The organism is Tumidithrix elongata BACA0141, from assembly GCF_036349135.1.
GTDB lineage: Bacteria > Cyanobacteriota > Cyanobacteriia > Pseudanabaenales > Pseudanabaenaceae > Tumidithrix > Tumidithrix elongata.
The window spans coordinates 1-57,671 of sequence record NZ_JAZBJZ010000011.1; the positions used below are offsets into that span (position 1 = coordinate 1).

The following is a 57,671-nucleotide window of genomic DNA, read 5'->3' on the forward strand; positions in this document are numbered from 1 at the left end:
CTTAAACGATGAATGGCTTTTTTTCTCTATTTTCTAAAACTGTCCGAAGTATTGGAATTTGAAGAAATCAAAATACTTGACTGCGCGATCGCTTGTTAGCGTGATGTTCCATGAAACTAACAAATTCTTTCCACCCTGAGACACTGCTGTCAAATCAAAGTCGTTCAACTTCTGGATTGGTATTGATTTTGCCAACTACAAATTTTACTTGCATTCCAGAATTATAGGTGGCTCCAGCTATTGTGGTTTGATCGATAGAGATAACGTAAGCCATCGGTTTGTCTGGTTTAAGCAGAGCACTAAAAGCGTCACCAAAGTCGAGGGTATAGGAATTATTCGCAATGGAAACTCCTTTGGGCGTCTCTACTCTGGGTGCGATCGCATAGGTCAGTTCTTTAAGCTTATTTCCAATTTGCTTGCCATTGCGATCGTAGAGACTCACCGTCACCTTGACCTGCTTCAACTCATTGAGAAGGTTGCCGCGATCTTCCAAATAGATCTTGCTGGGATCTTTGAAAAGATAGAATCCCTTAAATTGAAATTGCCGCAGTCGATTTGGGTGAATTCCATTCGCGATCTTTACAACGGTTGTATCTTTTTGGATATCTACATCTGATTCCAACGTCCCAGGGATTGTGAGGTTTAGCATTCCTGAAGCTGCAATTGTAGATTCGATCGCAGGATCGCCAAGATCGGTGAAACTCTTTTCGGTTGCCCAGACGACTTTGAGCGATCGCCGTTTGGTATCGAGCAATGCGTAGGAATCGCTCACATTTGAGCCCGACGCTAGGAGTTGCCCCAGCCCATTTTTATCTAACCAGTTATTTTTAACGAACGGGATAGTTTTTCCTGATAACGTAGACACCTTTTCACTGTGGGTGAGCTTCTCTGTGGGAATCGTGGTTCCCTGAACTAACCAAACACGACCATAGGCACCCAGAGTCCCATCACTTCCGTTTCTGCCATTCTGACCTTGGCTACCATTCGTGCAGGTGTAGCGATCGCGGCGATCGACACCAATATAGTGCCAACGATAGCGATAATTATTATCCGAGCTTACATGGCTGGGTCTACTAGGCTCGTTGTCGCCTAAAAAAGGAATCCCAGAACAAAGAGTCGTTCTTTGGCGAATGGCTTGCCAAGGTTGCTTTTCATCTTTAATGGGTTGCGATCGCAATTCCCATGTGCAGTAAGTAACTTCCCATGAGGACTGTTGACAAGTGCAGCCATTGCCCCCCTGTGCGCCCAACCCACCGCGTCTGAGACGACCGCCATTATTTTTAAGCAGAACATTCTTTAGCTGAGAAATCTCGTCGAAATAAATCGTAGCATTGCCGCCGTTCCCACCATTGCCCCCACTTCCACCGTTGCCGCCATTCCCACCCTGTGCGCCCATAATGCTGAATTCAGGTTGTGGCTGCTGGCATTGGGTGGCATTTTCTCCCAGTGATGCATTTTCGCCATCATCGCCTTCCCCCCCAGATAGGTCATAGGCGATCGAGCGATCGCCTGCCCGAATAACTTGCTCCTGTCCGTTCAATCCGTTACGACCACTTCGACCATCCATGCCATTGCGACCAGGAACGCCAAAGATTTGGGACTGCGCATAAATTGTAGTAACTGCAAAAACACTAAGGAGCAACGTAAACAAAGCAAATTTGAGTAATATTTTCCCCGCGATCGACCCTGTTGTCCCCAGCCCAAAAAAAAGCATGAATTTACGCAGCTTCATGTGGTTTTCCTATCCTTCGTTTTTCTACAAATCACACGCGATCGCCAACTGGTATGGCACTATCCAGCATCCATATCTTGAGATCGGATAGGCTTACTGCACCATAGTTTGACTGATGACTACAGATCGATAGCAGACTAGATTTTGTTCCCACCGATCTGGAAATCACGTCAGATCATACCCCTAAAGGCTGGCGGCTACTAGATTGTTCTAGCAAAGAGGCTACCTTTTGCAAAAGCTCAGGGGTGGCGAAGCCCTTTGTGAGATAGTCAGTTGCTCCGAGTCGCTGCGTTTCTCTAGACCATTCTTCGGCTAAACGCGAGGAAATCACCAAAATCGGCATATCCATGCCAGCTTGACGGCATTGGTCGATCAAGGTGAAGCCATCCATTCTAGGCATTTCAATATCTGTAATCAAGACAGAGGGCTGGGTGTGAATCTGCAACCATTCCCATGCTTCTTGACCATCACTACAGGTGCGAACGTTATAGCCTTGCGAACTCAGACTACTCTCAATGCGTCGGCGCATCAATGCAGCATCATCAACCACAACAATCTGTCTACCAACGAGTCCCCCAGAAGCGATGGCATCGGTTTGGATAGGTTTGTCCATACTCGCGATCGCGGCTGCACCCGCATGGGACTCAACCAATAGGGCATCAATGAGAGATAGAACATCAAGCACAGGAATAATTTTGCCCTCAGAGGTCAGACTCACGCCAACCATCCCTGCGGGGGCAATCAGGGGGGAAGGTAGAGGATTGACGAGCAGATCGCTTTGCCCCATTAGAGCATCAGCGACAAACCAAACCCCGCGATCGCTGTCTAAACGTTTGGCACGCACTGCGATCGCATTCGGTAACACAGGCCGCACCTCAGCATCCCCAAACCAATACTGAGATAGGTCGAGTGCAGGCGTTTCGCCAGCATTTTCTGAAATGGTCAAGGTATAGGGCTTATTTTGGCTGGCATCGACCCGTTTCCAGAGTAAATCGCCTAACAGCATCGTGGTAAAAACCTCGGCAGTGGGAATCGCAAAGACGCGATCGCCTGTCTGTAAAAGCATACAGCGCACAAATAGTTGTGGTACGGGAATTTGGATTGTGAAGGTCGTGCCCACACCGATCTCAGAATGCAACCGCAACTGACCGCCCAAGGCTGTCACTTGATTGGCAACCACATCCATTCCCACGCCCCGTCCAGAAATATTGGTAACGACTTGAGCGGAGGTAAAACCTGGTTGAGAAATTACATCCAGCAACCGAGATGGAGTTGTTGTATCTGTGAGTGGCAAGCCTTTTGCTTGAGCAATGCTACGAATCTGTTCTGGATCGATGCCTTTACCATCATCTTTGACTTCCAAGAGAAACACGTTCCCACGACGAACCAAAGCAATTTCGAGTTTACCCTGTTCGGGCTTGCCTTTACGGGCACGCTCTTCACGGCTCTCTAACCCATGATCGTAGGCATTTCGCAATAAATGCAGCAAAATCGGTTCCAGCTTGCGCAGCGTACCGGCATCCAATTCCAATTTTTCGCCCCGCACGAACATCTCAGCGGGCTTTCCGATCCGAGTGGTTAAGTCGCGTAAAATTCCCCTTGCCCGAAAACTGAGCGCCTCAAAGGGTAGTAGGCGACTCTCTTCGAGGGTTTGTTGTAAACTGCGCAGGCTGACATCGAGTTTTTGGAGACTTTCTGTGGTGCGCCTAGAAGCTTCCCCTGTTTCTGCTCCCAACTCAATCAATCGCAAACTGATTTCTAACAAACGATTGATCGCCAGATATCCTTGGCGATAGCGTTCCACTTTGAGACCATCCTGCGAATTAGAAACCTCTGAAAGAGCATAGTCATCCTGGACATCTCGCAATTGACCGATATATTGCACGCTATCTTGAGCGAGCGCTACAAGTGGCATCAGGTTAGCTTGCACGGACTGATAAAATCCTTGGGTCGAACGTGCTGCCATCAAGGTTTCCACAAGATACTGCGAAGAGCGGTCTAAACGTTCTAGGGGAACTGGAATCTGAATATTCGCCGTGGAAGTTGTGGTTGGCGATGTTGGCGATGTTGGTGCTTTCTTTTTGGCCGATTTCTTGCTGGGAACGGGATCTTTGGGGGAATCTTGTGCTTTAGGAACAACAGGTTGAGCTACTGGGGCTGGAGATTTCGGCGATCGCCCACCCAATTTAGCGGCTTCTTTAAGCGATCGCAGGTAAGGCATCCACTGCTCTGCCCAAGCCGTCACGTTAGCATTAGCAATGAGCGTTTGTCCCTTTAGCAGTAGCTGATTTTGCCATTCCGCCGCAAATCCCAAATCCGTACCAATTTCTGCCAACTGCGCCAAGGTCTGCTGGGCAGTTTCTACCGTGCCTAAGGGCACATTCCCTGAAGCTGGCAACTGCTCGATCGCCATCTCTAGCTCCAGAACTACCAGATCGAAGCCTTGCTCGGCAAACTCACGATATAGCTGCTTTTGTTCGTTCCACCCACTCAGATAGTCTCGCTTAACACCTTCATGGAGAAGCTGAATCCGTTGAATTGCATTGGAGGAGCTTTGGGCATGGGTAGATTGGAGACTACCGATCAGTAATTCTCCAGTTTCAGTCAGAATCTTTTGAAGCTTCCCATCTGCGAGTGGGGGTGAAATTTCTAGAAACCGTAAGTCTGAAAGTAGATCTTCAAGAACGGTAGCAATCTCTAAAATCCTCTCTGCGCCCACTGTGACTGAGCCACCTTTAATCGTATGTACGGAACGATAAAGCTGCTGAATGTCTTTAGTCCATGACTCTGCCTTAAGCTGCGCTACTGTATCTACATATAATTGCAGATCTTTTTGTGTATCTAAGTAAAAGAGATCCAGTAGTTCTTGCTCTAGGGAATCCGTGGTGGCGAGTTCTTCGGAAGTATTGGAGGAGTTGGGAAGAGGCTTGGCTACATGTTCGGGAATTTTGTAAGGACTCGGCGATCGCTTAGTGAAGATCCCGCCATGCTTGGCACATTCTTTGAGTGATTTGAGATAGTTACCCCAATGGGCTACCCAGAAATTGGCTTGGGGCTGCTCAAAGAGCAATTGGCTTTGAGCGATCGTTTGATCCCAGCCTTTACCTAACCTTAAATCGACACCAATTTCTTGAAGTTGCTGGATCGTCTGCTTTGCGATCGCAAGGGTGGCATGGGGAATTTGACCGTTCAAAGGGAGAGTCTCTAGAGCCATCTCTAAGTCAAGCACCATTAAATCAAAGCCTTGCTCGGCAAACTCTTGATGGAGTTGGCTATATTCATTCCACTCAGGTAAAAATCTTGTTTGCACCTCTTTGCGTAAGTCTTGAATCCTTGCGATCGCGGCAGAAGGAACTGCTGACATGCGAATGCTCCCAACCAAAAACTCACCCGATTCCGTGAGAATTTGCTTGAGCTTGCCATCTTTTAAGGGCGGTGCTAAATCGATGTAGCGCAGATCGGAGAGTAGATCTTCTAAAACGGTTGCCACCTCCAAAAGTGGCTCGGCTCCTACGGTGACAGCTCCCCCTTTAATCGTATGCACGCAACGATAGATTTGCTGAATGTCATCTTTCCATGATTCTGCATTCAGCTGCTGTACTTTTTCTTCGTAGAGCTGTAAGTACTTTTCAGTATCTAACTCGAATAGATCGAGCAGTTCCTGTTGTAGCTGTTGGATGTCAAAATTATTGGACATTTTGTCAGTTTCTATCTGGGTAGAGAATTGTTTCTAGTATCCTCCTCAGTTACTATTCCTACCAGTCAAGAGCGATACATCTTCAAGGGTTGTGTATTCATTCTCAACTTTTTGGTCTAGGTAATTTATCGGGATAAATTGGGTGTCAACCGATTCTAACCTGCGATCGCTAGGCTGGGTCTGTAGTTGCTGGGGCAAACGGAAAAACTGTACTTTTTCAAGCAACTGTCGGGCTAATTCTCCCATCTTGCCCGATTGCTCGCGCGTAAAACGGGCTTGACTGGCCGATCGCTCTGCTACCGCTTCGATCGTTTGTATCGAACTCAGACTGAGCTTAACAGCTTTAGCAATGGAATTAGACGACTCCATAACCGAGCGACCAATTTCTGCTACTTGCTCTGTTGCCGATTTAATATTATTAAAGGATTGACTGGATAACTCAATACTATTGGTAAATTCCTCGACAAGACCGCTAACATCTCGCACATCTTGGTCGATCCCCGATACGACGACTTCAACAAAGCCCGTACGCTGTTGTAGCACAATCAGACCCTGATTGGTCTGGGTTGCTAGGTTATTGACTTGATTGGCGATCGCTTCAAATTCTTTGGCTACACTGGCAAACTGATCGGGCTCTCTTTGTTCGAGGGCTCGTGCTGCTACCATCGAAGCATTCATCGCTAGAACTTGGGTGAGAGATGCCAGCCGCTTTTGATCGAGTACAAATTGTTTTGCCAAATCCACAAACTCGCCCAAGTTCTTGATCCGCTTAACCATTTGCACCGTCCCTGCTTGGAGGGAGTTAATCGAAGCAAGCAAACTGGCAATTTCTTGCTGACCCTTGGTGACAGCAATTTGGGCTGTCTGTACAGTTTTATTGGTCGAAACCGCTTGAAGGGAGGCTTTTTGCGCCTGTTGGTTCATATTATCAATCCCTTCTCGGACTTCTACCACCGATTTTGCCTGTTGTTGTGCGTTTTGGGCAACCGCGATCGCTTGCGTTTCTAGAAGCTCTGCCCCTTGATTGACTTGATGCGCCGTTTGCAATACTGCTGACATGACTTCGCCCAATTGCTCAATTAGGCGATTGAGCGTATCCGCAATCAGCCCAGTTTCGCGATCGCTGACCTTTGCCTGCACCGTTAAATCCCCCATTTCCAGATCGGAAACCACATCCAATAACTGTGCGACCTCTTCTTGCATCAGTAAATTTTGCAAAGATGTCTCTGATTGCAGCTCAATTTGCTCGGTTTCTCTTTGGCTAATGCTGTCAGCCATTTGATTAAATACAGTTGCCAAGACACCAACTTCATCCATTGACTTGACTTCAGCTTTTGCAGATAAATTTCCCTGAGCATACTCGCGGGCTACATCTTCTAGTTTTTTAATGGGTTTGCTGATACTGCGCCCGATCGCTACACTTACAAGAGAACCTACCACGGCTAGAAAAGCACCAAATCCTACAATTAATAAAGCGGCTTGAGAGAGCAAACTATTCAATTGCTTATGGCTCGTGCCGCGCAACATCACACCCACAGGCTTACCAGTAGCATTTAAAATTGGAGAAGCCGTTAAAGTAAAGGTTTGACCATCAATGACCGCATCTTGAGAGACTAAAGCGTTAGGAACCAAGTGAGAAAAAGTTGCACCCCCTGAGGCTTGCCAAGATGCAATGGTGGTCTTATTGACTGGGTTGAGAGCTTTATTAATTAGATCCGCAGAAAAGCTGGATAAGAGTCGAACCTGACCTTCTTGGCGAACTTGTCCAAGGATAGGTGCGGCCTTTACTGTAATTAGGGTTAATCCATTTTCCAAGGTTTGGTTCGTGCGATCGGCGATCGCAATTTTAGGCTGCGCAATCACATCTCCAAAAACTAGAGCACCCAGCAATTGTCGATCGCTAGAACGTACGGGTGTAACCACGTAGCGCACTAAAAAATTAGGCGTATCGGCAGCACTTTTGCCTAACCTCTCCGCCAATTGAGAATTCTCTGCGGCAAGATCTTCATAAGTGATAACTTCGCTGGAGATCGTTTGTTTACCTGTAGAGAGAGCCTGTGTGACTAAACCACTGGGATCGAATTCACTACCAATGCGACTGGAATTCGCTGAATCAATAATTTGCTTATTAGGATTCACTAACGTGACAAATTCAATATCACGAACGGTCGCTTCATTTGCCAAGATCGCCTTTACGGTTGGGTTAGATTTATTGGCAGCGGCAGCCGCAATAATTGCTGTATTTTCAGACTGCCCCCTCGAACCAAATGCCATCTGATTGACTTTGATGTTGTAGTTAGTCGCAACCACCGAAAGTTCAGATTTAGATTGTGCGATCAACTGGGTTCTTAAATTTTGATCGACGATCGCGATCGCCACCGCTAGCCCCAGTAAAGAGAGCACTCCCGTAATTCCTAGCGCAAAACCCAACTTAGTCTGAATCGAAGTTTGCCTAGATTTTGTCTTTTGTCCTTGCCCTTGATGTAACTTTTGATGTTGTTGGCTTTTAGGTTTAGGAACATCAAAAGTTGTTTTGCTATTTGCTAGTTGTTGTCTTCTCAGAGCCAGATTTCTCAGAGCAACTGGAGAAAGTTTTGGTGATGGCTTGATTTGTCCCATATTTCTGCTAGTCACTGCTGTTTGCAATTAAGTTTTTGACTGAATTTCTGCTTTGGGGCTCACCTGTAAATGCTATGGACTAGGCGATTGTTTGGGCGCTTGTTTGGGAGCTGGTTTTGGATCGGTCTCCTTAGCGATCGCATTTGAGTCACCAAGATTGACATCAAATACATCATCAAAATTACCATCTAGCGGCTCATTAAAGGTATCTTCAAATACGTCATGGGAAAATACATTAGTACCTAAGGTGTTAACACGAAAATCAGACTCTTTGTATGAGGCAGTGGGAATTTGGGCACTGGGAGCACCAAATGCTGGTTCATCGATTTGATCTAGATCGAATAAAGGCAAGGCATCCATATCGACCTCTTCATCATCAAAGTTTGAAAGTGACGCAAATGACGTCATGGAATCAACTTTGGGTTTAATCGATGGCATAGGAATAGCAAAGAAACCTGAAGTGTCTTGATCCGAATTTTCATAGAGATTCTCTCCTAATGGTTGGATTGGCTCTAGTCCTTGAAAATTATTAATGGACTCTTCTGCAAATTGTTCAGTGTTTGCTTCAAGCTCTGGGACGAGCGTAGGTTCTTGACCAACTTCAAAGGTCATTTCTATCCCAAGCTCAGCAGTTAATTCATCGGTTAACTCACGATCTGATTGGAGCGTTGTAGAAGTATCATCCGATGAATCCAATAGGTGCTCAAGGGCAGCATCTTCCCCATTCTCTACCTCAGAATCCCGATTATCTGACACAGAAGCGATCGCTGGTTCATCTTTCTGCTCAATTAGGTTTGAGCCATCAAGAGTAATTTCAGTAACCTCATCAAAGTTAAGATCCAGTAAATCCTTAAATTCATCGTCGTTAGGTACTTCTTCGTCTTGATCGAAACTAAAATTAGGATCGAGATAGGCAACAGGAATTGGAGCAGTCGGCGCACCTAACGTAAGATCGGGAATATCGTCAAGCTCAACAACAGGAAAGTCATTGAAATCAACATCTTCATCAAAACTAGAGAAGGATCTCAGCCCATCGAAGGTGGAAATAGGAGGCGTTGGTTCCTTAGACGTTGGCATGGTAGCCGAAAAGAATCCAGAAGTATCTTGATCTGAGTCTCCGTAGGGCGTACCTGTGAATGGTTGACTCATATCCAATTCTTGATCATCTGGTTCCTGAATATCGGATTCTACTGAATCAAAAACTGAATCAAAACTAAATTCAACACTGACTTCAGGAACTGTTTGGAACTCTGACAGATCGGCAGATTCATCACCAGTCTCACTCGTGACTGCATCGCCAAGATCTAAACCAAAACTATCATCTAGTTGAACGTTAAAAACGGAGAAGTCATCCATTGATACATCTAGAGATGTATCTGATAATTCGTCAGACGCAGTCGTAACCAGATCTGCACGATCGCCTTCTTCAGAACCCCCAGACTCAATCTCTGGTTCTTCTTTCTGCTCAATTAGATTGGAACCATCAAGAGTAATTTCAGTAACCTCATCAAAGTTAAGATCTAGTAAGTCATTAAACTCATCATCGTTAGATGTTTCCTCTTCTTTCTCGAAGCTAAAACTAGGATCGAGATAGGCTACAGGAATTGGAGCAGTGGGCATGCCGAGGGTAGGTTCATCATCGAGATCGCCAAACCCCATCATGGGTATATCATTGAAATCTATATCTTCACCAAAATCAGAGAAAGATTTCAACCCATCAAAGGATGAACTGGTAGGATCTGAAGTTTGTTGAATGGAGACATCAGCAGCATAAAAGATCTCTGAAGTCTCTTGTGCTAAATCCTCAAGGGATGGGGCTATAAATGTTCGATCTACATCCGACGCTTGCCCATGTGCTTCTGTTAAATCGACAATCAATTCAGTGCTGACTTCAGGATCTGCTTGAACCTCTAATAAAGGATCGGCAGATTCATCACTAAACCCACTGACTACTTCACCTTCAAGACCTGAGTCAAATTCATCATCCAATTGAACGTTAAAAGCTGAGAAGTCATCTATAGATCCATCACTTGACACATCACCCGAAATATCTAGGATTTCTTCCGCTGCAGTCGCAAAGAAAACTGCGCTATCACCGTCATCAGGCTCTGCGCCAGCAAACTGAGCAGGCTCAGATTCAGACTCAAGCTCTGGTTCATCTTTCTGCTCAATTAGATTAGAACCATCAAGGGTGATTTCGCCAACTTCATCAAAGTTAAGATCCAGTAAGTCATTAAACTCATCATCGTTAGATGTTTCCTCTTCTTTCTCGAAGCTAAAACTAGGGTCTAGATAGACAACAGGAATTGGGTCGGTAGGCATGCCGAGAGTAGGTTCATCTAGATCGTCAAACCCCGTCATGGGCAGGTCATTGAAATCTATATCTTCGCTAAAATCAGAGAAGGATTTCAGCCCATCAAAAGAGGCGGCATCAGAGGTTGGAGGCTGTGGCATTGATATGCCAGCAGAAAAACTTTCTGGAGTTTCTCGATCTAAGTTATCAGAAGCGATGTCATCAGAGGAAGTCAAGTCATCAGAGAGTATGTTGGTGAATGTTTGATCCAATTCTGACTCTTGAATTTCTGGTTCTTGAATTTCTGGCTCTTGAATGTCATCTATTGCCAGTACTTGTTCGGGAACGGCAAAGTCATACCCTAGCAAATCTGACGGCAAATCTGTAATATCCCCATTGCCTGAAGCCTCAGACAGGAAGCGATCGCTGGACTCATCAAAATTAGGAGCTGATGAATCATGGTTAGATACAGGAGCATTGAAATCTGATTCAATCTCGCGAAGGAGAGCCATGGAATCGTCTAATTCTTTCTGAAACGCCAGCCTGTCATGCACAGGATCGGGAAGTGTTTCATCGTCCAAAGAGAGTGTAGAGGCAAGAGGATCGGTATGAGATGAGAATCTTTGAAAGATATTATCGCTTTCATCTGCACCTACTTCATCTGCACCTACAATCTCCAACCCATTAACCACGGTTCCCATCGAAGTTTCGCCATCGAAGTTTGGCGTATCAAGCGTATAAAGATCGAGATCGGGAGAGAGTGGAAAGATTTCGTCCTCAAGGTTGAGCCCAATGACATCATCGGCAAAGTCAGAAGCTGATTCAAATTTGTTTTCTGCTTGAGCTTCTTCTAAATCATTGGCTAAGGTTTCTACTAAAGCTTCAACTTCAAGATCGGGAGTGTCAAAGCTAAGATTTGCCATTTGTTCAGAATCCGCATCAAGAGAGATGTTGGGTACAAGGGCATTAGCAAGATTTAAACGTGGGTCATCAGGTTTAATGCTACTTAGAATGTCAGTTGGCGTATCATCCGTGAAGTCTATACTTTGAGGGCTTTGAGGAATATCTAGAGGAGTCTCAGTTGCTTCAAGATCGAGATCGATCATCATGGCATCAAATCGTTCGTCGATCGCAAGATCGGCCATGGCATCAAGATAGGAAGCATCTATTTCAATTTCTTGCTCGCCATCTAATTCTTGCTCTGATACATCTGCTGCTGTATCTATTAGGTTGAAGCTTTCTGTTGTAGTACGATCCTTTAAAACATCGGATAGAGTTTCAGGCTCTGAAACTTCCAATCCTGAAATACTAGTCTCTTGAGCATTCAACTCTAGCGTATCGATCGCAGGTACACTATCTCCAGAAACCTTAGAGGTCAAAGGACTTGGCTCCACAGACTCGCTCTTTGGAGCACTTTTGGAGGTGTTTTTTGGAGCTTTAGATTCTAAAGGACGAGACAAGACAATTGGTTTAAGTAGATTAAATCCTCGAAAATCATCTTCTAGGGCATTTCGTTTTGGTGCAGAATCTTCTGGAGTAGCATGGTCGGCATGCTGTTGCTGTAAACGATCCGTTGAAATATCTGCCAAAAATGCATCAGACTCCGTTACATCCTTAGCATCACTCGTTGCTGCTATCTCAAGATGATTTGATTCCAATGGAGTTTCTAGGTTTATTTCTGGAATCGTATCGAGGCTTATTGCTGAATCTACATCCAGCTCTACGCCCAACTCTACGCTTAGCTCTACATCCGAATCTAAACCTGAACTTACTTGACCTTGCAGAAGCTCGCTAGAGATCAATTCATCTGTTTCATCTGTAACGGAGACAAGTTCCTGACCTATTGCATATTCATTAAGATTAGGTTCAGCGATTTGTGGTGTTGTGGTGTCATCAACGGTCAAAAGACCTGTAGCAGCGATCGCCACGGGTACCAAAGGAACGGTTTGCGATCGATCTTCAAGCAGGGCATTAGGAGAGAAGTCAGCGTCAGCATCTTGCTGCGCGATCGCAACTTCGTCGGGTTGAAGTTCAGTCTCAAGCTTAAGCTCGACACTAGGCTCAGACTCTAGTTCAGGTTTTGCTTGAAATGCAACTAAGGTGTCAGGGAAGGTGTCAGGGGATGTACTACTTGCATCAAGATTTAGCGCCAGTGGCTCGCGATCGCTACTTGGCTGCATCATATCAGGCAACTGGAAGAAGCGGATGCCTTCAAGCAAACTTTGGGCTAAATCCCCCATCTGTTCCGCTTGTTCTCTCGCATTGGCTGTCAAATCGGCGGTGCGCTGAGCTAACGTAGCAATCTCACTCATATACTTGGCGGTAGAGTCAGAGGCAACTGCAATTTCTAAGCTTGACTCCGTAACTCTTTGACCAACTTCTACCACCTCTGTCGTGGTGTTTTGAACGCTGTTAAACGCAAGTTGAGACTGCTCAACCCCTGAGGTAAACCCTGCAACGAGTCCACCCAGATTTTGAACTTCCGCATCAACAGCAGAAACAACTGACTGAATCTGACTTGTCCGTTGCCGCAAAACCGTCAATCCATCATTGGTTTGTGTTGCTAAATCGTTTACCTGTCCTGCGATCGCTTCAAATTCTCGCGCAACACTCGTAAACTGTTTGGGATCTTTTTGTTCGGCAGCACGCGCTGCTACAAGCGTTGCGTTAATTGCCAGGACCTGAGTTAAAGAAGCGATCTGACTCTGATCCTGAACAAACTGTTCTGCAAGACCGACAAATTCCCCTAGGGTTTTCATCCTTTGGACGATCTGAGCCGAACCTTTTTGCAGTACGGTAATTCCAGCCGTCAGTTGCTCGATCGCGCCTTGACCTGTTGCCACAGTAGCTTGAACATCCTGTAGTGCTTGGTTGGCAATTTGGACTTCACTTGCTGAGTTTTGGGCGGATAATGCCACCTGTTCTGTGAGCGCACGACCCTCGGCTACGGATTGGGCTTGGTTAACAGTGTTCTCCGCGACTGTTTTTGCTAGCTTTTCTAGATCTTCAGCGCCATCGGCAACTCTTTGGGCAGTTCCCAATACGCTCGAAATAATATGGGAAAGCCTTTCCCGCAAACGATTTAACGTGTCAGCAACTAGACCTGTGGCGCGATCGCTAACTTCCGCTTCGACGGTCAAATCGCCTTCCTCAAGGGAGGACACCACATCCAATAAAGCGCCAATCTCTCCCTCTAAGATTTCCGATTCTCTTTCCGCTGCCTTTGCCAAGTTAAGGCGTTCTTGTTCGAGCACAGCGATCGTGACTTCCTGTTTGATGCGCTCTTCATGGTTGGCGAGTTGTGCCACCATTGTTTTAAATGAGGCATCCAGATGAGCGATTTCATCCTTACTCTTTTGTACTGGTAATTCCCCACCTGCTTCTTCAACCAGCTTTTCACATTCGTTGATAATGGGTCTGAGCCGACGATTGAGCGATCGGACAAACAAAATCACAATCAAAGTTAAAAGGATTCCTACTCCTGCTGCTGTGCCTACCGCGATCGGTAGCACTTGCTCTAGGATGTAGGATTGCGGTAGTACTGCCAGTACCAACCAACCATTACGATTGATTCTCTGAAAGGCGTAGTATTTTCCTTCAACCTGCACGATCCCAGATTTTTTGTCTTGGATCTGCGCCCAAACAGCTTTTAATTCAGGAATTGTTTCATAGCTTTCTCGAGCTTTAGCCTTATTAGGCTCGGGCGGATAGGAGAGTAAACTTCCTGTACGGCTAAGTACAATAAAGTTGCCCGCATTTCCCAGCACATTCCCACCCATCTTTTCTGTTAGAGAGGCAACGCTTGCATCGGCTCTTGCCACACCTAGTAATTTTTTGGTGTCACTATAAAGCGGAGCAACATAAGCCGTCACAATGGTGCCATTGCTGGTCTCATAGGGCTCTAGCCAAAGACTTTCTTCGCTGGCTGTAGATTCGCGCCAGTACTTTTTATCTGGGTAGTTGTCTGCCTCAAATAGATCTGCATAGATCGCATCTGCATTTGGTGCAGGTAAACGCTGTACTGTTTTTAAGTCAACTTTGGCGTTAGGCAGTTCGCGGTAAAACGAAGGATAGTACCATTTGCGATCGGTAACTAAGGCATTAGAGGTTTGACCGATCCCGAGGGCGATCGCAACGTTTAAGCGCTTGAAATGTTCGAACACCATCTTTTTATAGATCTCTGCATCCTTGATCCCCATCGCATGCAGTGCTTTAACAGAGGCAGCCAGATCGAGAGCGGACTGTTGAACTGGAGCGAGTTTTCCGTCAATATCACTGACTTGAAGACCGAGATTTTTCTCGATTTGCTGTTGTGCTGACTTGGTTAATTCCTGATAGTACAAATATCCTGAGGCTCCCAATCCGAGGATGGTACTCCCCAAAACTAGAACCAACAACTTAACCCCAATCGTTCCACTAGAAGGACGTTTTTGTTTTGTTGGTGACTGCTCGATCGCCTTCTTACGCTTCTTGCCTGAAAGCTTAGAAGATTCTGGTTGTGCAGGTTGGTTGGTTGTAAGTGCCATAGAGATTGATTGAATCAGGAATATGTGCGTTTACGGAACCTATATAGTTCTGAGACTCGGACTTTTGAATCTAGCCATTCTACGATGCTGTAGCTGGAATATGCCATCGCTGCGGTTGCCAAACCTGACTTGGGATCTGCGAAATCAGAGACTCGATCTGAATGTAGTCAGAGTCAGGAGTACTTTCCCTAGAGCGATCGCTCTCCAAAGAAGTCAACGCAGAACTTTCCAATTTCTGAGCAATCATTTGTTCGTATTGCTCTGAGGTGACACTTCCCACTAACTTGTCAACAATCAGTCCAACTCCCTCAATCTCTTGAGCAAGGTTAGTTACATGAATGACAGTTAGCGTCTCAGGTACAAGCACCTTTGGCTCTCCTAGAGCTTGGCGCAATAGCAGCAGAGGAATTACAGTCCCGTGCTTATGGACTACCCCCAATACCGCAGGGTTATAAAAAGGAAGAGAGAGAATAGAAGCGCGATCGATTAAAAGCACCTCTCTGACAAAAGCATCAGGAAACACTAAGGTTTGCTCACCCAAGTTGGTAAGAATGTAGCGGCTATAGGATAGTAGCAAACCAACTCCTGTACTCATTTCATTTGTTGTAATATTTCCGTCAATGTTTCTCGGCTTACGGGCTTGGTTAGGTATGCATTTGCTCCTCGTTTCAGCCCGTAATCTACTTCTAGTTTTGTCTTTTTAGTAGAGCAAAGGATGACATACTGCTCGGCTGTTTGCTGGTTGGCCCTGAGTGCACGGAGAAATTTGTAGCCATCTTGATCGGGCAGCACGATATCTAAAAATAGAGCCGAATAGTTGCCTTGGACAATTTTTTCTAGCGCTCCATTGGTCGTCTCACAGACATCAACCGTATGACCTAGGCCCTGTAAGAGTGATGCCAGTAGATGCCTTTCTGCCGCACTATCATCAATGATTAAGAAGTTAGCCATTATATCTATCAAACTCGGACTATCTCTACAAAACTAAGGAATGTACATTCTCTAAGCATTATCATAAGGCACAAAGCGAAAATGGTCTTCTTTTGAGTATTCCCCGTTTATTTGCCTAAATTTCCTGAGTTTGTCATAAAAAATCTTAAGATTTTTCTAATATCTTGCGATAACGAATTAGCTAATTAAATATTTAATGGGGTTTTACCGAATATTGAGCGGTTGACCTTAACGACAGAGATTGTCATAAATATTTTAAAATCCTGGTTTACAGGTATGGCGCCCCTAGCTTCTACATAGATCAATCAAAACTATTTCTCAAGCTCAAACTAAACTATCGGTAGACAAAGGAGCAACCTCCCTTAGCATGGCACGCAACTCATCACGAAACTTCTCGGTTTCATCAGAGGTACGGGGCTTTGCAATAAACCGACAACTTGCCCACCTTGCCCGAAAACTATTGGTCATACTATTTTCTGCAGTTACCAGTACAAGAGGCAGTGAAGCCAATTGGGGTTGACGACGAATTTGTTTAATGAGTTCAAAGCCGCTGAGCCCTGGCATATTAATATCGATAAAAACAACATTCGGCTCGTAGGCAACGATTAAATCAGTTGCTTGCTCTGAATTATCGGTAAGGCTAACTTGATACCCCCAGCCACTTAGGAGCTGTCGAAATTGTCGGAGTAGGACAGGGGAGTCATCCACAACAAATATTTTGGGCTCAAGGCTTCCCGCATTAGGTGCTGAAGGCAAGTTGATGCCACCACTTTCGCCTAGCTTTTCAGCGGATTGGCGATCGGCAAGGGGCAAAATCGAAACAATTTTCTTTTGGGCTAACTTATCCAGTAATAGAGCAGTACGAAATAAGGGCTGTTTAAAGCTATCTGCAATCTCGCTAATGCGATGTTGCCCAGTCGTTACCTTGGCAAATAGTGGGAAATTGTCGTTACCGACCCTTGCGAGTAAATTTGCCGCATCTAAAAGCTGAACTTGCTGGTACGGATGCTTTACGCACTGAAACTGCTGCCATTGCTTGGCTTCGCCGCTGGCATTGCCCTCAAGTAATGCCAACTGAAGGCTCGGCAGATCGATCGCCAAGTCATTGATCGGTTGCCAAACAAATGAAAACTTATCTTCAAGGTGGAGCGCTAGTAGACTTTCTAAAATGATTTCTCGAAGTACTTGCTTTGTGTGATCGGGATAGCGTCTATAGACTTGGGTCACAAAGGGAAAGCAAAAAGGACGATTTGCTTGTTTTTTTTCCCAGTCGGGGATGCGGGAGAACTGCAATCCTTTACCAGCATACTTTCGTACTAACGTAGAGATGATCTGCCCCTCTTCTTCGATGAGTACTAAGCCGCCCCCCTTAAGCAAAACCTGCCACCGATGATAGGCTGTTTCAATGTGCAAAATGCCTACTGAGCGGCTCATCACACGCATAGCGGCAAGCAGGATATGTAATGTAGCGTCTGAAACAACCTGATTGTCAGCTACAGTAATGGGGCTATTTCCCAAATTTTGCGGAGTACTGGACATGGCGATCGCATCGGGTTGGCTGAGTACTTCTTGTGAAAGATAGATCATTGCAATTTATCATTGACCGCATCTTAAATATTATCAATCAAACGCATCTCACTTTAGTTTTATTGGATACAATGCACAAGCTTATTTATATAATGCGGCTTTAGTATAAATCTTGTTCGTGCATATGATAACTTGCGAATATTTTTTTAAGCTTTTTATCATCAATATAATGATAATGCATCCTCAAAAAACAAATAATCGACAATTTTTTTATAACTTTTACTGTTAATTCATACAAAAAATAATAAATCTGTGCGTGAATAGCAGTGTGGCTCTCAGCTATGTCTGGATTTTCAAAAGCTGCATTGGATATTTTTGAAATCTTACTAAGTTATTACTGGATTATTACTGAAAATCTCCACCAAAGTATAGGATTTGGAATCCTTTTGATAACTATTGGTAGATGATTTCACATAGGGCAAGTAGATAAACAAAGTGAGTATTTTTATCTATCAACCAAAGCAAGAAAATGAGTTTGAAATTATTAGACTATGGGATCTGTGGGGAGTGGCGCGAGTTCGCGTAATAATGCCCGCAATTGTTCTCTAAACTCTTGAGTTTCCGCAGAAGTACGAGGTTTTGCCAAAAAACGACAATGAGCCCACTTCGCTCTGAAATTGTTTGCCATATTGTTTTCAGCAGTCACCAAAACAAGTGGGATGGAAGAAAGGTTAGATTGGCGTCGAATTTGTTTAATGAGGTCAAAGCCATTGATTTCGGGCATATTGATGTCCATAAATACAATGGAGGGCTTGTATTCCAATATTTTTTGCGTAGCATTCGCGGCTTCACTAACCAGATTAATCTTGTAACCCCAGCTTTTTAAGAGTTCGCCAAACTGCTTAAGTAACACCGGCGAATCATCTACGATCAGCACGCGGGGTATCTCGATCTCGTCATTGGTTAAAGGCAAATTGCTTTCTTCAGGCACTAGGGATCGCGCCTGTAAAGGTAAAATTGCAACCGTGCGATTCTCTGCTAGTTTGTCCAGTTTAAGCGCAGTTCGAGAAACATGTTGCTTGAAGTGATCGGCAATTTCACTAATACGATGTGCCCCTTTTGTAACCTTAGCAAACAGAGGAACATGGGCGATCGTATGATCTTCATCTAAAAGCTGAACAGTTTGATAAGGATGGTTTACATAGCTAAATTTTTTCCATTGCTGCACGCCACGGGTTGCTGCATCTTCTAGAACAGAAAACTGCCAAATTGGTAATGTAAAGTGCGTGTTTGTTGGTGCTGGTTGCCAAACAAAAGAGAAAGTATTCTCCAAATACAAAGCTAATAAATTTTCAAATAAAACTTCTTTTAAGGCTTGACGTGTTGACTCAGGATCCTGCTCAAAGATCTGACTAATTAATTGATAGAGCTGATAGCTATTGTTTTGCTTTTTGGTTAACTCAACTTGATCGGAGGCTCTAATTTTTTGGATTTTGAATTTACGCAACAAAGTCGGCAAAAATTCATTTTTCTCTTCGATCATGGCAATACTGCCACCATATATAAAAATTTTCCAACTCAGATGCGGCGTTTCTACTTTGACAATACCTGTGGAATCCAGTAAGAGGCGCAGCATTGCCAACAGGCTTTTGAGCGTCATATTGGTGACAACCTGCCCCGCTGGAACCGTGCCGCCCATGTCCAGTTCATCTAGGAAAGTAGATGTAGCAGCAGGCTCTTCATGACTGTTAAAGGTTATTGGGATCTGAGACATTGCAAAATTAGAAGTTAAGCAGAGCTTTAAAAAAATTTAAACTAACATAAACCCTAGGAATGAAGGGTTGGGAAAATTCTCGATCTCATGACCTGATATTTAACAGATAAATCAAAGGTATGAACCCCGAGGCTAGCCTCGGCAGTTAGTCTGCCAAATGCAGTAGGGAATCAACTCAAAGAGATTGAATAACAGGTGACAAACTGTAATGATTCTTGCCTGTAACTAGTAGGAAAAATATACCAAAATTAACTCCTTACTAGTCTAACCAATATACATAGCTACACTAAAAATCATATTTTGTACTTTTGTAGCGAATTGGTGTAAAGCTAACTGCTCCTACAAGGTGGCTTTAGTATAGCTGAGTTCCAGTAGCAATTTTTGGCGATCGCTTGGGCTGTATGTCTTCACAAAATTTATCATTACAGAATTTGTCAGTTCTTTGCTTACATGGTCATCCTGGTAGCGGTGCAGCGATGACGGTGTTTGTCGAACACTTAAACAACAGAGGTTTAAAAATCTTGGCACCCGATCTGAGAGGCTATGGCAAATCGAAAAATCGTCAACCTTTTTCCATGCAGGTACATGTGGAGGATCTGAGCGACCTCTTAAAAAAGCAGCAGGGGAAATATATTATTTTAGGCTGGTCGCTGGGGGGGATTTTGGCACTTGAGTTAGCCTTGCAAGCATCTCGCTCTGCCACAGATTCCGATCCACTCGCTACGGGTCAACTGGTTGGGCTGATTTTAATTGCCACGGCGGCGCGTCCTCAGAGTAGTTTGCCAAGCGTGCCTTGGTGGGAATATGCCAATACGGCTTTGGCTGTCTTAAGCAAGTTAGTTTTTCCCCATTGGCACTGGGCAACTGAACGAATCGGTAAGCGATCGCTGCTGAAATACTTAATTCAACAACATACACCCTTTGCCTACGATCGCATTGCCCATGAAGGCGCTAGCGCCTTTCTGCAAACCTCGCGTTCTGCCACGCAAGCCCTTTCGGCTGCACTCCGTCAAGGCTACGATCGCAGACAAGACCTAGAGCAGATTGCGATTCCCTGTTTGATGTTGGCTGGTGAATGCGATCGACATATCACCGCTGCCTCTAGTTACGACACTGCTTCACGCTTGCCTAACTGCGAATATATTTGCTATCCACAGACCGCCCACCTTTTGCCTTGGGAAATTCCCGATCGGGTTTTGACAGATATCGATCGATGGCTAGGAAAGCATTTTGCGCCATAAATGGCTATTTTTCAGTTCCTATGGGGTTAGGGAGCGTGGATTTCGTTTGAAATTTAGCTAGATTCATCAAAATCACACCGATTGTCACCACGGCGATCGCGACCCATTGTTCTATTTTCAAAACATCTTGAAGAATGAGCAAAGATAAGAGAGAGGTCACCGCAGGGCCGCTAGAACCAATAATCGAGGTCGAAGCTGCACCGATGGTTTTAATGCCAAAGTTATTAAACAGATAGCCCGACATCGTTGCCATGCAAAGCAACAAGCCCATTAATAGCAACCCACTATTGACCTGAAACTTGACTAGAAATGCGGCAGCGATCGCCAAAACCACCCACTCAACTGTGAAAACCAAGCCTGTAAATGTAGGTGGACTGATCTTGCCAAAACAAGACTGGGCTAAGATCCCTTCAACGGCAAACACTACGCCCGAAGCCAACGCCATCAGGATGCCAAAAGGTTCTGTTTTAATTACAGGCGGCTTGCAAACAGCATTCTCAAAAAGCTGCGGTGCAACACATTCTAAAAAGGGGAAGGTGAGCCAAATGCAACCCATATAGATCAAGATAATTGCCAACCATTGCTTTAGGGAGGGACGTTCGCCAAACAGCCGCCAAGCCAACAGCGTTGTCACGGTGGGATAAATGAAAAATAAAGTGACGGCAGTACCAGGCCCCACTAAGGGAATGGCTAGATAAATTCCCATTTGCGAGAGAAACAGAAAGCTACCCGCTGCGACAATTCTCAACTTGAGGGAGTTATCTTTGCCTGAAATCACCTGTCTTGCTTCAGAAAATGCACCTTCATGCACGATGGGCAAAATCATCCACAAAAAGGGAACGACGAAACTAATCCGAATTAGTAAAATCAGTAGCGGCACTTGCAGCGGATTGCTCGGATCGAGAATCTCGGGGGTAACGTATCCACCCAATTTAAATAACCCATCGGGGAATAGTCCGCTAAATATCTTAAAAGGAGTTTTCGATTGCGCGATTTTAACGAGGACATTCTGCAATGATAGGCATAGGGTTGCCATCAAAACAAAGAAAAGTCCTCGCAACCATTGCTTGGAGACGCTTGGGGATGATGTTGCCATAGGGGTATGGTGTGTATTCTTGCAGGACGCGATCGCAGGTTTGTCTTAAATTGCACAGAATAGCCTATGGGTTGTTTTCAGGCAAATTATCGTTGTTTAAAATTTAAAATTCCTGCGAGTATTCCCCGCCACTGGACAGAAGCGCTTGGGATTGTTAAGGTGAGCGGTGAGAGTGCGCCTAAACATCTCTCTCCTTGCCCCATAATTTTTTATGATCGACGACTTTAATCTAGCTTTTTCCGTTGATGTATTGGCTGCCTCACTTTCCCTCGATCGCGGAGATACAGATGCCCTCTTGACACAGTTGGCTCAAAAATTAAAAGGTGCTTTACCCAGAAATACCCAAGTCCAGCGCAGTTGGTTTGGCTTGGGGAGCATTCAAACGGTGACGCTTTGCTTTGACGATTATCATTACCAAGTGAGTCGAGAACCATACGGTGCGCTCTCAAATCGGGCGATCAAGGTGGTGCGTGGCGTTAAGATCAAAACCACTGAGCTTACAAGCGCAGATTGGAATCGCCAAGTTGCGGAAGCCCTAGCTCGGTTGGCAGCACAGAGCACTGAAGTTCGCGATGGCTTAAACCAATTTATTGGGGGTTAGACAAATCCTATGGGACTCATCGACAAAATTTGGGTGACGATCGCGACGCGATCGCGCCAGCAGACAACCCGCAAACCTCCATCGCGCCCGATCGCAGCCACCACTCATGTCAAGACAGGAAATATCTTTGCGGTCGCCAAGCATCGCCTTGACCAACAAATTCGGATTCGCAAACAAACAGGCAAGCCCTTTTTTACGAGCGACCTCAGCACGAACGAATACCTGCTGGTGCGACAGGCAGGTTTTGACCCGATTGGGTTAGTCATGGGCACGAGTTTTTACCATATCGGGTTTTACCGTAACTTTTGGGGATATCGCAATCACACGGGTGAGGTCGAAGTTTTGACCCAGGCGCAACTTACGGCACGGGAACTGGCGATGCAGCGCATGCAGCAAGAAGCCGCCCTCTTGGGCAGTCATGGCGTGATCGGGGTGCGGCTAAAGCAGTCTCGCAAAACTTGGATTCCTGGTGTGATGGAATTTACCGCGATCGGAACGGCGATTCGCAAGCCTGGATTTCCTGCCGTGCAAAATCCTTTTACGAGCGATTTGAGCGGTCAAGAATTTTGGCAGCTCCACCAAGCGGGATATCATCCCAAAGGTCTGGTGTTTGGCGTTTGTTCCTATTACGTGCATAGCGATCGCGCCACAAGGCAACTCACGAACGCTTCTTTTTGGAATCGCGTTTTTGGGCAGGGACGACAAAATCAAGAGGTGGTGCAATTTACCCAAGGCTTTCAAGATGCTCGCGAACTGGCAATTTTGCGATTGACCGAAGATGTCAAGCTCTTGGGCGCGAAAGGAGCCGTCGGCATGCAGATCGAAGCACAGGAAGAGGTGTTCGTTTATCAACCTAGGTCGCTTTGGGGTTTGCTCTTCCAATTCTTTTTTATGGGTTTGTTTCTCTCCTTCTTTATCGCTATATTTTCTGGGAATTATAAGGCGATCGCTCCTCTGATGAATTCACTAATGAATTCACTAATGAATTTACTTTTTCCGTTACTTAAGTCTGGAGGTGTTTTCGCTATTCCTGTGCTTCTCTTCCTAATTTCAACTTTGACAAGCATCCTGAATAACCTTTTGGGCAATGTTGGCCCCTGCAAAGATCTGCTCGTTCATTTTGTGGCGATCGGTACGGCGATTCAACCAGATGATGAGATGCCGCAGCAAAACCCGATTGGCAAAACCCTTCTGATTTCTCCCCTGAATAAGCGCTCTTAATCGATCGCGACTGAATCATCGTTCCCAAATTATCGTTCCCAAATCCTTGTTAAGCCTAGCTTTAAGATTCTCTTAAAAATTATCGATATGACAAACCAACCACCCAATTCTCCACGTCCTGCGATCGCCTCCGATCTGCCACCCCACGCCCAAGAACGAATGACCAGAATGCAGCAGGGGGGCAAGCAGAGCAATTTGTTTACCAGCGATCTTTCTGTGAATGAGTTTCTCTTGGTTAAAGAGGCTGGGTTCGAGCCTTTGGGTTTGGTGGTGGGCTGCTCCATGTATCACATTGGGTTTCAGTGGGCAGGAGTCAACCAAAATATGGAAATGACTACCCTCTCTCAGGCAATGTATCACGCCCGCGAGTTGGCAATGACGCGGATGCAAGAAGAAGCTGAGGCTCTCGGTGCTGACGGGATTGTGGGCGTGCGCCTGACTGCCAAACATATGACTTGGGAACCGAATATGGCAGAGTTTGTGGCGATCGGAACGGCTGTCAAGGCTCGCAACCATGCCATATCTTACCGTACCGTCCAAAACAAACCCTTTACGAGCGACCTGTCTGGACAGGACTTCTGGACATTATTACGAGCGGGCTATCGTCCCTTGGGATTGGTCATGGGCAACTGCGTCTATCATGTCGCCTATCAGGGGCTGGGGCAGTGGTTTAGAACGATTGGTAGAAATGTGGAAATGCCTAACTTCACGCAAGCTCTCTATGATGCCCGCGAAATCGCCATGGAACGGATGCAGGATGAAGCCTCTCAACTCCAAGCTGAGGGGATTATTGGGGCAAATATCCAAGAGCATCAATATGCTTGGAGTTCCCATGTGATTGAGTTTTTTGCGATCGGAACGGCAGTCACGCCTACGCGGGACGATCACCAGATTCAGACGCCCCAGTTGATGCTTTCGCTCAACGATCCACCCGCATCCATATCCGTAGTTGCGCCTCCTCCTGCGATCGGTCATTAAATCAAGAACTATCTATGTACAACGGACAAATTTTCAGTTTGAGTTTGGGAATTCTCTTGGCAGGGCTACCCAGTCTTGCAGCCACACAAGTTCCTTCGCAAGATTTTAAACAAGATTCTAAACAAGAGAATATAGAAATTCCAAAATTAGCTCAGGTGCTCGTGCCTTTACCCAAACAAGCTATCAATCCCCTCAGCGATCGCCTGGTGGACGATCTGTTTGATTGCGATCGCACCCAACTTCTCAAAGCGATTGACTATAGCATCCAATATATTCGCACGCCCAGTGCTGCCGATCGCTATCCTGTCGGTGAGATTAGCCGCGATCGCATGGAACGCAGCCTCATCCGATTTCGGCAATTGGTGCAAACTTCGCCCAACGCTGTAGAACTGCAAAAAGCCGTGCTGCAGGAGTTTGACCTACATAAATCGATTGGACTCGATCGCAAAGGAACCGTGCAGTTTACTGGCTATTACGAAGCCGTCTATAAAGCCAGTCGCACCCGCAATGGCGAGTTTCAATATCCCATCTATCGCTTGCCCCCTGATTTTAACACTTGGGAACGCCCCCATCCCACCCGAGAAATGTTGGAAGGGAGCAAACGTTTAGCAGGATTGGAAATTGCTTGGCTCAGCGATCGCTTTCAGGCATTTCTGATCCACGTTCAAGGCTCAGCCCGTCTGGTTTTAAACGATGGTTCATTAATCACCGTAGGCTTTGCGGGAAAAACCGATCGTCCCTATACCTCTGTTGGGGCGGCGATCGTGCGCGATGGCAAAATGCGCCTAGAGGATGTCACTTTGCAGTCCTTAATGGCATATTTCCAGAAGCATCCGCAAGAATTGGTCGGGTATCTCAATCGCAATCAGAGTTTTGTGTTTTTTCGCGAGACCAATGGTAGCCCTGCGATCGGTAGCTTGAACCTGCCTGTAACAGCGGAGCGATCGATCGCCACTGATAAATCGATCATGCCTGCGGGTGCGATCGCCCTGATTCGCACGCCACTCCCCTTTTTAAACCCCGTTACCAATACCTATGAATTTCGCCCTGTCAACCGCTTTGTGCTCGATCAAGATACCGGCGGCGCAATTAAGGGCGCAGGACGGGTCGATATTTTTATGGGTACTGGAGAAGTACCAAAACAACGGGCAGGACTGATCAAATATGACGGCGAGCTATATTATCTCGTACTCAAGAAATGAGGGTATTCCCCACTCAAGGATGGCAAGTGTTTGAGTGCTGATTTGAGGGTGGCGGAGAATTTACTTGTCCCCCTTTTGTAGGGGCAGGGGGATCAAACCTCTCGGTTCCAGTCAGTCGGCTTGCTTTATTCTGAAATCCTCAACCCGAATTCACGTCATTCTGGAAAATGCTCTTGTCTTTAGACAGATCAAATCGTGGGTGGATTTGCGTAACATGGAGAGTATAAACATTTAAACCCCTTTTAAGGAAACGCATGGTTGACCAACTAATTCGTGCCACTGCCGCTGATGGTGGCGTGCGGGTTGTCGGCGTAATTGCCACCCAACTGACCAATGAGGCATCTCGTCGTCACAAACTGTCAACGGTTGCTACTGCCGCCCTCGGTCGTGCCATGAGTGCCAGTTTACTCTTAGCTTCGAGTATGAAGCGTCCCCATTCGCGGGTAAATATTCGTGTGGCAGGCGATGGTAATTTGGGCTTGGTGTTTGCCGATGCTGGCATGGACGGCACGGTCAGAGGTTTTGTCGCGAACCCCAGTTTTGATTTACCGCTCAATGCTGATGGCGATCCCGATGTACAGGAAGCGATCGGGAAAACAGGTTTTCTCAGGGTAATGCGAGATGTTGGGTATGGCGACCCTTTCGCGAGCACGGTTGAACTGGTTTCAGGTGAAATTGGCGAGGATGTCGCTTGGTATTTAGCTTCCTCTGAGCAAACCTTTTCTAAGCTGATGGTGGGCGAATTTATTGGAGATAGCGATCTGCCTAATGGGGATGCGTCAAGCCGTAAGGGTGTAAATGTTTCCGCAGGAATTTTGCTCCAGATTTTACCGAAAGCCGCTAGAGATGAGAATTTAATGGCGCAAATTGATGCGCGGGTTGAGGCTTCTGAGGGGCTGACCAGTTTGCTCAAGCAAGGTAAGTCCCTAGAGCAAATTATGTCTGAAATTCTCGGCGATCTAAATTTGCATATCTTTCCTGCTACGCAACCCGTGAAGTTTCAATGTCCCTGCTCGTTAGAGCGGGTATTGGGCGCACTCAAAATGTTTGGCGAAGCCGAACTCAAAGATATGATCGCCAAAGATAATGGGGCTGAGGCAACCTGCCATTTTTGCGCTGAGGTCTATCGCGCTGACAGTCAACAGTTAGAGGAGATTATTAACGGCTTAAAAGCAGAAACCAGCGTCAATAATTAGCTCAAACTTACTGCACAGATCCCCGACTTTTTCTAAGCTAGTAAAGGGTATTCGCAAATTTACCAAAAAGACGGGGATCTTAATCTGTGTTTTGATTGCTACGTTTCAGGCAGGTAATCTTCGTCTAGAACTTGCTCGACTGTAAAGGGATGCTCTAGAGGAAATATAGCGATCGCCATGCCTGTTTCTGCGCTAGCTAGCTTTCTTGCGCCAAGATAGCAGTTGTCAAACTCCTGTAAGAAGTATCTTTTTAGGCTGGGACTCGTTTTAAAGGCTTCATCTAAGCGGCGACGATGCTCTAGCAATCTGTAGCGCCAACTGTTTGAACGCTTTTCTGGCTGATATTTATATTTCAACAAGTGCATCAAAATAATTTCCAAATTACTTTTAACGGCTTGTCTTTCACTTCTTCCCATGCTTTCAATTTCTTCGATCAAATTCTCAACATCCAATGCTGCCAAATTGCCTTCCTGCAATAATTGCACGGCTTTCTCTAACCAAAGCGAGAAGTCTTGTTCGTAAAGTTGAGCGTGGAAGGTTGTTTGATGAGATGTGGTGGTCATCGTATTGTAGGAGTTAGGCAAGAGAGTCAAGTCAATAGGCTCGATCTGCTGCCATTTTAAACTTTGCTCATTTCATCAACTCCGATCGCGACTTACTTCCCCAGCGATCGCAACTTTCCTCTAGCGATCGGGAATCTCTTCCCTAGCGATCGCAGAGTCTCTTCTCCAGAAATCGCGACTTACTTCCCTAGCGATCGCAGTAGGAAAATTAGAATCTCAGTAGCTCGAAAATCACTCCAGAGAGGGCAAATAGATGGTTGTGAGGATTCTCTAAAGGCGATATTCTATCTTACTTGCGATATCGTCCGCCAAATCGAATGCTCAGGCTTTTACAGAATCGGCTCAAGCATTTAGACATCTCTCACTTTGACAAACACGAACATTATGCTCGTAAATGCCTCTCTCTGCTCGGCGATCGCATCTTTTACCCAGGAAGTAAAGCCGTACAATATTCCTACTGGCTAGTTCCCATCATGATTGACGATCCAGTTTTACTGATGGCAAAAATTCGTGCAGAGGGATTTGATACGACAAGAGGGACAACTAGTTTAAGAGCGATTGGTGAAGCATTCATCCAAGCGAAGCAACTCATTGAGAATGTGCTTTACTTACCGATTCATCCTACCCTTTCTGAAGTACAACTCCTGCACCTCGCTCAAATCATCAATTCCCATCCATCTCCTCCCAAAGAATAATCAGCTAAGAGAATAAAATGATGAAATTAGCCGTGGATGTTCATTACAAAGGCGATCGCGCAACCGTAGGTGGCATTCTCTTTGAAAACTGGAGCGATCGAGATCCTACACAGGAGTTAACTTGTGCGATCGACAGCATTGAAGATTACGAACCTGGGCAATTTTACAAGCGAGAACTACCCTGTATCTTAAAGCTGCTTGAAGTCCATCAATTAAAGCCTGCATGCATTGCGATCGATGGGTTTGTGTATTTGGACGGATTTTCTAAGCCTGGCTTGGGTAAGTATCTTTATGATGCGCTTTGCGGTGAAGTTCCCATTGTTGGCGTGGCAAAAACGCTCTTTCGCGGGATTTCGCCAGACTATGCTGTCTGTAGAGGTGACAGTGAAAAGCCACTGTTCGTCACAGCCATTGGTCTACCCATTAGCGAAGCCAAGGAAGTAATCCGGACAATGCATGGCAGCTATCGGATACCCAGTCTACTGAAGCGCGTCGATCGCATCTGCCGAGATATTCCATCTTAGAAATTATTCGTTGGGGTAATTCATGAATTGCCCCGACAGACTGCGAATTCAGAAATTTAGGATGAGGATTTGTGATGGAGTTTTGGAAACTCGCGCAGCAGATACCAAAAGATTCCCACATTTAAGATAAAGACAATGAGCTTGACGATCGCAATCCCTTTAATCAACTCAAAAATTTCAATAGGAATGCTAATGCCCACTACGATCAGCACCAACCACCTTGCCCAAGACTGTTCGTACCACAAGCCCACCGCCTCGATCGCCGTGACGATGGCATAGATTGCCGCTCCGATCGCACTGAACTCTAATGTTTTAGGGCTGAGATTGACGACCTTCTCTAACCCCCAAACAATCATGCCGCGTTTGCCTGAAAGCGTCATCGATTCGGCGAAATCTAGCAAACCATCGTAGTTCTTATAAGCTGAGAAGATCGCGATCGATGTCACTGCCAATAACGTTGCCGTAAAGGCCTTATAAGCTACGATCGCAATTAGTGCGGTTGGACGTTTACCGATTTTTTCCATGAAAACTCACTCACTCGATCGCGGGAGGACTAACCAACTTCAGCATACATAAGGAATATACTGGATTTTGGCTTGCTTGAAATCTAGCTTATGGCAATTACGTTTAAATTAGCTGAATTTATTGATATCGATCCCCTGATCGAATTGGTGCAGGAGTTTTATAGGTTTGAGCATATGCATTTCGATCGTGGCGTGATCGATGCCGTATTAGGGTTGCTCAGCGATGAGACCTTTGGACGAATTTGGCTGATTTATGATGAGGATAGCGAAACGCAGAAACATCTGGCTGGTTATGTGGCGCTCATTTTCACCTATAGCCTAGAAACCCACGGACGCAATGCCATGGTAGATGAGTTGTTTTTGAGATCGCCCCATCGCGGCAAGGGCATTGGTAAAGAGGTGTTTCGGTTTTTAGAGGATTTTTGCCAGAGCATGAATATGCCTGTGATGCATTTGCTTGTCGATCATCGGAATGCGATCGCGCACAGGTTTTACATCAAAAAAGGCTTTAAACAGCAAGATCGCTACATCCTCAGTAAGTGGTTGGAATAGAATCACGCACCTTGCGTGACATGGACGTAGAATCTCCAAAATTTAAAGTAAGTAATATTCAAAATGGGGCAACAACACCGCTAAAATATGAATCTATGCCTACGTTATATGCTGCCATTACCAATCATGGTTTCGGACACGCTACTCGTACCGCTGCCGTTTTAGCGGAAATTCAGCGCCAAAACCCTGAAATTGCGATCGTTATCGCCACCAGTGCCCCCCAATGGCTCCTAGAGGAGTACATTTTGGGAGATTTTGTTTTGCGCGATCGCACCTTTGATATCGGTGTCATTCAAGCTGACAGTCTGCACATTGACAAACACACCACCCTGAGCAAACTGCAATATATTCAGCAGCATCAGGCTGAAATTTTGGAAGCAGAGCGGGAATTTTTTGAAGCGAACCCCGTCGATCTGATTTTTGCCGATATGCCACCGCTAGCGACGCAGCTTGCCAAGTCAGCAGGTGTGCCCTGTTGGATGGCAGGTAATTTCGGCTGGGATTTTATCTATCGCGATTGGAGTCACGACCTAGATGGTGAGTTTCTGGCGATCGCTGACTGGATGTCTGGGCTGTATAGCCAATGCGATCGCCTGTTCCGCCTACCCTTCCACGAGCCCATGTCATCATTTCCTCACATTCAAGATGTGGGACTCACGGGGGGATCGCCGCGCTATACGCCTGAGGAAATGCGCGAGAAGTTTCAACTCGATCGCGATCGACCGACGGCAATGCTAACGTTTGGAGGCTTGAGTCTCAGCCAAATTCCCTATGACAATCTTGCCCACTTTCCAGAGTGGCAGTTTATTACCTTTGACCTCAATGCCCCCGATCTGCCCAATTTAACCCGCGTTGGTCGGAATGGGCTGCGTCCAGTGGACTTGATGGGAGTTTGCGATCGCCTAATTACCAAACCGGGCTACGGCACGCTGTCTGAAGCTTGTCGCGTGGGCATCCCTATTGTCTGTCTTACCCGCGAAGGCTTTATTGAAGCGGAGACCCTGATTGCAGGAGTACGCGATTACACCCACCATTTGATTATCTCGCCCGCCGAATTTTATGAGGGAGATTGGCAATTTCTGACTGACCCGCTAGTACCACCTGCTTTAGAGAATGCGCGGCTCGATCCAAATGGTGAAACAGAGATTACATCGGAGATCCTCAAATATTTTCTATAATGAAGGCAATCCAGAAAATCTGTACCATATCCTGTAGGAAAAATCCCTTTGTGGGGGTTAGATTCTACAGAGAGGGGGCAATGCTCCTACATAGGATTGAGTAACTTGTTTGCTGGGAATCTCTTAAATGCTTAATCTCTAAGCAGCGATCGACAATTTCTAGGTAATTTTTACTGTAATTTTCAACATAATCGAAGAAGGCATCACAACTATGGGCATGACACTCACCGAGAAGATTTTGGCAAAGGCGGCGGGACGCAGTACAGTTAGCCCCGGCGAAAATATTTGGGTGAATGCAGACCTGCTGATGACCCACGATGTCTGCGGGCCCGGCACAATTGGCGTATTTAAAAAAGAATTTGGCGCCGATGCCAAGGTTTGGGATAAAGAGAAGATCGTGTTGATTCCCGATCACTATATTTTTACGGCAGATGCTCGCGCCAACCGCAACGTCGATATTTTGCGAGACTTTGCCAAAGAACAGCAAATTAAATATTTCTACGACATCACCGATTTATCAAATTTCAAAGCCAACCCAGATTACAAGGGCGTATGTCACGTTGCCCTCGCCCAAGAAGGACACACGCGCCCAGGGGAAGTTCTATTTGGCACCGACTCTCACACCTGTAATGCGGGTGCATTTGGAGAATTTGCCACAGGTATCGGCAATACAGATGCTGCTTTTGTGATGGGTACGGGCAAGCTATTACTCAAAGTGCCTGCCACGATGAAATTTACCTTTGATGGGGAGTTGCCACCCTATTTACTCGCGAAAGATTTAATTTTGCATGTGATTGGCGATATTGGTGTTGCGGGTGCCAACTATCGAGCTTTGGAAATTGATGGTGAGGCGATCGCCAAAATGACCATGGAAGAACGCATGACCCTCTGCAACATGGCGATCGAGGCAGGCGGTAAAAATGGCGTGATTGCACCCGATCAAACCACCTTTGATTATGTCAAAGCCCGTACAGACAAGCCTTTCCAACCCCTCTACGCCGATCCCGATGCCCAGCATTATTACGTCAAGCACTACGATGTTTCCAAGCTAGAACCTGTGGTGGCAAAGCCCCACTCGCCAGATAACCGCGCCCTTGTCAGTGAATGTAAAGATGTCAAATGCGATCGCGTTTACATTGGTTCCTGCACGGGTGGCAAGATTACGGACTTTATCAATGCTGCCAAGTTGCTGAAAGGACATCAGGTTAAGGTTCCCACCTATCTCGTGCCTGCTACTCAAAAGGTTTATGAAGATCTATTTGCCCATAAAATTGACGGCATGACGCTATCTGAAATCTTCCTACAGGCGGGCTGTATCGAACCTGCGGCTCCCTCTTGTGCTGCCTGTTTGGGTGGGCCTCAAGATACCTTTGGACGTTTAAACGAACCTGAGGTATGCGTGTCCACAACCAATCGCAACTTCCCCGGTCGCATGGGTAACAAACAAGCACAGATTTACTTGGCTTCTCCCTACACAGCAGCAGCATCTGCTCTAACGGGTCATATCACCGATCCTAGAGAGTTCTTGGCTTAATGTATCTGAATGTTTCACCCATAATGCTTACCCCAAATTCGCATTAAACCTACTAATGGGGTTAAGTTTTGATGAGGGCTGTAGTGTTGAAGTTGTAACTCTTTACTTCAAACACTCAGCTCTCTTTGAAGATTACACAAGCGATTTGGAATTTTCAATCTCGCGATCGAAGGTGGCGCGATCGGGAAAGATATTGAAGACCTTATCCATTTTTGTTAGTTCAAGCAGAATGTTGGCTTGATCGTTGAGCGAACAGAGATAGAGGTTCGTTCTTTTTGACCGTGCGCGTACTAATATGGCAACCAATGTGCCAAGACCCGAGCTGTCTATAAAGGTAATATTCTTAAAGTCAATCAAAAGTGCTTCTACACCAACATCGAGTAAATCAGCTACCTCTCTACGAACCTGAGCGCTTCCATTGCTGTCCATCAGTCCTACAGGTTCTAATACTCTTACAGATTCACGCATGATTTACTCCTTATTCGTATGGTTGAATTAGTTGCTATGACAAGCCAAGTCAAAAAGAACTAAAAATTAAGATTGCTTGGGTAATTGATTTAGCCCATTTCGTCGGCACATTATCCTTGACTTCTCCCTGAATTAGCGGATTAGAGATGGACTAGTCCCCTACTGGACAGAGGAAGCGATCGCTCGCGATCGTCTTAGCTAACTATGCTCAACACTTTTTATTTGTATAAACTTTTTTCCCGCTATTAACACAATAATGTTGAGGTTAAGCTGGAAACATCCCCCCATAAGCTTAACCACTCGGGGGATGTTGAGACCACTTTCAAGGCTTTAGGCGTTGAATTTCACAGAATATTTACAAGAGTGCCCCCAAGAAATGCCTTCGCAATCGCAGGTCTTTTGTGAGAAAGAGCGTTGATTATTGGATCGTTTTTTCTGTAGGGGGTTCTAGAAATTTCTCGTCAGAGGTATGCTGCTTACCCTTGAGCATGTAGGTAATCATTTCGCCTTTCCCTTTGATGGCAATTACACCACGTCGCTCGAATACATAGCGATCGCAGAGTATACGATAGGTGCAATCCGTCACCTGAATGCTACCTGCTAAGCCCTGAGATTCCATACGACTGGCAATATTGACCGCATCTCCCCAGAGGTCATAGATAAATTTTTTAATGCCAATCACACCCGCAACGACAGGCCCTGTATTAATCCCAATCCTCAGTCGAAATGGTGTGCCATCATCTCGATGGAAACGTGCTATTTCCTGTTGCATGGCGATCGCCATCTCAGCTACCAATACTGCGTGATCGGGATGGTGGGTAGGCAATCCTCCCACAACCATGTAGGCATCCCCAATGGTTTTGATCTTTTCTAGACCGTATTTATCTGCTAAAAGATCGAAAGCTGAGAAGATTTGATTGAGCAAGTTAACTAGTTCTGCGGCGGGAACCCGTGCTGCCAAACCGCTAAAGTCTACAATATCCGCAAATAGAATCGTAACTTCTTCAAAACGGGTGGCGATCGAGCCAGAACCAAGCTTTAGCTGTTGCACAATTTGCTGAGGTAAGATATTGAGCAACAGACGTTCTGACTTTTCCTGTTCGATTTTGAGGGCATTTTCGACACATTTTCGTTCGGTGACATCTTGGACAATACCTTCATAATAAAGGGGGGTACCATTGGGATCCCTAACGAGACTCGCGTTAATGGAAATCCAGATTACACTTTTATCTTTGCGATAGACCCTTACTTCAAATTCGGTCACAGAGCCTTGTTCGTTAATCTTGATGGCAAAGTCCCGATAGCGATCTGCACTTACGAATAGACAACTGGGATGGTCGATCGCACAAGAGAGCAACTCACTAGGAGAATCATAGCCATAGATCTCTGCCAAGGCTGGGTTGGCGCTAATGTAACAGCCATCAAAATTCGCTTGAAAAATTCCTTCGATCGCATTCTCAAAGATACTTCGATACTTCTCTTCCGCTTGCCGTAGAAGTTCCTCATTATGCTTTTGTTGCGTAATATCAACAATCACACCATCCCACACGACATCACCATTTTCTGTGCGGTGAGGTTGAGAGAAGATTCGCACCCACTTAATGTTTGGAAATAGACTAGACGAGCGATATTCATGGTCAAAAGGTGTCAATTCTTCGGCTGAGCGCATCACTATTTCATTGAGTGCCGCCCGATCTTCTGGATGTGCCATATCAAACACCCATTCTAGGTGTTCCATTACTTCCGTAGAACTTAACCCAAAGATATCCTGTGTCCTAGGGCTGATGTAGGGCATAGAGACATTGCCATCCGCATGTAAAACTGCGCGATAGACAACACCTGGCACATTAGCTGCGATCGCCTCTAGTTGCTTTTGGCTTTCTTGTAACAACTGCTCTGCTTCCAAGCGATCGGCTGCTTCTGCCTGAAGCTCTGTGATTAACTGCTGTAGTTGCGCTGTGCGTTCTTCTACCCGACGTTCTAAATCCTCGTTGGTTTCTTTTAGCTCTACTTCTACTTTAAGCAGTTCAGCTTGGGCTAATTGTAGTCGCTCGTGGGCTTTGATCAACTTGGACATTGCCGCACGGGTAATTTCAGGGGCAAGCTGATGTCTGCCTTCTCCCTTGGCACCATGAATGAGCCTGTCGATCATTCCTTCTAACTCATTCGCTTCTTTCTCAAGTTGCCAGCTTAGCTGCATGCCTCGGGTTGTCTCGGCTAACATCTCCATCACAACCGTAGAAGCCCCGAAATTCAGTTCTTCGACGCCGAGCCAAGGTAAGGGTGGAATGGCATTTACCGTATGTACGATCTGGAATTGCCCATCGGAGCGAACTTTCCCAATATGACAATCGGAGCGAATGTGTTGATTGGGAACTATTTGTATGGTTCCACTAGGAGCAAGATAGGTTTGCCCATAAGCAGCCTGACGTACTGACAAAACATCAAAGGACTGGGCAGTTTCTACGGCTTGTTTCCATAGATAGATCTGGGCGTAGGCTGACTGAACTGCCGCATTAACGACTCGATCTTCGCCATATCTTGCCTGAAAGTTCTGAATAAATGCTTGGTTTTGAGGAGTCTCTAAAGTCTGAAAATAGTTCCAGCTAGCATAATGACCGACGATCGCTGCGGGGGGAATTGTTTGCAGTTCCATTTCGGTCAGACAAAATGACACGATCGGAATCATTTCGGCAGTAATCCCAGCTTCGTGATATTGCTGATAAAATTCACGGCTATTTTCTGCCAACAATGTACTAATCACAGCATCTGGTTGGAGCTGCTTGATTTGCTCAATGCGATCGCTAAAGTCGAGATCTTCTTTAGTAACGTGACTCTTTTTTAGTAAGGTCGCACCCTGCTGCTTGAGTTGTGCTTGGATAATTTTGTTGACCGTACGAGAGTAGACACTATCGGAACCAAGCAAATAGATGCGGAGACCCTGATTTTGGAGCAACCAACTGACCGCAGGCTGAACCTGTTGATTAGGGCAAACACCCGTATAAAAGATATGGGGCGAGCATTCTAACCCTTCATAATGCAGTGGATACCATAACTGCGCGTTATGTTCTTCCAGTATGGACAGCACTGCTTTACGCTCTGTAGAAGTCCAGCCACCAAATATTGTCGTGATAGGAGTTTCTGTAAGTAGTTTCTTTACCTGAAAGGTGAACTGCGATGTATAGGAGCCTCCATTTACAACCCTCGGCTCAATGATTTTTCCTAATACCCCTCCTGCTTGGTTAATCTCTGCGATCGCCATCAGCGCAGCATCTTTGAGGGGAGATTCCCGAACTGCCATGTCGCCGCTCAGTGAGTGCAAGATTCCTACCTGCACACGCTCTGAAATATCACTCTTAAGAGACTGTGTCTCTTGAATCATGGCAACGACGCTCCTAGCAAACTCCTGTTTGGTCAGGGATAGATAGTTAATCTTACTTTGTGTTTACAGATTTTAGGATTGATTTATGGAAATCGCTTATAAAAATGACAGAATCTATTCATGAAATCACTAAGAATTATTCATAAATACAAAAAACTCTCAGCGTCGCCAAAGATTTAGATTGCTCTTTTTCAAGGCTTTTGTATACAAGTATCTCGGATTTCTATAACACAAAAATTTAAATTCTGAGACATGTTTAAACACCCTGTTGTCTGGAGTCCAGAGTAGGAAAAGGTTGGGTGCTTAAATGCCATATACATTACAGATTTAAATAAATCTAACAAATTAAGGTGTGTTTGAGCCAATTATTACTGAATAATCGTGAATTTGCGAAAAAGATAATTGCGGTGACTCAAACCGAACAATAGAGAGGAATTTATGGCTCTTCTAAATAACGACGCTAAGTCTGGTAATTCAATTTCAACTTGATATATCTACAGGGGCATCGCCTATGATGCTATGGACTACACTTTACAGAGGCTAAATGGCAATGAGTAGGTGGGGTTTATTTATTGGATTGGTGACATTGGATACGGTTTATCTTGTAGATCGTCCTCCCGATGCCAATCAAAAAATCGTTGCCAAAGATCACATGGTTTCGGTTGGCGGTCCTGCAACCAATGCGGCAGTGGCGTTTAGCTATTTAGGCAACTACCCCACCCTAGCGACAGCAATTGGCTCTCATCCCATCAGCAATTTGATTAAAGAAGATTTAAAGCTCTATGATGTGGCGATCGCCGATCTTGCCCCTACCCTGACTACGCCCCCCAGCATCTCTTCGGTAAATGTGATCGATGGAACGGGAGAGCGATCGTTGGTTTCGATCAATGCAGTCAAGCAACAGGTAAGCGCCCAGGACATGCCTACCTACGTGCTGACCGATATCCTACCAGAGATGGAAATAGTGTTGATTGATGGGCATCAGATGGCTGTGAGTCTAGAAGTTGCTAAGTCTGCACAAACGCGCCGTATTCCTGTTGTGATTGATGGGGGAAGCTGGAAAGTAGGCTTTGAGCAGGTCTTGCCCTTTGCCGATTATGTCATCTGTTCCGCAAATTTTTATCCCCCCAATTGCCAGAGTAGTCTTGAGGCGATCGGATATCTCAGGGATTTAGGGATTCCGCATATTGCCATTACCAATGGGGCTGAGCCAATTCAATATTTCAGTCGTAGCCAAGATGGGGAAATTCAAGGGGAGATTCCGATCGCCGCGATCGATGCCAAAGATACCCTTGGCGCTGGGGATATTATGCATGGAGCCTTTTGCCATTACATTTTGAATGAACTCCCTGAGCTACAGGCAGGAGAATCACCCTTTGCCAAGGCACTCACCAAAGCTGCTGCCGTTGCCTCTTACTCTTGCAAATATTTTGGTGCTCGTCGTTGGATGCAGGAAAGGGGAGGATTTGACCTAAATAGCTAGAAAAAGCCAGAAAAAAACGTAGCAAATTTGACCAGGCATGCTATCCTTTGACCCATTCATATTGCCTGGCTGCTCGATCTGGTGTGGAGGATGGACGTGAAATTTAAAATTAACAAAATTCATAGCTTAATTGCGCCGACTACGGCAATGGTGCTTGCTTTATTCATCCCATCATGGGGAATTGGTTCTGTTTCTTTTCGTAATATAAATGCCGCCGATGCATTACCAGGACAAACCCCCGAACAAGTTGCTGATTGGATCAAGGTGCATCCTGCGCTCAAGCCCCAAAGAGGGGAAAGGTTATTAATCCGCAAGAGCGATACGGCTGCCCGTCGCTTTCAGTTTCAGGCGAGTGTCTTGTTACCGGGATTAGCTGAACTCCCTGGTGATGCCAATACCATTCGTAGCGAACAAATTAGCTTTTTTGACATTATCAATGGCGTTACCCGCAGTCGATTGGAAGAGGCACTGCGTTCTATTTATGGCGCTGAGGTGATGCGGGATTTTAGTAAGGCAAAAGTTACCTATGCTTATCCGACGGCTGATATGGTCAAGCGATCGCGGGTGGAAAACAGCCGTCCCTTGATTGCTGCCCTCAGAGGTGAATTGCGCTTAGGTGAAAAATTTGCCTATTGGATAGAAATATTACACAACGATACGGGGCGTGCCAATTCTGGGCAGATCACAGTCTTCGATCGCCAAAATCTATCTAAGCTAGAAGAAGAACTGCGCAAACGGGAATTTACATTGCCCTAATATGACCCATGCCTATGAATGGATAGATCGTTCCATGCAGACTATCCATCAAGCTCACTGGTATCGATCGCCGCAAGTTGTCGCCAGTCGAGCAGATGACGTCGTCCATATGGCAGGGCGAGACATGTTGATGTTTGCCAGCAATAACTATCTGGGTCTAGCAGGCGATCGCCGATTAATCGACGCGGCGATCGCCGCCACAGAAACTTACGGTACGGGGGCAACGGGTTCGCGATTGGTATCGGGGCATTTGGCATTACATGCCCAGTTAGAACAGGCGATCGCGGCGTTCAAACAGACAGAAGCGGCTTTGGTCTTTAGTTCTGGCTATTTGGCAAATCTGGGGGCGATCGCGGCAGTGGTTGGTGCTAGAGATTTGATTTTGTCCGATACCTATAATCACGCTTGTCTCAAACAGGGGGCAACGCTCAGCGGTGCGAAGGTAATTCATTACGCCCATAATGACCTTGAGGATTTAGCCACCCACTTGGCGCAACACCGCCATTTACATCGTCGATGCCTGATTACCACCGATACCGTATTTAGCATGGATGGAGATGTTTGTCCTCTGCTTGGAATTATGGATTTGGCGGATCGATACAATTGCATGGTACTGGTGGATGAAGCCCATGGCACAGGCGTCTTTGGCGATCGCGGTGCGGGCGTCGTCAATGCTATGGGAATTCACCAGCCATTAATTCAAGTAGGAACCTTGAGCAAAGCCTTAGGTAGTTTGGGCGGCTATGTGGCAGGCTCAGCCCAACTCATTGATTTTTTACGCAATCGTGCCAGCACTTGGATTTATACGACGGGGCTTTCGCCTGCGGATACGGCAGCAGCACTGAAAGCGATCGAAATCGTGCAAAAGGAACCACAACGCCGCGAGGCACTCTGGAATAATCTCGCGATTTTAAAGCAAGGCTTGGGAACCATAAAAGCGATCGCCCCGAATTCCGATCTCGCCTCACAGATTATCGCGCTCAAGGTAGGAGATACCGAGCAAACCCTTAAAGTGGCAGAATACCTCAAACAGCAGGGAATTTTTGCCCCAGCGATTCGTCCTCCCACCGTGCCGACTGCTCGCATTCGCCTTACCCTCATGGCAACCCATACGACTGCACAAATTCACACCCTATTGACTTGCTTAAAAAGTTGTTTGGCTTGAGTTCAGTCTACGAATTCTTTGGTTCGAGTATATTAGGGCTTATAAACCTTTCTAGAACTTAGTTTTGTTAAGTATGGAGATTAAATCATGCGGCAAAAAATAGGATCGCTGGGTGCAGAGATCAAAACTCAAGCCACAATTTTGGGGGGATTTGTAGCAATTATTTGGGCTTTAGAGATTGTCGATGTGATTTTAAGAGGCTCTCTCGATTATTTTGGCATCCTTCCTCGCACGATCGTAGGGTTGAGAGGAATTTTGTTCGCGCCCTTTTTACACGTTGGGTTTGCTCACGTTGCCGCCAATACCGTTCCTTTTTTGATCTTGGGATGGTTGGTGATGTTGCGGGGAACTAAAGACTTTTTTGCCGTTTCTATAATTTCAGCCTTTATTAGCGGTGCTGGGACATGGGCATTTGGTAGACCTGCTATCCACATTGGTGCCAGTGGCATGATCTTTGGCTACTTGGGATATTTACTATTTCGAGGCTACTTTGAACGCAGTATCGTAGGAATCACCTTGTCAATCGTTGTTGGCATGATGTATGGCGGCTTAATTTTTGGCGTACTACCTGGTCAAGTCGGTATCTCTTGGGAAGGTCATCTGTTTGGATTTATTGGCGGTGCGATCGCTGCAAAGTTGCTGACTGAGCAAAAAGGAAGTAGCGAACTATAAAGTGTAAGCATAGAAATAGGATAGCTGTCCTAGCTATCCTACAGAAGGTAGAACGATAGTTCTCAATCCACAGTCTTAAACAACGTTCTTAATTGTTTCTAACAAGCTGAGGGTACAAGCCCCCTTGTCACAGAAGGCATCGATTGTCGCTCCATTCTCTGTGGCACGAGCTTTACCGCCCTCTGCCGCAGAGTAGGCAACAATTTTAATGTCGGGATATTGACTTTTAATATAACTAGAGGCTGCCCACCCATCCATTACTGGCATATGTAAATCCATCACGATCAGGTCGGGATTACATTTTTGGGCTTTGGCGATCGCTTCTTTGCCGTTGCTTGCCACTTCTACAGCTTTAATATATGACTGACGAGAAAGTGCAAGCTTTAACGTACATCTGGTCAACTCGTGGTCATCAACCACTAAAACACGTAAAGGAGATGTTTTTGTGGATGTCATGGCGGCTTATCAAATTTACTAAAGAGCAAATATTTTATGTAAGCTAATATACTTTCTTTACCTTGAAACTTCTTCTACCGCAAGTTATAAACTATTTGCGTAGAAATACTTAGAAGTCAGTCTCTATCTTAAGATTAACTCCTAATTTTATAAGACAAAAGGGTGATATGTATCACCCCAATCTCACAATCTTGCTAAGTGTTTATGGGCGATCGCCATTTTCGATCGCCTGAGAGTTAGCCTTACTTGCCCATACCAAGCTGCTGTGCCTTTTGATAGACTTTGCCCTCTGTGAGCAAGGAGGGGGCGACCACAACTTCTACTTGCTGCATTTCCTTGAGGGTTTTTGCCCCTAAGGTTCCCATACTGGTTTTGAGTGCGCCTAGCAGATTATGCGTGCCATCGTCTAGCCCAGCCGGTCCGCGCAAGATTTGCTCGATCGAGCCCGTCGTGCCGACACGAATGCGCGTACCGCGAGGTAAAACAGGGCTAGGTGTTGCCATCCCCCAGTGAAAGCCGCGCCCCGGAGCTTCTTTGGCTCTAGCAAAGGGCGAACCGATCATGACACCGTCAGCACCACAAGCGATCGACTTACAGATATCGCCACCTGTAATTAAACCTCCATCGGCAATAATCGGAACGTATTTTCCAGTTTGCTTGAAAAAGTCGTTTCTAGCTGCGGCACAGTCAGCGATCGCCGTTGCTTGCGGTAGACCCACACCCAGTACGCCTCTCGAAGTACAGGCAGCGCCAGGTCCAATGCCAACCAAAATACCTGCAGCGCCAGCATTGAGTAGTTGTAAGGTTACTTCGTAGGTGACGCAGTTGCCCATCACTACAGGAATCGGCATCTTACGGCAAAATTCTTCTAGATTAAGGGATTGTAGCCCTTCTGGAGCGATATGTGTGGTGGAAACAACCGTAGACTGCAGAAAGAAGATATCGCAGCCTGCTGCTGCTGCGATTTCGCCATACTTTTCAGCATTAGCGGGGGTGCTACTGGCACAAGCGATCGCACCACGATCTTTAATCTCGCGAATCCGTTTCTGAATCAATTCAGGCTTGACAGGTTCGGCATAGAGTTGTTGCATCAAGCCGACAAACTCGGTCACGCCAACAGAGGCAATCTTATCGAGAATTGGTGCAGTATCAGCATAGCGAGTTTGAATGCCGTCAAGATTAATCACACCAAGGGCTCCCAATTCGGAGAGCCGTACTGCCATCTCAACATCCACAACGCCATCCATAGCACTGGCAATAATCGGGATCTCTCGTTGAATACCGCCAATTTCCCAATATGTATCGGCAACATTGGGATCGAGTGTAATGTTCCCTGGTACTAGAGCGATTTCGTCAATGCCATAGGCTCGCCGCGCCGTTTTACCACGCCCAATCTGAATATCCACTGTTTTGCTTACCTATTTTTGAGTCAGATTAAGTCAGACTAGCAGAGCAAAATGATCGCTGTCAAAACCTTAAGAGTTAAATCTTGTCTGTAACAAGTTTCACCAATTAATCATAGAGTGGGTTTATACCTCTAGTGCTTTGCTTTTAGTGTTTTTTGGGGGTAGCTTCACATGCAAAATCAGGGGAAGTCCTAGCATGCTCGATCGCAAGGGATTTATAGTTAGCTGTCTGGTTCTTTGTGTCGGATTATTTTTTTGCTGGATGGGTAACTCCTCCAGCATGGTGCAGTTAGAAACTCTAAAAATTCCGATCGATGCAAACCGCAGCCTTGTCGGTAAGTTATACACCCCATCCTCCCCCCTGAAATCAGATCTGGCAAAGTACCCAGTGGTTTTGCTCTGTCATGGGGTTAGCTCTACCAAAGAAATGATGGCTCCCCTCGCGATCGAATTGGCGCGGCATGGGGTCGCTGCCCTTGCTTACGATTCGGGGGGCTTTGGCGAATCCTATGCCCGCCCCTTTTCTGAGGACAAGAATTTGGATGATGCCAGAGCCGTTGTCGCTTTTGTCAGGGCTTACAAAAAGAATCTAGATCCACAACAGATTGGTATTGGCGGACATTCGATGGGCGGTGCGACAGCCCTAAATTTGGCTGGGGTGGATAGCCGCACGATCGCCACCATTGTCCTAGGAATGCGAGGCGATGCGAATCCGATCGCACCACCCAATTTACTAATTGGAGGAGGTCTGTACGAACAGTTCCACCCACCCCGTTTGATGCGCGAGATGTTACGCGAAGCCACAGGAAGCGCGATCGCCGAATTTCAGACGGTGGGTGATTTTGCCAAGGGTCGAGCCCGTCGTTTTGCCGTATCGCCAACCGTAGATCATTTGATCGAACCCTACGACCCTCTTTTAATAGAGGAAGTCGCGAACTGGGCGACTCAAGCGTTTAACCTACCCAAACAGCCGTTACCTCCGATCGCTCCTGTTTACGTACTGGGTTTGGTCACAACATTTCTGGGAGGTTTGGCAACCAGTGCCTATGCTATTCAAGGTTTAGGGATGAGGTCGCCATCTCAATGGAAATATCTGGTTAGCTGGTCGATCGCTGCGATCGCGGGCTTGTGGTTGCTTTTAGGGATTACGGGTGCGATCGCAGGCATATGGGCAAGCAATTTTGCCTTATTCTGTGCGGCGTTGCTACCAATCGCGAACTATGCATTGAACGTTCCTAAGAAATTAACTTCCGCCTTGGGACTAGTGCTTTTGTACGGTACCTTAATTTTGCTTGCCTATGGACTTACCAATATTCTCGGTAGTGTGGATGAACTGGTAAGGAACCCGCAATATGTGCTGAGCATCCCTCAGTTTTTGTTGCAATGGTTAGTGGCAATGCTCTACAGTCGCTATTTAGAATTACGTGCCAGTCTTTTCCCAGTCTACAGTTTAGGACTGCAACCGAGCTTTTGGTTTGCACTTCTATTTTTGCCAGAACTGATCGAACCTTCCCTAGTGCTGACTAGTGTGGGGCGTTTGGGAGGATGGGGCGTAGCTTGGCTGAGACAACCCTTACAAATTAGAATTGGCAATATTCCAAGGCGAACGGTTGTCACGATCGCTGGGTTACTGGTTGTTTTAGCGATCGTGCTGTTTGAACGGGCGCAGTCAGGTATCTTATCCATGGCAACCCTTGGCTCTTCCCTCGGTGTTGTCGGACAGTTGGCCTTACTGCCTGCGTTAGCAATCATTTTGGGAATCCGTTCCCCATGGTTTCAACGATTAGAACGATGGTGTCTAGACGATGATGTTTAGATGATTTTATATCTTTGAGAAAAGGTTAAAAATTGCAGATAGAACGGTGGGAGCAATTGGCTCTGGGATTTCATGCCCCACGCCATCTAGAGCTAAATAGGTCGCTTTAGGAATCTCCTGTGCGTAGACTGAGGCATGGGCTTCAGAAATCAGGGGATCTTCGGTTCCATGCACAACCATTGTAGGAGCTTGAATCCGTCCCAGTTCGTGGAGGCGCGTACCAGAAAGCTGAACTGCCGCAAGATGGTGAATAAAGCACTGAGGATTATAGCCTTGGCGCGTTACAAAGCCTTCATGGTACAAATCTTGATAGGGTTTGCAGTCAAATGGATAGCGAGTTCCAGCCAGCATAGACCAAAACTTGAGGTGCACCTCTAAAGGAGGCCTAAATGCATCAAAAGCAGGAAGAAGGCTGAGATTGAACTTAAGTTTGCTAGCTTCAGCAGCAGAGAGCATAGAGGTGAGCGTATGCACATAAGTAGGATGACTAATCGCGATACGCTGAGCAATCATGCCTCCCATCGACGCACCGATAATATGGGCTTTCTCTATATGTAAGGCATCGAGAAGACCAATGGTATCTTTAGCCATATCTTCAATGCTGTAGGGATTTGACTGCCACTCACGAGGGTCAACCCAATCAGATAAACCAATATCTCGATGATCGAAGCGAATGACATAGTAGCCTTGTTCGACGATGGGTTCATAAAAATATGGGAACCAGCTTAGGCATTGCGAAGCAAGATCGCAAATCAAGAGAACTGCCGGGTCGGATGGATTGCCAAAGGTTTCGTAATGTAGATTGCGTCCATTAGTCTGAATCTTATCTAGGGGCTTAACCTGCGTTTTCATCTGAATCTTATCTAGGGACTTAACTCTTGTTTTTGCTTGAACCTTTCCTAGAGACCGAACTTTACCTTGGTTTTCAAGAAGAGTAGTTGTCATAATTGATTAAAAAATATTCAATATTTGTTTACTTTCGCGCTCTAATCTTCATAGAGAGGATTAGAGAATTGGGAAGCGTACTCATGCTTCCATTCCCCATAAAGTCTAAATACTGATGCTATTGAGTACTAGAGAAGGTTTAAGAAAGGGATAGGGCACGATGCGCTTTTGATTGTCGGCATCGATCTCCTGTTCCGCTGCATTCAGATCCTGTTGAAATTGTCGGAGCAAATCGAGAATGGGAGTCCCTGCGAAGATGTCCCTATAGTCCTCATGGTAGAGTTCCTGAAAGGATTTATCGTAGTTGCCCAATCGGTCATACCGATAAGCTGCCAAACTGTAAAGCGTTTTTAGCTGGTCAGCAGTTCGCTTGTAAGGGGGAAGCAATTGGAGGATTTCCTTCTCCGTAATTAGTTCATGAGGCTCGGGCATATTTCTATAGGCGGCTAAAGGCATATTTGGCGCAAAAGCCATATATTCATACTGAGGGAAGTTCACGGCTGAATGCTGTGGACCACAGGTAAAAACGATCGCAGTCACAATTTCAACCAGTTGGGTCACCGTATCAATGCGATCGGGCATGCCCTTGACTTTTCCTCCATTGGCTTCTTTAGGGCTTGACAATTCCCTTGCCCAAGCTTGGAGTTCGGAATCATCCACGATCGCTTGTGTCGTTGGGTAGAAATAGTTGAGATAGCCAAACACAAAGGTATAGATCGCATTCCATAAAAGCAAGCCATCATCCCGATAGGGGTAGTGGGGTAGGCGATCGGGATCGTCTAATCCTCTGTTTTTGATTTCTGTGGGAAATGCAAAGTCGCGTAAATTCCAGCCCTCATAGGCATCTTTGGCTAATTCTAAAGACTCTGCCAAAGTACCTGCTAACAGCTCATCGACATCTCCCCCAGGATTGATTAGATGCTCTTGGGCAAGATGGTTGTTGGTTAACATAAACCGAAAATGGGGTCTGAGCAGCAAGCTAAGGGGGTGGTTTTCTGCCAGATGATGGGCAGTGCCGATCGCGATCGGCTCCATCACCACATGCGTTCGCCCCAAGTGAGAATTCATCTCATGGTGATTGCCATCAGCGATCTGAACGCAAAATTTTGCAAACAGCCAATCGAGGGGGCGATCGAAAGGCGTATAAACATGGCTGTCAGGAGCGATCTCTAATTGAATGGCGATCGGTACGAGCTTGCCGCGATCGCGAATGCCCGTTTGTCGCCACCAAAAGAACGCCCGTGGTTTTGGCAAATATTTTCTACCCTTTTCATGGGTTCCCCCCTGCACCAAAGCAGGCCCGCGATAGTTTGCATCGGTTCCCGTGTAATCGGCAATATAAATATTCCCATTCGCTAATTCTTTGGGAACATCGAATAATGGCTCAAATTCTTTTTTATAACTAGGAATCTTCTTTAAAACTTCGGCGCGAGGATCGTTTGCTTGCAATAAACGAATCACCATGGGATTCGCCCCCGAAAGTCTTTGCTCGGCAAAGGAGCTATTGGTTTGATAGACTTTCGCAACTTTGGGTAAGGGCAAGACCGTAAATAAATCCTCATAATCCTGTAGCTCGTCAAACGGATCTAGAAAATCCCTCCCTTTTGCTGCCAGCATATTGGGCAGGATCTCAGCGGTGGCGAGTACCCGCTCCGCAATATATTTCGCTGAAAAATTCTCAACAGCAGGGACTTCTTGCAGGAATACCAGAGGCGACAGAAAGTCATAGTCGAACCGATAGGCCTGTTGTTGGTGGCTGAGATAATTGCGGCGCTGTTGGGGCTCTGGATCGTTTTGGGGAAGATAAGGTTTCATATTGTTATTGGCTCCGCCATGAGGGTCATTCAGATTGAGGAAAGCGATCGCCTCTAGTCTCTCCACTTGTTATTTAGGGTCATCGTGAATGACTGAGTAGGGTTGAGGTTCTTTAGAGCGTCCTTGCATGTACTCGCGGCGGTGTTTTGCACTGTCTTTATAAATTTTCCTGCGCGACTGATTGATGCTGCCTAGGGGCTCATGATCGGGCAGGGCATGCCAAGGATTAAATGACAGACCCTCATCCAATCGCTTACGTTCGTCAAAGTCAAAGGCTTGCTTGGGAATTTCAATCGTGGCAACCGTAATTGGTGGGGAATCAGCCTCATGCCATTCTTTGGTCGGGTCTTCAACAGGCGTCTTGACGTCGTCAACATAAAACTGAACTTGAAAGTCAAATTTGACCGATTCTTCTGTAGTGGCAAAAAATTTAACCATCGCTTCGCGCAGATAGTTAGGGGAATCAGGAAGGGAATCAGGGGGAACTTCTGGTTTATGGGGTTTTACTAAAAATTTAATCGGAGTAGACCCAAGTTTGTAAGGAGTCGTACTCCAGTAACGGATAAGGAGGGGATTCCCCACCTTTTGGGCATCGATCGCCTGAAGAAGCTTAAAAGCAGGAGTAAGCTTTTCTTTTAGCTCAGGGGTAGGCTTGGCGTTAAACGTAGCGAAGTCCACATAGTCTTGAACATCCTTGAGAAAAAAGACGGGGTAATTGGCAAGAATAAAATCTTGGGTATGTTGCTCGTCATCTGAAAGTTTGCGACCGCCAACATCCATGAGTTTAACCGCCATGCCCCTGACATCACCTTCGGGATCGGGTTTAAATACGCCTCGCTCTTTTGCCGTCGAACCGTTAGAATAGCGAACCCAAATCGGATAGGTTTTAGGCGTGGCAAACACCCCAAATTTGCAGCGATCGGGGATATTACTCAAGACCGTAAACGATCCATGCAGAAGCCCATGACTTTTAGGATGCTGATGCCTCAGGTCTGGACCTTTTTCATGTTGCTCTTTTTGGATGGCGAGTGAAATCGCTTCGGTTAAAACAACTTGCTTGACATCTTTCAGGGGTTTCTTGTTGAAAAGAACAGAAATAGATGCAATTAGCGACTGTAAGGGGTTCATGATTAAGGTGAAATAATTGCGATTACCGAATGTATCTAACCGAAAACTAATCGATAGGATTTACGTCTCTCCCTTCTCATTCAATTTCTATATTTAGCAAGGAGAACTTACGGTTTTTAGGCTTAACCTAAAGTGAGGTAGCTGATGCATACTTACTTTTTTTTCCCTAGCATTACTAGGAGCGCTATTGTGTAGCTCCTTTTGTGATTCAATGTTACAAAGATGATTTAGAAGAGGGGGGTGACCTGACACCGCATCTGTAGCAACAGCCACTTCAATGCGCTGTTCGTCACTTGTCACTTGGGCATTGTAGGTAGCAATTGCTTTAAGAACGTCATACATAACTCCAGCTTCGTAACCGCTTAGTGACATCTCCTCACTAATAACAATGGATAGTTTTCTTGCCATTTTTCTTATTAACTTCTTCTGAAAATTTGAAGAATAAATCATGCAGAAGAACCAATCTTTGTTAGTTTGAAACATAGAAGAAAGTCTTCTAAACTTTTAAGTTATGATTTACAACAACTACTCTATAAAAAACATTTGAGATTAGCAGTACCAAAAAGTAGCAAAAAGTAGCAAGTTTGGAGAGGTTTGATGAATAATGATTAAGAAAGGGGCATCTTCTCTCGTCGGATCGTGGCAAAGCTCTAAATTATATCCATAAGGTATCCCCCAAAAACTCTTGGGTCGTCTTTTAAGCAAATGTAGTTAACGTCCTTCCTGAGATGAATTTAGAAGAAGCTATTGAGTTGGTGGATACCGCGATCGCGCCAGAATACCTTGACGATCTACAAGTAAAGATCTTTCATTTGGTTTGGGAGGGCTTGAGCTATGCTCAAATTGCCGAGCAAACTACATATGGCGAACAGCATATTAAACGCGAGGGGGCGGAAATTTGGAGAAAGCTGACCAAAGCATTGGGGGAAAGTGTTACTAAAAAAAATTTCCGCACCGTTCTAAAGAGAAATTCTGACAGGCTCCGTGACAGGAGACATCAGGCAGATATAGATCGAATCAAGCCGCAAGAAGAGAAAAATCTTTCCTTTTACGGTCGGCAAACAGACTTACAAACGCTCGAAGCATGGATTGGTACGCCCTGTCGTTTGATTGGAATTTTTGGACTGGGGGGGATTGGTAAAACCACACTTGCTGAGAGATTATCTCAACAAGTTCGCTCTCGTTTTGATATCTACGTTTGGCGAAGTTTACGGCAAGCTCCACCCCTCAATGCTTTGCTCGACGAAATTTTACCAAGCTTAACCAATTCAGAGGCTGGCGAAAGTTCCATTGCAGCCCTGATGGAAGTGCTGAGACGAAAACGTTGCTTGCTGATTCTCGATAATATTGAGTCAATCTTGCAATCTGGCGATCGCAGTGGGGATTATCAAGTGGGATATGAGGAGTATCGTCAACTCTTCGATCGCATCTGTGATGACGCGCACCAGAGCTGCATTGTTTTAACGGGCCGCGAAAAACCAAGCGGTCTTGCTGTAAGAGAAGGAACAAATATTCCCATCCGAGCGTTACAGTTACAAGGACTATCAGGAATTGAAGGTCAACAACTTCTGGCTGCCCAAGGTCTTGAAACTACAGCATCTCAGAGTCAAGATCTCATTAATCACTTCGGTGGCAACCCCCTGGCGCTCAAATTAGCCGCAACCACGATCAAGACCCTTTGGGCTGGCGATGCTCGGGCATTTCTAGCACAAGGCAGTACTGTTTCTAATAATTTATGGGAATTACTGGAGGAACAGTTTCAGGGTTTGTCTCCGCTTCAACAAAAGGTCATGAACTGGCTGGCGATTAATCGCGAAGGCGTCATACCAACAAAGCTAGAAACAGAAATTTTGCCGAAAGTGCCTTCACGTAAATTATCAGAGGCATTAGAAGCGCTTTACATGCGATCGCTGATCGAGTCCTGTGAGGTAGGTTCGACCCAACAACCTGTGATTATGGAATATGTCACAGAACGCTTCATTCAACATCTAGAGCAAGAAATTATCAAGGGCAAACTGGATCTTTTGATAACCTATGCGATTGTGGAATCCCAGACGCAAGATAACGTGCGCGATGCTCAAATTCAATTCATTGTTAATCCTTTAGTCGAAAGGCTTTTAAGTCATTTTGAAACCAAATCTCAACTCGAACAACACCTAAAAAATATCTTGGCGGCTCTCCGCGATCGCACAGAATCTCAAACAGGCTATGCGGCAGGGAACTTACTCAATTTATTTTGTTACTTAAAAACCGATCTTAAAAATTTTGACTTTTCTAACCTATATATTCGACAGGCATATCTTCTCAGTGCCTCTTTACAAGACACAGATTTTACGGGGGCAAAAGTCACTCAAACTGCTTTTGCCAATACTTTTGGCGGTGTGCTCAACGTTGCCTTTAGTCCCAATGGAAAGTATTTAGCCAGCAGTGACACCAAAGGTGAAATTCAGATTTGGGATACCTATACAGGCGATCTCCTCCTACGCTGTCGAGGTCACCAACACTGGACTTGGGCGATCGCGTTTAGTCCTAACCATCAATACTTTGCGAGTGCCAGCGATGACTATCTAGTCAAGTTATGGGATGTTGAAACGGGAGAATGCTTACAAACCTATACTGGGCATAGCTATATTGTATGCGCTGTGGCTTTTAGCCCCAACAGTCAAACGATCGCCAGTAGCGGTCAAGATGCCACGATTCGCCTATGGTCGGCTTTACCCACAACCCAAAATCCTGAGATTATGACCTTAGACGGTCTGAGCGGACGTGTATGGAGTCTCGCTTTTAGTCCCGACGGTCAAACCTTAGCGAGTGCTGGCGAAGATTGTATAATTCGGCTATGGGACGTTGCCACAGGCACTTGCCGTTGTGAATGGCAAGCACACGAACGCTGGATGCGATCTATTGCCTTTAGTCCTGATGGTAGCTTGATCGCGAGTGGTAGCTTTGACCATACGATTAAAATCTGGGATGCCACCACTCAAACGCTGGTCAAAACCTTGGTTGGACATCGGCAACTCGTCACAGATATTGCTTTTAGCCCCGATAGTTCGCAAATAGCCAGCAGCAGTTATGACAAAACAGTCAGATGTTGGGACATCTCGACTGGAGAATGCGTCAAGACTTTCTTTGGGCATAGTAGTCGCATTTGGTCTGTTTCTTTTCACTGTAGTGGATCTCTGCTGGCGAGTGGAGGTGACGATCACGTGATCAAACTTTGGGATCTAAAAACAGATCGCTGTACCAAAACCTTTCAAGGGCATACAAACGCAGTGCTATCCCTTGCTCTCAATTCTACTGACCTTAATAAAGGATGTGGTTATTTAGCAAGTGGCTACGAAGATCAAGCCATTAGACTATGGGATATTCGTGAGGGCAAGCTCGTACAGACATTACGTGGGCATACAAATAGGGTCTGGTCTGTTGCTTTTCAACCTTCAAGTTCGCAATCATCACCTGCCCCTTTATTGGCTAGTAGTAGTGCAGACTGGACAGTAAAATTATGGAATTACCAATCAGGGAATTGCCTCAAAACCTTTTCTGGGCATACGAGTTGGGTATGGTCAGTCGCTTTTAGCCCCGATGGAACCAAACTGGCTAGTGGTAGTTACGACCATACCGTAAAGCTGTGGGATGTTAGTACGGGGGAATGTCTGAGAACATTCGATGATTATCCCTGTGCGATCGCTGGTATTACTTTTAGTCCTGATGGGAAGCTACTAGCCAGCAGTGATTTTAGTGGAATCGTTAAGATTTGGAATCTTGAAACCTATGAATGCGATCGCATCTTCAACGAACATAAAAATAGTGCTTGGTCTGTGAAGTTTAGTCCTGATGGGGCTTGGTTGCTCAGTTGCAGCCTAGACCAAACACTTAAACTTTGGGATGTCGCGACAGGGAAATGTCTTCGCACCTTTGTCGGGCATCAGGGTGCGATCTTTGCCATTCAGTTTAGCCCCGATGCTAAATTTATCATCAGTGCTGGTCTAGATCGTGCGCTTAAGCTTTGGAACATCGAGACAGGTGAGATTTTTCAAGTTATGGAAGGTCACGCGGAGGTCATTTATACAATGCAGGTCGGCTCGGTTCCGCTTAGTCAGGAAGGTGTTCCAAAATTGATTGCAGTTAGCGGCAGTATGGATGAATGCATTAAGGTTTGGGATCTAGAAAACTACAAGTGTTTGCAAACCCTAAGAATACCTCGTCCCTATGAAGGCATGAAACTCGATGGAATTCAGGGCTTAACCAATGCACAACGGGAAACCTTAAAAGCTCTAGGAGCCTTGGAGTCTAGCCATAATTAAATGGTGAATTTGACCGAGCGCGAGTAATGCGAGTTACACTGAGCAAAGTGTATGCAGATAAAGTCCCACTAACTTTAAGGAATTGATGAGATCGCGGCTGTATAAAGGATTAATTTTTCTCCTGACTTCGCGGAACATATTCATTAGAAATGGAGTCAGTGGAGATACAGTAAAGAGTAAGATACGTTACCCCCATTTGGGAAAGTTGATTGGAAACTAAATTTTTTGCTTACCCCTTGATAAATATAGAATGTAAGCATTAGTACCATGAAGCGAGCTAGGAAGATCGTCACCCTAACCACTGGTTCGTCAAACATGAAATCTATGAACATTAAAGCTTTATTACTCGCCGCGATCGCATCTACAGCCACACTTTTGCCCCAATTTACCCCGATCGCTGCTGCCCAAGAACGGAGCGATTGCAATGTCGAAATTGTAGGGCGACAGCAGGGTTCGCGTGTGAATATGCGGACAGGAGCAGGAACCGAATATGGCAGCCCAGGTTTTATCTTGGTCGGTCAAGTTGTGAATATGTTAAATAATTATTCTGGAAATCGCATTAGCCGTATAGATAGCGAAGGCGCAACTTGGTTTTACGTGGAATATACCCCAAGTCGAACCAGAGGCTGGGTGCGCGAAGATTTTATTGCACCCAATTGTGTAAATTATTAATCGTTCAGCTTTAGTTCGGGTTAAAGATTTTGGAACAAAGCAAGCCGACTTGCTGGAACCGAGGGGTTTGCTCCCCTTGAAAAAGGGAAGTGAGTTCTCCCCCCTTTTTTCAAGGGAGGCTGGGGGGGGATCCTTGGGATGTATAGCGTTTCAGGTTCTCTTATCCCGAACTGACGTTGTCTATCTAGAGAACTCGATCTACCCCTCCATCTAGTTTCAGAGATTCGGGAAAACCTCATAGACTGTCTGCCATAGAAGCGAAAGCACTATTGGATTTGTAGAACTAATCGCAATTTAACAGGAGCATTTGATACACTTCCCTGAAGGGCTTGAGGTACAGTCCAGTTAAGCAGCGATCGCTGAATCTCATCCACCGATGCTTTGCTATCGGTATTGTAAAAATTCGAGGATTGCGTATCGATCGCAACGGATTCCACATGGCGATCGCGTAGCACCAATTCGATTTCGATTCTTCCACGTAAAGTTGAAGGCAACCGCAGGGTTTGCAAATATTCAGAAAGGGATGTGATGTAAGCATTTGAGGTGTCTTTGCGCAGCCCAATCTCAGTATCGACAGACTCTAGGCTGACAACTTTAATCGCAGAAGGGCGATCGCGATCTTGAAGTCTGGGCATCGCATCTTCTACAGGTTTGGTTGTGCTTGAAGTTACCGAACCTGAAGTAGTTTCGTCTACTTTTCTTTCCGCAGCCAGATCTCTTCCCGATGGGGAAGGAACTGTGGCATGACCCGATTGTACCGACGTTTCAGGCTGCTGTCTTTCTTCCAATTTAGGTTCCAAATTCGGTACGATTGGATTTGCCCGCATAGGTAATGGAGCAGGAGCGCCGCTAGGAGTATTCACAGAAGCAGGAGGTGCTACAGATACCTTATCGATTTCTGGGCGGCGGAAGCGATCGTCCGTAGTACCAAAGTTCGGTTGCATCGTAGGAGTTGTAGGAGTTGTAGAGCCAATATTCGGTGTAACTTGCGTTCTCCCATTTCCCTGCGATGGCGTTTGGACTGAAGGAAGTGGAGCGGTCTTATTGGAATTTGGTTGGCTGAGATTTGGCTGACTGGGCTGCATCGCCACATTTCCATTGGGAGCCTTACTGGGGTCTTTGTCTAAACCTTGATTTGGACTAGTCTTGGCACTGCCCACACCCGATCTGGCTTGGGGAGAAGTGGCTTGTTCGGAACTAGAACCCACATTAGAATTAGGTGTGGAAGCAATCTGTAAGCTGGGAGACTGCGGCGTCAACAGGCGTAGTCCACCTAAGGTTACACCAACGGAAGCGATCGCCACTGCCACAATTTTTAGCCAAGCAGGCGTTACCCGTCTGACCTCTAGCTCAAGGCTGGGCAAGATGGCGATCTCATCGGCACATTGCTCTAGGCTTGTAAACAGATCGAATAGCTGGAGCGTACTCAAGTTGAGCGCGTGAAAATTCGGAATTGTGAGGGTATGGGTGAGATCGGGCAATCGATCGCTACTTAACAAGCGATCGACATGGGTAATCACTGCCTCAATCAGCCTTGTCATCTGGCTTTGATTCCCTTTAATCACCTTTTGCTGTGTTTGCTGCTCGATCCGCAGGCGGAAGCGGAGATTTTTGGCAACAGGACGATCTGTCCATTCTGACAGGGGCGATCGCTCTGACCACACCTCTAGCAAACAGGTAGGCAGATCGTAGCGACGCATTTGGGATGTCTGGGATTGAGAATTCATGAACGGCTGCGCTCTAATAAAGCCACCCAAAGATGGCGAGAACCCGTAGGCGAACTATAAAACAATAGGTCTATTAATAATTTTAACGCTAACTTTTGTAATGCTTCGGGGGCTAGTTGATCTTCTTCTGCCATGCGCTCTTGATAGAGGTTGTTAAACTGGTCGAGATAGTCCCCCAAGATTGCCTCTTTGTAAGGTGGGCGCTTGTTTGCCGTACATTTCTCCAACTGTGCCACTGCATTCCGAATGCCGAACTGACTTTTTACGGCCAGATACCCGCTGATCAGGGTCATGGCTCTGGCTTCATCGACGTCCAACTTTTTGCGTCCCCCCTTGCCTTTACGCAACGGGCTTGCCTGCCGCAGTCGCCAAAGTGTAATGCGATCGCTGAGTACCTCATGTAAGCCTAAATCTTCAGCCGCTTGTAGCATCGCCTCAGAGCCAATCCCCGTGAGGGCTTCTAATGCCAAGAGCACCAAGTCCAGATGCGCCTTGATCGGCTGCAATTGGGCTAACTCCGCGTCTGGGGAAATATTGGAAGTGTCCGACGATCGCTCTGGGTTCATGCTGTAAAGTGGTTAGCCAATCTTTAGCCAAATCTGAAGACGCGCTGTATTAGAGGCTTGTTGCAAATTGATACAGGTATTTTGCGAAAGTTTTCGATTTATGTCGATATATCCTGAGGTTTCGTCGTTTTACCGCGATTGAGAAACATTTGTTGGTATTTTAAAAAACTGGTGTGCCATTCATGAAAGCGGCGATCGCCATCCCTGACCAGCATTTGGCGATAATGCTCTGAGTCAATATAGTTTGTCTTTGCCGTCATAAATTTTACCCGTAGATAAATCTGAGTAAGTAAGCAATAAGTAACCAAGAGACATCATAGCGTAGTCAAAATTACCAATTAAATGTCAGAATTTCGGCAGAATAAGAAGCAGTTAACTTTACGTTAACGCTATCTCTATTCTTAGCGCTCAGATATCAAGCCATCTAAATATTTTGTAAAGGCCTTAACCCCAGAGTCGAGATGAAGTTTGCAACCATCGCCCAAAAAGTTTGTTACGAAAAAATTAAGCCTTGGCTCCATGAAATGTATGAAAACTTAGCGATTCCACCCTACGATCTGCCGATCTTTATTTTGCCGATGGGGTCGGCAACGGCAATGGTGGAGGTGCTGCCTTGGGGCAACTCGGAGGCAATTATTGCTACTTGGTCTTATGTGGTTACAGGAGCAGAGCTAACTGCCGATCTGATGCGATTTTTGTTAAAGCAAAACTCTGAGTTACAGTTTGGCGTGTTTAGCGTAGATGACGATGGCGATATTCGATTTCACTCGACCTTGGTGGGTTCTACCTGCGATCGCAAGGAGCTCCATACTTCTGTCTCATCGGTGTTGGAAACTGCGGATAGATATGATGATGAAATCGTGGAAACTTGGGGCGGCGAACGCGCTTTAGATCGAATGTATTAGCTTGTGTATTAGCTTGATTCTAAATGCAGGATTTCTGAGCTAGAGGCACTTCAAATCGTTCCCAAGGGGTTGGTTCGATCACTTCTGTAGTCATGCCATTTTGAGCCAACAGCGATCGCATCTCCTTCGCACCACCCTCGGCTTTTAGGAACTTTAGGAGCAATCCTTCAAAGGTAATATCTCCACCTGCGGCTGTAGGTAAAATCACTTGTGGCTTAAGCCACTGGGCTACCTGTAAGGTTCCTTTTTGCCCTTTAATTACAGCTCCCAGTAATGGAACCTTTAGATCGATAATTGGCGTAATCACCACATCCACAGGCGCGGAATCCTTGAGCGTAGGGGAATGATAACCGTGGGGTTCGTAATATAAAGAAGTTCCATTGACCAAATCGCGCAGAATATAGCCATTTTCTACAGCGGTGGGGCCTACAGGCGATCCAGGGACGGCTTTGATTTCCAGTTGCTGGGGCAGGGTAAAGGTTTCGCCATGTGCCAAAGTTGTGACTTGGGTATAGCCCAATTCCTTCACGACCTTTGCCGCATTGGGAGAAGCCACCACAGGAATCTGGCGATCGAGCCGCTTTAGCGTAGGGATATGGGCGTGATCTTCTAAACCCTGCGACAACAGGATCAAATCAATGTTTTCAGGAATCGAGCGAGGGGTCTTGCGATCGCTTTTAAATAGCCAAGCCGCATTGCCAAACATCAAACTACCCACCAACCAAGGGTCGAGCAAAATGTGTTGTCCGCCCAATTCGATCGACCAAGAATTGCTGTCTAGCCAAGTTAGGTGCATAGGAGTTTTTTATAAGCTGCTAAGACTATTGTAACGAATTGTTAATGACTTAACGCGATCGCAAATCTCTGAAATCCCCAAATCCCCTCAAAAAGTTTATAGGAAGCAATTCTTAATACGGACGAGCTCGATCGATTATAGGTGTTTGGGGCTTGCAAGTAACCTCACCCCCTCTGCGTGCAAGGTTTTAATAGTTTCTTATCCCCAAATGAGAATTATTGCGTTGTGTGTTCATATTTATCTCATATCTCCACATTCCATGTATTATCTATAGCGTGCGTTAAGAGTGTGTCAGGAGTCGTCAAATGTCCTTTAGATTTCAGGAAATTAACAATCGTCAAGATCGGCGCAAAGTGAATTTATTGTGGTTTGGGGCAGCGATCGCATCTTCCACGCTCATCGGGGGTATTGCCCAAGCCCAAACCAAACCCGTTCCAACCAATACCGCAAAGGCAAGTGATTCGAGTTTGATTCAAGCGATCGGCAGCGATCCGATGCTCAAGCGTCCGCAAGAAAAAACTGCTCCCGCCCGCGAACTATCAACAGAATCGGTTCTGATTCAAAAGATCGGTCAAGAGAAAGTCATACCTGCCACCAATAAAACCGCACAGAATGTCACCTCCGTTTCGCAGCTAAGTGACGTTCGTCCCACCGACTGGGCATTTACAGCATTGCAATCTCTGGTTGAGCGCTATGGCTGCATTGCAGGCTATCCCGATCGCACCTATCGCGGTCAAAGAGCCTTAAGTCGTTATGAATTTGCTGCGGGTCTGAATGCCTGTCTCGATAAGATTAATGAAATTATTTCCGCAGGCTTGGCTGATAAAGTCAGTAAAGAAGACCTAGCGGCTCTACAGAAACTGCAAGAAGAGTTTGCTGCCGAACTTGCCACCCTGCGCGGGCGGGTCGATGCCCTAGAAGCTAAAACGGCAAAACTTGAAGCCCAGCAATTTTCCACGACCACCAAACTTTTCGGACAAGCCAT

At 46.0% G+C, this 57,671-nt stretch carries 45 protein-coding genes (1 of these 45 running past the window's edge); 21 read left to right on the forward strand and 24 right to left on the reverse strand.

Annotation, left to right across the window (positions count from 1 at the left end; translation table 11 throughout):
- Positions 1–154 precede the first annotated feature (154 nt).
- The 9 genes from V2H45_RS04485 to V2H45_RS04525 form a co-directional block, all read right to left on the reverse strand.
- Positions 155–1,732, reverse strand: coding sequence for a hypothetical protein (locus V2H45_RS04485; RefSeq protein ID WP_330482423.1), 1,578 nt, complete (start codon positions 1,730–1,732; stop codon positions 155–157).
- Between the two features lie 31 nt (positions 1,733–1,763).
- The gene (locus V2H45_RS04490) at positions 1,764–1,901 is read right to left on the reverse strand and encodes a hypothetical protein (RefSeq protein WP_330482424.1); all 138 of its coding nucleotides are present in this window, start codon (positions 1,899–1,901) and stop codon (positions 1,764–1,766) included.
- 6 nt (positions 1,902–1,907) lie between these two features.
- On the reverse strand, positions 1,908–5,429 hold the full coding sequence (locus V2H45_RS04495; RefSeq protein ID WP_330482425.1) for a response regulator: 3,522 nt from the start codon (positions 5,427–5,429) through the stop codon (positions 1,908–1,910).
- Positions 5,430–5,474: 45 nt separating this feature from the next.
- A complete protein-coding gene (locus V2H45_RS04500) occupies positions 5,475–8,063 on the reverse strand; it encodes a methyl-accepting chemotaxis protein (protein WP_330482426.1) in 2,589 nt (862 codons plus the stop codon).
- A 57-nt stretch (positions 8,064–8,120) separates the two neighbouring features.
- The gene (locus tag V2H45_RS04505) at positions 8,121–14,867 is read right to left on the reverse strand and encodes a methyl-accepting chemotaxis protein (protein WP_330482427.1); all 6,747 of its coding nucleotides are present in this window, start codon (positions 14,865–14,867) and stop codon (positions 8,121–8,123) included.
- Positions 14,868–14,946: 79 nt separating this feature from the next.
- Positions 14,947–15,462: a chemotaxis protein CheW gene (locus tag V2H45_RS04510; RefSeq protein WP_330482428.1), complete on the reverse strand. Its 516-nt coding sequence runs from the start codon at positions 15,460–15,462 to the stop codon at positions 14,947–14,949.
- Positions 15,459–15,818 carry a response regulator gene (locus tag V2H45_RS04515; RefSeq protein WP_330482429.1) on the reverse strand — a complete coding sequence of 120 codons (360 nt, stop codon included), beginning with the start codon at positions 15,816–15,818 and terminating at the stop codon, positions 15,459–15,461. The genes V2H45_RS04510 and V2H45_RS04515 overlap by 4 nt, the downstream gene beginning before the upstream one ends.
- Positions 15,819–16,142: 324 nt before the next feature.
- Positions 16,143–17,405: a response regulator gene (locus V2H45_RS04520; RefSeq protein WP_330482430.1), complete on the reverse strand. Its 1,263-nt coding sequence runs from the start codon at positions 17,403–17,405 to the stop codon at positions 16,143–16,145.
- A 484-nt stretch (positions 17,406–17,889) separates the two neighbouring features.
- Positions 17,890–19,119, reverse strand: a complete 1,230-nt coding sequence (locus V2H45_RS04525) for a response regulator (RefSeq protein ID WP_330482431.1) — start codon at positions 19,117–19,119, stop codon at positions 17,890–17,892.
- A gap of 401 nt (positions 19,120–19,520) precedes the next feature.
- Here V2H45_RS04525 and V2H45_RS04530 point away from each other — a divergent pair, with 401 nt between their 5' ends.
- The gene (locus tag V2H45_RS04530) at positions 19,521–20,360 is read left to right on the forward strand and encodes an alpha/beta fold hydrolase (RefSeq protein ID WP_330482432.1); all 840 of its coding nucleotides are present in this window, start codon (positions 19,521–19,523) and stop codon (positions 20,358–20,360) included.
- Between the two features lie 4 nt (positions 20,361–20,364).
- On the opposite strand, the gene V2H45_RS04535 is transcribed toward V2H45_RS04530, so the two are convergent.
- Positions 20,365–21,456, reverse strand: coding sequence for a DMT family transporter (locus tag V2H45_RS04535; protein WP_330482433.1), 1,092 nt, complete (start codon positions 21,454–21,456; stop codon positions 20,365–20,367).
- 211 nt (positions 21,457–21,667) lie between these two features.
- On the opposite strand from V2H45_RS04535, the gene V2H45_RS04540 reads away from it, so the two are divergent.
- The 5 genes from V2H45_RS04540 to hslO all read left to right on the forward strand — a co-directional run bounded on the left by V2H45_RS04540 (position 21,668) and on the right by hslO (position 26,654).
- Positions 21,668–22,057 (forward strand): hypothetical protein, encoded by a 390-nt coding sequence (locus tag V2H45_RS04540; RefSeq protein WP_330482434.1) that lies wholly within the window; start codon positions 21,668–21,670, stop codon positions 22,055–22,057.
- A gap of 9 nt (positions 22,058–22,066) precedes the next feature.
- Positions 22,067–23,278, forward strand: coding sequence for a heavy metal-binding domain-containing protein (locus tag V2H45_RS04545; RefSeq protein ID WP_330482435.1), 1,212 nt, complete (start codon positions 22,067–22,069; stop codon positions 23,276–23,278).
- Positions 23,279–23,365: 87 nt separating this feature from the next.
- A complete protein-coding gene (locus V2H45_RS04550; RefSeq protein WP_330482436.1) occupies positions 23,366–24,256 on the forward strand; it encodes a heavy metal-binding domain-containing protein in 891 nt (296 codons plus the stop codon).
- Positions 24,257–24,270: 14 nt separating this feature from the next.
- Entirely contained in the window at positions 24,271–25,458 is a 1,188-nt protein-coding gene (gene mltA, locus V2H45_RS04555) for a murein transglycosylase A (protein WP_330482437.1), read from the forward strand.
- A gap of 254 nt (positions 25,459–25,712) precedes the next feature.
- On the forward strand, positions 25,713–26,654 hold the full coding sequence (hslO, locus tag V2H45_RS04560; protein ID WP_330482438.1) for an Hsp33 family molecular chaperone HslO: 942 nt from the start codon (positions 25,713–25,715) through the stop codon (positions 26,652–26,654).
- A gap of 98 nt (positions 26,655–26,752) precedes the next feature.
- Here the strand turns inward: hslO and V2H45_RS04565 are convergent, their stop codons facing one another.
- On the reverse strand, positions 26,753–27,217 hold the full coding sequence (locus V2H45_RS04565; protein ID WP_330482439.1) for a DUF29 domain-containing protein: 465 nt from the start codon (positions 27,215–27,217) through the stop codon (positions 26,753–26,755).
- Positions 27,218–27,280: 63 nt separating this feature from the next.
- Between V2H45_RS04565 and V2H45_RS04570 the strand changes: the two genes are divergently transcribed.
- From V2H45_RS04570 to V2H45_RS04580, 3 genes are read left to right on the forward strand one after another with little or no spacing between them, the layout of a single operon-like run.
- Positions 27,281–27,571 (forward strand): hypothetical protein, encoded by a 291-nt coding sequence (locus V2H45_RS04570; protein ID WP_330482440.1) that lies wholly within the window; start codon positions 27,281–27,283, stop codon positions 27,569–27,571.
- Positions 27,535–27,912 (forward strand): aspartate aminotransferase family protein, encoded by a 378-nt coding sequence (locus V2H45_RS04575; RefSeq protein ID WP_330482441.1) that lies wholly within the window; start codon positions 27,535–27,537, stop codon positions 27,910–27,912. The genes V2H45_RS04570 and V2H45_RS04575 overlap by 37 nt, the downstream gene beginning before the upstream one ends.
- Positions 27,913–27,932: 20 nt before the next feature.
- Positions 27,933–28,436 carry an endonuclease V gene (locus V2H45_RS04580; protein ID WP_330482442.1) on the forward strand — a complete coding sequence of 168 codons (504 nt, stop codon included), beginning with the start codon at positions 27,933–27,935 and terminating at the stop codon, positions 28,434–28,436.
- 56 nt (positions 28,437–28,492) lie between these two features.
- Here V2H45_RS04580 and V2H45_RS04585 read toward each other — a convergent pair whose 3' ends face one another.
- Positions 28,493–28,960 (reverse strand): DUF2127 domain-containing protein, encoded by a 468-nt coding sequence (locus tag V2H45_RS04585; protein ID WP_330482443.1) that lies wholly within the window; start codon positions 28,958–28,960, stop codon positions 28,493–28,495.
- Positions 28,961–29,050: 90 nt separating this feature from the next.
- On the opposite strand from V2H45_RS04585, the gene V2H45_RS04590 reads away from it, so the two are divergent.
- From V2H45_RS04590 to V2H45_RS04600, 3 genes are all read left to right on the forward strand, one after another.
- Complete coding sequence (locus V2H45_RS04590) at positions 29,051–29,512, forward strand: GNAT family N-acetyltransferase (RefSeq protein ID WP_330482444.1); 462 nt, start codon at positions 29,051–29,053, stop codon at positions 29,510–29,512.
- 20 nt (positions 29,513–29,532) lie between these two features.
- Positions 29,533–30,690, forward strand: coding sequence for a glycosyltransferase family protein (locus V2H45_RS04595; protein WP_330482445.1), 1,158 nt, complete (start codon positions 29,533–29,535; stop codon positions 30,688–30,690).
- A 211-nt stretch (positions 30,691–30,901) separates the two neighbouring features.
- Positions 30,902–32,224, forward strand: coding sequence for a 3-isopropylmalate dehydratase large subunit (locus tag V2H45_RS04600; protein ID WP_330482446.1), 1,323 nt, complete (start codon positions 30,902–30,904; stop codon positions 32,222–32,224).
- A 132-nt stretch (positions 32,225–32,356) separates the two neighbouring features.
- Here the strand turns inward: V2H45_RS04600 and V2H45_RS04605 are convergent, their stop codons facing one another.
- Positions 32,357–32,692: an STAS domain-containing protein gene (locus tag V2H45_RS04605; RefSeq protein WP_330482447.1), complete on the reverse strand. Its 336-nt coding sequence runs from the start codon at positions 32,690–32,692 to the stop codon at positions 32,357–32,359.
- Between the two features lie 418 nt (positions 32,693–33,110).
- Positions 33,111–36,074, reverse strand: a complete 2,964-nt coding sequence (locus tag V2H45_RS04610) for a transporter substrate-binding protein (RefSeq protein WP_330482448.1) — start codon at positions 36,072–36,074, stop codon at positions 33,111–33,113.
- A 550-nt stretch (positions 36,075–36,624) separates the two neighbouring features.
- Here V2H45_RS04610 and V2H45_RS04615 point away from each other — a divergent pair.
- From V2H45_RS04615 to V2H45_RS04630, 4 genes are all read left to right on the forward strand, one after another.
- Positions 36,625–37,557, forward strand: a complete 933-nt coding sequence (locus V2H45_RS04615) for a sugar kinase (protein WP_330482449.1) — start codon at positions 36,625–36,627, stop codon at positions 37,555–37,557.
- A 96-nt stretch (positions 37,558–37,653) separates the two neighbouring features.
- A complete protein-coding gene (locus tag V2H45_RS04620) occupies positions 37,654–38,313 on the forward strand; it encodes a hypothetical protein (protein WP_408648725.1) in 660 nt (219 codons plus the stop codon).
- Between the two features lies 1 nt (position 38,314).
- Positions 38,315–39,478 (forward strand): 8-amino-7-oxononanoate synthase, encoded by a 1,164-nt coding sequence (bioF, locus tag V2H45_RS04625; protein ID WP_408648726.1) that lies wholly within the window; start codon positions 38,315–38,317, stop codon positions 39,476–39,478.
- A gap of 87 nt (positions 39,479–39,565) precedes the next feature.
- A complete protein-coding gene (locus tag V2H45_RS04630; RefSeq protein WP_330482452.1) occupies positions 39,566–40,150 on the forward strand; it encodes a rhomboid family intramembrane serine protease in 585 nt (194 codons plus the stop codon).
- A 75-nt stretch (positions 40,151–40,225) separates the two neighbouring features.
- Here V2H45_RS04630 and V2H45_RS04635 read toward each other — a convergent pair whose 3' ends face one another.
- Together V2H45_RS04635 and V2H45_RS04640 are read right to left on the reverse strand one after the other, a co-directional pair.
- Complete coding sequence (locus V2H45_RS04635; protein WP_330482453.1) at positions 40,226–40,606, reverse strand: response regulator; 381 nt, start codon at positions 40,604–40,606, stop codon at positions 40,226–40,228.
- 242 nt (positions 40,607–40,848) lie between these two features.
- On the reverse strand, positions 40,849–42,012 hold the full coding sequence (locus tag V2H45_RS04640) for a GuaB3 family IMP dehydrogenase-related protein (protein ID WP_330482454.1): 1,164 nt from the start codon (positions 42,010–42,012) through the stop codon (positions 40,849–40,851).
- A gap of 196 nt (positions 42,013–42,208) precedes the next feature.
- Between V2H45_RS04640 and V2H45_RS04645 the strand changes: the two genes are divergently transcribed.
- On the forward strand, positions 42,209–43,828 hold the full coding sequence (locus V2H45_RS04645) for an alpha/beta hydrolase (protein WP_330482455.1): 1,620 nt from the start codon (positions 42,209–42,211) through the stop codon (positions 43,826–43,828).
- Positions 43,829–43,834: 6 nt separating this feature from the next.
- Here the strand turns inward: V2H45_RS04645 and V2H45_RS04650 are convergent, their stop codons facing one another.
- The 4 genes from V2H45_RS04650 to V2H45_RS04665 all read right to left on the reverse strand — a co-directional run bounded on the left by V2H45_RS04650 (position 43,835) and on the right by V2H45_RS04665 (position 48,199).
- Positions 43,835–44,773 (reverse strand): alpha/beta fold hydrolase, encoded by a 939-nt coding sequence (locus V2H45_RS04650; protein ID WP_330482456.1) that lies wholly within the window; start codon positions 44,771–44,773, stop codon positions 43,835–43,837.
- Between the two features lie 105 nt (positions 44,774–44,878).
- A complete protein-coding gene (locus V2H45_RS04655; RefSeq protein ID WP_408648727.1) occupies positions 44,879–46,588 on the reverse strand; it encodes a lipoxygenase family protein in 1,710 nt (569 codons plus the stop codon).
- A 69-nt stretch (positions 46,589–46,657) separates the two neighbouring features.
- A complete protein-coding gene (locus V2H45_RS04660; protein WP_330482458.1) occupies positions 46,658–47,716 on the reverse strand; it encodes a catalase family protein in 1,059 nt (352 codons plus the stop codon).
- Between the two features lie 93 nt (positions 47,717–47,809).
- On the reverse strand, positions 47,810–48,199 hold the full coding sequence (locus V2H45_RS04665; RefSeq protein ID WP_330482459.1) for a hypothetical protein: 390 nt from the start codon (positions 48,197–48,199) through the stop codon (positions 47,810–47,812).
- A gap of 245 nt (positions 48,200–48,444) precedes the next feature.
- Between V2H45_RS04665 and V2H45_RS04670 the strand changes: the two genes are divergently transcribed.
- Entirely contained in the window at positions 48,445–52,020 is a 3,576-nt protein-coding gene (locus tag V2H45_RS04670; protein WP_330482460.1) for an eIF2A-related protein, read from the forward strand.
- Positions 52,021–52,344: 324 nt separating this feature from the next.
- Positions 52,345–52,692 carry an SH3 domain-containing protein gene (locus tag V2H45_RS04675; RefSeq protein WP_330482461.1) on the forward strand — a complete coding sequence of 116 codons (348 nt, stop codon included), beginning with the start codon at positions 52,345–52,347 and terminating at the stop codon, positions 52,690–52,692.
- Between the two features lie 266 nt (positions 52,693–52,958).
- On the opposite strand, the gene V2H45_RS04680 is transcribed toward V2H45_RS04675, so the two are convergent.
- The 3 genes from V2H45_RS04680 to V2H45_RS04690 form a co-directional block, all read right to left on the reverse strand.
- Positions 52,959–54,419, reverse strand: a complete 1,461-nt coding sequence (locus V2H45_RS04680) for a DUF4335 domain-containing protein (protein ID WP_330482462.1) — start codon at positions 54,417–54,419, stop codon at positions 52,959–52,961.
- On the reverse strand, positions 54,416–54,985 hold the full coding sequence (locus tag V2H45_RS04685; protein WP_330482463.1) for a DUF3038 domain-containing protein: 570 nt from the start codon (positions 54,983–54,985) through the stop codon (positions 54,416–54,418). Before V2H45_RS04685 ends, V2H45_RS04680 begins: the two co-directional genes overlap by 4 nt.
- Positions 54,986–55,083: 98 nt before the next feature.
- Positions 55,084–55,245 carry a hypothetical protein gene (locus V2H45_RS04690; RefSeq protein ID WP_330482464.1) on the reverse strand — a complete coding sequence of 54 codons (162 nt, stop codon included), beginning with the start codon at positions 55,243–55,245 and terminating at the stop codon, positions 55,084–55,086.
- 201 nt (positions 55,246–55,446) lie between these two features.
- Here V2H45_RS04690 and V2H45_RS04695 point away from each other — a divergent pair, with 201 nt between their 5' ends.
- Positions 55,447–55,890: a T3SS (YopN, CesT) and YbjN peptide-binding chaperone 1 gene (locus tag V2H45_RS04695; protein WP_330482465.1), complete on the forward strand. Its 444-nt coding sequence runs from the start codon at positions 55,447–55,449 to the stop codon at positions 55,888–55,890.
- A 19-nt stretch (positions 55,891–55,909) separates the two neighbouring features.
- On the opposite strand, the gene V2H45_RS04700 is transcribed toward V2H45_RS04695, so the two are convergent.
- Positions 55,910–56,686, reverse strand: coding sequence for an MBL fold metallo-hydrolase (locus V2H45_RS04700; protein ID WP_330482466.1), 777 nt, complete (start codon positions 56,684–56,686; stop codon positions 55,910–55,912).
- A gap of 305 nt (positions 56,687–56,991) precedes the next feature.
- Here V2H45_RS04700 and V2H45_RS04705 point away from each other — a divergent pair, with 305 nt between their 5' ends.
- Positions 56,992–57,671 carry the 5' end (the start) of an iron uptake porin gene (locus V2H45_RS04705; protein ID WP_330482467.1) on the forward strand. Its footprint extends 1,156 nt past the window's final position, so only the first 680 of its 1,836 coding nucleotides appear in the window; the start codon lies at positions 56,992–56,994; its stop codon lies beyond the right edge, outside the window.

What these genes read in the sequence shown, in the direction of transcription:
- V2H45_RS04485 (WP_330482423.1), bottom strand. Translation starts at nt 1,732, where the DNA reads ATGAAGCTGCGTAAATTCATGCTTTTTTTTGGGCTGGGGACAACAGGG.
- V2H45_RS04495 (WP_330482425.1), bottom strand. Translation starts at nt 5,429, where the DNA reads ATGTCCAATAATTTTGACATCCAACAGCTACAACAGGAACTGCTCGAT.
- V2H45_RS04505 (WP_330482427.1), bottom strand. Translation starts at nt 14,867, where the DNA reads ATGGCACTTACAACCAACCAACCTGCACAACCAGAATCTTCTAAGCTT.
- V2H45_RS04510 (WP_330482428.1), bottom strand. Translation starts at nt 15,462, where the DNA reads ATGAGTACAGGAGTTGGTTTGCTACTATCCTATAGCCGCTACATTCTT.
- V2H45_RS04515 (WP_330482429.1), bottom strand. Translation starts at nt 15,818, where the DNA reads ATGGCTAACTTCTTAATCATTGATGATAGTGCGGCAGAAAGGCATCTA.
- V2H45_RS04520 (WP_330482430.1), bottom strand. Translation starts at nt 17,405, where the DNA reads ATGATCTATCTTTCACAAGAAGTACTCAGCCAACCCGATGCGATCGCC.
- V2H45_RS04525 (WP_330482431.1), bottom strand. Translation starts at nt 19,119, where the DNA reads ATGTCTCAGATCCCAATAACCTTTAACAGTCATGAAGAGCCTGCTGCT.
- V2H45_RS04530 (WP_330482432.1), top strand. Translation starts at nt 19,521, where the DNA reads ATGTCTTCACAAAATTTATCATTACAGAATTTGTCAGTTCTTTGCTTA.
- V2H45_RS04535 (WP_330482433.1), bottom strand. Translation starts at nt 21,456, where the DNA reads ATGGCAACATCATCCCCAAGCGTCTCCAAGCAATGGTTGCGAGGACTT.
- V2H45_RS04540 (WP_330482434.1), top strand. Translation starts at nt 21,668, where the DNA reads ATGATCGACGACTTTAATCTAGCTTTTTCCGTTGATGTATTGGCTGCC.
- V2H45_RS04545 (WP_330482435.1), top strand. Translation starts at nt 22,067, where the DNA reads ATGGGACTCATCGACAAAATTTGGGTGACGATCGCGACGCGATCGCGC.
- V2H45_RS04550 (WP_330482436.1), top strand. Translation starts at nt 23,366, where the DNA reads ATGACAAACCAACCACCCAATTCTCCACGTCCTGCGATCGCCTCCGAT.
- mltA (WP_330482437.1), top strand. Translation starts at nt 24,271, where the DNA reads ATGTACAACGGACAAATTTTCAGTTTGAGTTTGGGAATTCTCTTGGCA.
- hslO (WP_330482438.1), top strand. Translation starts at nt 25,713, where the DNA reads ATGGTTGACCAACTAATTCGTGCCACTGCCGCTGATGGTGGCGTGCGG.
- V2H45_RS04565 (WP_330482439.1), bottom strand. Translation starts at nt 27,217, where the DNA reads ATGACCACCACATCTCATCAAACAACCTTCCACGCTCAACTTTACGAA.
- V2H45_RS04575 (WP_330482441.1), top strand. Translation starts at nt 27,535, where the DNA reads ATGCTCAGGCTTTTACAGAATCGGCTCAAGCATTTAGACATCTCTCAC.
- V2H45_RS04580 (WP_330482442.1), top strand. Translation starts at nt 27,933, where the DNA reads ATGAAATTAGCCGTGGATGTTCATTACAAAGGCGATCGCGCAACCGTA.
- V2H45_RS04585 (WP_330482443.1), bottom strand. Translation starts at nt 28,960, where the DNA reads ATGGAAAAAATCGGTAAACGTCCAACCGCACTAATTGCGATCGTAGCT.
- V2H45_RS04590 (WP_330482444.1), top strand. Translation starts at nt 29,051, where the DNA reads ATGGCAATTACGTTTAAATTAGCTGAATTTATTGATATCGATCCCCTG.
- V2H45_RS04595 (WP_330482445.1), top strand. Translation starts at nt 29,533, where the DNA reads ATGGACGTAGAATCTCCAAAATTTAAAGTAAGTAATATTCAAAATGGG.
- V2H45_RS04600 (WP_330482446.1), top strand. Translation starts at nt 30,902, where the DNA reads ATGGGCATGACACTCACCGAGAAGATTTTGGCAAAGGCGGCGGGACGC.
- V2H45_RS04605 (WP_330482447.1), bottom strand. Translation starts at nt 32,692, where the DNA reads ATGCGTGAATCTGTAAGAGTATTAGAACCTGTAGGACTGATGGACAGC.
- V2H45_RS04610 (WP_330482448.1), bottom strand. Translation starts at nt 36,074, where the DNA reads ATGATTCAAGAGACACAGTCTCTTAAGAGTGATATTTCAGAGCGTGTG.
- V2H45_RS04615 (WP_330482449.1), top strand. Translation starts at nt 36,625, where the DNA reads ATGAGTAGGTGGGGTTTATTTATTGGATTGGTGACATTGGATACGGTT.
- bioF (WP_408648726.1), top strand. Translation starts at nt 38,315, where the DNA reads ATGACCCATGCCTATGAATGGATAGATCGTTCCATGCAGACTATCCAT.
- V2H45_RS04630 (WP_330482452.1), top strand. Translation starts at nt 39,566, where the DNA reads ATGCGGCAAAAAATAGGATCGCTGGGTGCAGAGATCAAAACTCAAGCC.
- V2H45_RS04635 (WP_330482453.1), bottom strand. Translation starts at nt 40,606, where the DNA reads ATGACATCCACAAAAACATCTCCTTTACGTGTTTTAGTGGTTGATGAC.
- V2H45_RS04645 (WP_330482455.1), top strand. Translation starts at nt 42,209, where the DNA reads ATGCTCGATCGCAAGGGATTTATAGTTAGCTGTCTGGTTCTTTGTGTC.
- V2H45_RS04650 (WP_330482456.1), bottom strand. Translation starts at nt 44,773, where the DNA reads ATGACAACTACTCTTCTTGAAAACCAAGGTAAAGTTCGGTCTCTAGGA.
- V2H45_RS04655 (WP_408648727.1), bottom strand. Translation starts at nt 46,588, where the DNA reads ATGAAACCTTATCTTCCCCAAAACGATCCAGAGCCCCAACAGCGCCGC.
- V2H45_RS04660 (WP_330482458.1), bottom strand. Translation starts at nt 47,716, where the DNA reads ATGAACCCCTTACAGTCGCTAATTGCATCTATTTCTGTTCTTTTCAAC.
- V2H45_RS04665 (WP_330482459.1), bottom strand. Translation starts at nt 48,199, where the DNA reads ATGTTTCAAACTAACAAAGATTGGTTCTTCTGCATGATTTATTCTTCA.
- V2H45_RS04670 (WP_330482460.1), top strand. Translation starts at nt 48,445, where the DNA reads ATGAATTTAGAAGAAGCTATTGAGTTGGTGGATACCGCGATCGCGCCA.
- V2H45_RS04675 (WP_330482461.1), top strand. Translation starts at nt 52,345, where the DNA reads ATGAACATTAAAGCTTTATTACTCGCCGCGATCGCATCTACAGCCACA.
- V2H45_RS04680 (WP_330482462.1), bottom strand. Translation starts at nt 54,419, where the DNA reads ATGAATTCTCAATCCCAGACATCCCAAATGCGTCGCTACGATCTGCCT.
- V2H45_RS04685 (WP_330482463.1), bottom strand. Translation starts at nt 54,985, where the DNA reads ATGAACCCAGAGCGATCGTCGGACACTTCCAATATTTCCCCAGACGCG.
- V2H45_RS04690 (WP_330482464.1), bottom strand. Translation starts at nt 55,245, where the DNA reads ATGACGGCAAAGACAAACTATATTGACTCAGAGCATTATCGCCAAATG.
- V2H45_RS04695 (WP_330482465.1), top strand. Translation starts at nt 55,447, where the DNA reads ATGAAGTTTGCAACCATCGCCCAAAAAGTTTGTTACGAAAAAATTAAG.
- V2H45_RS04700 (WP_330482466.1), bottom strand. Translation starts at nt 56,686, where the DNA reads ATGCACCTAACTTGGCTAGACAGCAATTCTTGGTCGATCGAATTGGGC.